Origin of the sequence: Paractinoplanes durhamensis (genome assembly GCF_016862175.1) — a bacterium.
Classification (GTDB): domain Bacteria; phylum Actinomycetota; class Actinomycetes; order Mycobacteriales; family Micromonosporaceae; genus Actinoplanes; species Actinoplanes durhamensis.
In genome coordinates this window covers 167868-225379 of the sequence record NZ_BOML01000013.1, presented here as the reverse complement: position 1 = coordinate 225379, position 57512 = coordinate 167868, and the positions used below count along the sequence as shown (strand labels likewise).

General features: G+C 69.9%; 47 protein-coding genes and 2 pseudogenes (2 of these 49 cut by a window edge). 27 read left to right on the top strand and 22 right to left on the bottom strand.

From position 1 onward, the window contains the following. The 4 genes from Adu01nite_RS07745 to Adu01nite_RS07730 all read right to left on the bottom strand — a co-directional run. Nucleotides 1-556, bottom strand: partial view of a long-chain-fatty-acid--CoA ligase gene (locus Adu01nite_RS07745; protein ID WP_203725834.1) — the beginning only. Its footprint begins 947 nt before the window's first position; 556 of the gene's 1503 nt are visible here — the first part of the coding sequence; its start codon is at nucleotides 554-556; the stop codon falls past the left edge of the window. Beyond that, the gene (locus Adu01nite_RS07740) at nucleotides 528-2027 is read right to left on the bottom strand and encodes a WS/DGAT/MGAT family O-acyltransferase (RefSeq protein ID WP_203725833.1); all 1500 of its coding nucleotides are present in this window, start codon (nucleotides 2025-2027) and stop codon (nucleotides 528-530) included. Before Adu01nite_RS07740 ends, Adu01nite_RS07745 begins: the two co-directional genes overlap by 29 nt. A 151-nt stretch (nucleotides 2028-2178) precedes the next feature. Next, on the bottom strand, nucleotides 2179-2460 hold the full coding sequence (locus tag Adu01nite_RS07735) for a hypothetical protein (protein ID WP_203725832.1): 282 nt from the start codon (nucleotides 2458-2460) through the stop codon (nucleotides 2179-2181). A gap of 113 nt (nucleotides 2461-2573) precedes the next feature. Beyond that, a complete protein-coding gene (locus Adu01nite_RS07730; protein ID WP_203725831.1) occupies nucleotides 2574-3368 on the bottom strand; it encodes a universal stress protein in 795 nt (264 codons plus the stop codon). A 172-nt stretch (nucleotides 3369-3540) separates the two neighbouring features. Between Adu01nite_RS07730 and Adu01nite_RS07725 the strand changes: the two genes are divergently transcribed. After that, nucleotides 3541-4440 (top strand): universal stress protein, encoded by a 900-nt coding sequence (locus tag Adu01nite_RS07725; RefSeq protein ID WP_203725830.1) that lies wholly within the window; start codon nucleotides 3541-3543, stop codon nucleotides 4438-4440. A gap of 18 nt (nucleotides 4441-4458) precedes the next feature. On the opposite strand, the gene Adu01nite_RS07720 is transcribed toward Adu01nite_RS07725, so the two are convergent. Continuing rightward, nucleotides 4459-5418 carry an Acg family FMN-binding oxidoreductase gene (locus Adu01nite_RS07720; RefSeq protein WP_203725829.1) on the bottom strand — a complete coding sequence of 320 codons (960 nt, stop codon included), beginning with the start codon at nucleotides 5416-5418 and terminating at the stop codon, nucleotides 4459-4461. Between the two features lie 147 nt (nucleotides 5419-5565). Here Adu01nite_RS07720 and Adu01nite_RS07715 point away from each other — a divergent pair, with 147 nt between their 5' ends. Then, on the top strand, nucleotides 5566-6210 hold the full coding sequence (locus Adu01nite_RS07715; protein ID WP_203725828.1) for a response regulator: 645 nt from the start codon (nucleotides 5566-5568) through the stop codon (nucleotides 6208-6210). Nucleotides 6211-6249: 39 nt separating this feature from the next. Here Adu01nite_RS07715 and Adu01nite_RS07710 read toward each other — a convergent pair whose 3' ends face one another. The 5 genes from Adu01nite_RS07710 to Adu01nite_RS07690 all read right to left on the bottom strand — a co-directional run bounded on the left by Adu01nite_RS07710 (nucleotide 6250) and on the right by Adu01nite_RS07690 (nucleotide 14496). After that, nucleotides 6250-7068, bottom strand: coding sequence for a slipin family protein (locus tag Adu01nite_RS07710; protein WP_203725827.1), 819 nt, complete (start codon nucleotides 7066-7068; stop codon nucleotides 6250-6252). Beyond that, nucleotides 7065-10685 (bottom strand): pyruvate:ferredoxin (flavodoxin) oxidoreductase, encoded by a 3621-nt coding sequence (nifJ, locus tag Adu01nite_RS07705; protein WP_203725826.1) that lies wholly within the window; start codon nucleotides 10683-10685, stop codon nucleotides 7065-7067. The genes Adu01nite_RS07710 and nifJ overlap by 4 nt, the downstream gene beginning before the upstream one ends. Then, nucleotides 10682-12319, bottom strand: a complete 1638-nt coding sequence (locus Adu01nite_RS07700; RefSeq protein ID WP_203725825.1) for an NAD(P)-binding protein — start codon at nucleotides 12317-12319, stop codon at nucleotides 10682-10684. The genes nifJ and Adu01nite_RS07700 overlap by 4 nt, the downstream gene beginning before the upstream one ends. 102 nt (nucleotides 12320-12421) lie before the next feature. After that, entirely contained in the window at nucleotides 12422-12787 is a 366-nt protein-coding gene (locus Adu01nite_RS07695; protein WP_203725824.1) for a hypothetical protein, read from the bottom strand. 182 nt (nucleotides 12788-12969) lie between these two features. Continuing rightward, entirely contained in the window at nucleotides 12970-14496 is a 1527-nt protein-coding gene (locus Adu01nite_RS07690; protein ID WP_203725823.1) for an FAD-dependent oxidoreductase, read from the bottom strand. 260 nt (nucleotides 14497-14756) lie between these two features. Between Adu01nite_RS07690 and Adu01nite_RS07685 the strand changes: the two genes are divergently transcribed. Continuing rightward, on the top strand, nucleotides 14757-15674 hold the full coding sequence (locus tag Adu01nite_RS07685) for a YobF C-terminal domain-containing protein (RefSeq protein WP_239132215.1): 918 nt from the start codon (nucleotides 14757-14759) through the stop codon (nucleotides 15672-15674). A 45-nt stretch (nucleotides 15675-15719) separates the two neighbouring features. Here Adu01nite_RS07685 and Adu01nite_RS07680 read toward each other — a convergent pair whose 3' ends face one another. After that, nucleotides 15720-17189, bottom strand: a complete 1470-nt coding sequence (locus Adu01nite_RS07680; RefSeq protein ID WP_203725822.1) for an FAD-dependent monooxygenase — start codon at nucleotides 17187-17189, stop codon at nucleotides 15720-15722. Between the two features lie 63 nt (nucleotides 17190-17252). Here Adu01nite_RS07680 and Adu01nite_RS07675 point away from each other — a divergent pair, with 63 nt between their 5' ends. Next, nucleotides 17253-17876, top strand: coding sequence for a TetR/AcrR family transcriptional regulator (locus Adu01nite_RS07675; protein WP_203725821.1), 624 nt, complete (start codon nucleotides 17253-17255; stop codon nucleotides 17874-17876). Between the two features lie 20 nt (nucleotides 17877-17896). Here Adu01nite_RS07675 and Adu01nite_RS07670 read toward each other — a convergent pair whose 3' ends face one another. Continuing rightward, nucleotides 17897-18574, bottom strand: coding sequence for a hypothetical protein (locus tag Adu01nite_RS07670; protein ID WP_203725820.1), 678 nt, complete (start codon nucleotides 18572-18574; stop codon nucleotides 17897-17899). 243 nt (nucleotides 18575-18817) lie between these two features. Here Adu01nite_RS07670 and Adu01nite_RS07665 point away from each other — a divergent pair, with 243 nt between their 5' ends. From Adu01nite_RS07665 to Adu01nite_RS07635, 7 genes are all read left to right on the top strand, one after another. Beyond that, entirely contained in the window at nucleotides 18818-19945 is a 1128-nt protein-coding gene (locus tag Adu01nite_RS07665; protein WP_203725819.1) for a DUF3500 domain-containing protein, read from the top strand. Beyond that, entirely contained in the window at nucleotides 19942-21228 is a 1287-nt protein-coding gene (locus tag Adu01nite_RS07660) for a HupE/UreJ family protein (protein WP_203725818.1), read from the top strand. The genes Adu01nite_RS07665 and Adu01nite_RS07660 overlap by 4 nt, the downstream gene beginning before the upstream one ends. 95 nt (nucleotides 21229-21323) lie before the next feature. Then, complete coding sequence (locus Adu01nite_RS07655) at nucleotides 21324-23489, top strand: MMPL family transporter (RefSeq protein WP_203725817.1); 2166 nt, start codon at nucleotides 21324-21326, stop codon at nucleotides 23487-23489. Nucleotides 23490-23510: 21 nt separating this feature from the next. Then, a complete protein-coding gene (locus Adu01nite_RS07650; RefSeq protein WP_203725816.1) occupies nucleotides 23511-24182 on the top strand; it encodes a response regulator in 672 nt (223 codons plus the stop codon). 1 nt (nucleotide 24183) lies between these two features. Beyond that, nucleotides 24184-25311: a sensor histidine kinase gene (locus Adu01nite_RS07645; RefSeq protein WP_203725815.1), complete on the top strand. Its 1128-nt coding sequence runs from the start codon at nucleotides 24184-24186 to the stop codon at nucleotides 25309-25311. A gap of 103 nt (nucleotides 25312-25414) precedes the next feature. After that, the gene (locus Adu01nite_RS07640) at nucleotides 25415-25918 is read left to right on the top strand and encodes a SigE family RNA polymerase sigma factor (protein ID WP_203725996.1); all 504 of its coding nucleotides are present in this window, start codon (nucleotides 25415-25417) and stop codon (nucleotides 25916-25918) included. Continuing rightward, entirely contained in the window at nucleotides 25915-26988 is a 1074-nt protein-coding gene (locus Adu01nite_RS07635; RefSeq protein ID WP_203725814.1) for a hypothetical protein, read from the top strand. Before Adu01nite_RS07640 ends, Adu01nite_RS07635 begins: the two co-directional genes overlap by 4 nt. 34 nt (nucleotides 26989-27022) lie before the next feature. On the opposite strand, the gene Adu01nite_RS07630 is transcribed toward Adu01nite_RS07635, so the two are convergent. After that, entirely contained in the window at nucleotides 27023-28261 is a 1239-nt protein-coding gene (locus Adu01nite_RS07630) for an outer membrane protein assembly factor BamB family protein (protein ID WP_203725813.1), read from the bottom strand. A 283-nt stretch (nucleotides 28262-28544) separates the two neighbouring features. On the opposite strand from Adu01nite_RS07630, the gene Adu01nite_RS07625 reads away from it, so the two are divergent. After that, a complete protein-coding gene (locus Adu01nite_RS07625; protein ID WP_203725812.1) occupies nucleotides 28545-29387 on the top strand; it encodes a sugar phosphate isomerase/epimerase family protein in 843 nt (280 codons plus the stop codon). Here the strand turns inward: Adu01nite_RS07625 and Adu01nite_RS07620 are convergent. After that, nucleotides 29371-29808 carry a MarR family winged helix-turn-helix transcriptional regulator gene (locus Adu01nite_RS07620; protein ID WP_203725811.1) on the bottom strand — a complete coding sequence of 146 codons (438 nt, stop codon included), beginning with the start codon at nucleotides 29806-29808 and terminating at the stop codon, nucleotides 29371-29373. The two genes, Adu01nite_RS07625 and Adu01nite_RS07620, sit on opposite strands and share 17 nt — an antisense overlap. Then, the gene (locus Adu01nite_RS07615; protein WP_203725810.1) at nucleotides 29801-31324 is read right to left on the bottom strand and encodes an MFS transporter; all 1524 of its coding nucleotides are present in this window, start codon (nucleotides 31322-31324) and stop codon (nucleotides 29801-29803) included. Before Adu01nite_RS07615 ends, Adu01nite_RS07620 begins: the two co-directional genes overlap by 8 nt. Before the next feature lie 207 nt (nucleotides 31325-31531). On the opposite strand from Adu01nite_RS07615, the gene Adu01nite_RS07610 reads away from it, so the two are divergent. Beyond that, complete coding sequence (locus Adu01nite_RS07610) at nucleotides 31532-32938, top strand: polysaccharide deacetylase family protein (protein ID WP_203725809.1); 1407 nt, start codon at nucleotides 31532-31534, stop codon at nucleotides 32936-32938. A 16-nt stretch (nucleotides 32939-32954) separates the two neighbouring features. Next, entirely contained in the window at nucleotides 32955-33122 is a 168-nt protein-coding gene (locus Adu01nite_RS07605; RefSeq protein WP_203725808.1) for a hypothetical protein, read from the top strand. Nucleotides 33123-33138: 16 nt separating this feature from the next. Here the strand turns inward: Adu01nite_RS07605 and Adu01nite_RS07600 are convergent, their stop codons facing one another. Further along, on the bottom strand, nucleotides 33139-33981 hold the full coding sequence (locus tag Adu01nite_RS07600; RefSeq protein ID WP_203725807.1) for a universal stress protein: 843 nt from the start codon (nucleotides 33979-33981) through the stop codon (nucleotides 33139-33141). A gap of 389 nt (nucleotides 33982-34370) precedes the next feature. Here Adu01nite_RS07600 and Adu01nite_RS07595 point away from each other — a divergent pair, with 389 nt between their 5' ends. From Adu01nite_RS07595 to Adu01nite_RS07585, 3 genes are all read left to right on the top strand, one after another. Beyond that, entirely contained in the window at nucleotides 34371-34910 is a 540-nt protein-coding gene (locus tag Adu01nite_RS07595; protein ID WP_203725806.1) for a hypothetical protein, read from the top strand. Nucleotides 34911-35179: 269 nt separating this feature from the next. Beyond that, the gene (locus Adu01nite_RS07590) at nucleotides 35180-35455 is read left to right on the top strand and encodes a DUF1876 domain-containing protein (protein WP_203725805.1); all 276 of its coding nucleotides are present in this window, start codon (nucleotides 35180-35182) and stop codon (nucleotides 35453-35455) included. A 643-nt stretch (nucleotides 35456-36098) separates the two neighbouring features. Further along, nucleotides 36099-38204, top strand: coding sequence for a M3 family metallopeptidase (locus Adu01nite_RS07585; RefSeq protein WP_203725804.1), 2106 nt, complete (start codon nucleotides 36099-36101; stop codon nucleotides 38202-38204). Between the two features lie 70 nt (nucleotides 38205-38274). Here the strand turns inward: Adu01nite_RS07585 and Adu01nite_RS07580 are convergent, their stop codons facing one another. Genes Adu01nite_RS07580 through Adu01nite_RS07570 form a run of 3 tightly spaced genes read right to left on the bottom strand, consistent with a single transcriptional unit; the run spans nucleotide 38275 to nucleotide 42875 of the window. Beyond that, complete coding sequence (locus Adu01nite_RS07580) at nucleotides 38275-39486, bottom strand: EAL domain-containing response regulator (RefSeq protein ID WP_203725803.1); 1212 nt, start codon at nucleotides 39484-39486, stop codon at nucleotides 38275-38277. Further along, nucleotides 39483-41693, bottom strand: a complete 2211-nt coding sequence (locus tag Adu01nite_RS07575; protein WP_203725802.1) for a PAS domain-containing sensor histidine kinase — start codon at nucleotides 41691-41693, stop codon at nucleotides 39483-39485. Before Adu01nite_RS07575 ends, Adu01nite_RS07580 begins: the two co-directional genes overlap by 4 nt. A 27-nt stretch (nucleotides 41694-41720) precedes the next feature. Then, nucleotides 41721-42875 (bottom strand): FIST N-terminal domain-containing protein, encoded by a 1155-nt coding sequence (locus tag Adu01nite_RS07570; protein ID WP_203725801.1) that lies wholly within the window; start codon nucleotides 42873-42875, stop codon nucleotides 41721-41723. Nucleotides 42876-43022: 147 nt separating this feature from the next. Between Adu01nite_RS07570 and Adu01nite_RS07565 the strand changes: the two genes are divergently transcribed. From Adu01nite_RS07565 to Adu01nite_RS07550, 4 genes are all read left to right on the top strand, one after another. Continuing rightward, the gene (locus tag Adu01nite_RS07565; RefSeq protein ID WP_203725800.1) at nucleotides 43023-44162 is read left to right on the top strand and encodes a response regulator; all 1140 of its coding nucleotides are present in this window, start codon (nucleotides 43023-43025) and stop codon (nucleotides 44160-44162) included. A gap of 216 nt (nucleotides 44163-44378) precedes the next feature. Beyond that, the gene (locus Adu01nite_RS07560) at nucleotides 44379-45827 is read left to right on the top strand and encodes a GGDEF domain-containing protein (RefSeq protein ID WP_239132214.1); all 1449 of its coding nucleotides are present in this window, start codon (nucleotides 44379-44381) and stop codon (nucleotides 45825-45827) included. A gap of 200 nt (nucleotides 45828-46027) precedes the next feature. Continuing rightward, entirely contained in the window at nucleotides 46028-46555 is a 528-nt protein-coding gene (locus tag Adu01nite_RS07555; protein WP_203725799.1) for a SigE family RNA polymerase sigma factor, read from the top strand. A gap of 10 nt (nucleotides 46556-46565) precedes the next feature. After that, a complete protein-coding gene (locus Adu01nite_RS07550) occupies nucleotides 46566-47660 on the top strand; it encodes a hypothetical protein (protein WP_203725798.1) in 1095 nt (364 codons plus the stop codon). A gap of 35 nt (nucleotides 47661-47695) precedes the next feature. Here the strand turns inward: Adu01nite_RS07550 and Adu01nite_RS07545 are convergent, their stop codons facing one another. After that, on the bottom strand, nucleotides 47696-47902 hold the full coding sequence (locus tag Adu01nite_RS07545; RefSeq protein ID WP_203725797.1) for a hypothetical protein: 207 nt from the start codon (nucleotides 47900-47902) through the stop codon (nucleotides 47696-47698). A gap of 287 nt (nucleotides 47903-48189) precedes the next feature. Between Adu01nite_RS07545 and Adu01nite_RS07540 the strand changes: the two genes are divergently transcribed. Genes Adu01nite_RS07540 through Adu01nite_RS07530 form a run of 3 tightly spaced genes read left to right on the top strand, consistent with a single transcriptional unit; the run spans nucleotide 48190 to nucleotide 49615 of the window. Beyond that, nucleotides 48190-48525, top strand: a complete 336-nt coding sequence (locus tag Adu01nite_RS07540; protein WP_203725796.1) for a hypothetical protein — start codon at nucleotides 48190-48192, stop codon at nucleotides 48523-48525. A gap of 12 nt (nucleotides 48526-48537) precedes the next feature. Beyond that, a complete protein-coding gene (locus Adu01nite_RS07535; protein ID WP_203725795.1) occupies nucleotides 48538-49080 on the top strand; it encodes a hypothetical protein in 543 nt (180 codons plus the stop codon). After that, a complete protein-coding gene (locus Adu01nite_RS07530) occupies nucleotides 49073-49615 on the top strand; it encodes a hypothetical protein (RefSeq protein ID WP_203725794.1) in 543 nt (180 codons plus the stop codon). The genes Adu01nite_RS07535 and Adu01nite_RS07530 overlap by 8 nt, the downstream gene beginning before the upstream one ends. Here the strand turns inward: Adu01nite_RS07530 and Adu01nite_RS07525 are convergent. Further along, nucleotides 49548-53096 carry a serine protease gene (locus Adu01nite_RS07525; protein WP_203725793.1) on the bottom strand — a complete coding sequence of 1183 codons (3549 nt, stop codon included), beginning with the start codon at nucleotides 53094-53096 and terminating at the stop codon, nucleotides 49548-49550. The two genes, Adu01nite_RS07530 and Adu01nite_RS07525, sit on opposite strands and share 68 nt — an antisense overlap. A 166-nt stretch (nucleotides 53097-53262) precedes the next feature. Next, entirely contained in the window at nucleotides 53263-54924 is a 1662-nt protein-coding gene (locus Adu01nite_RS07520; protein WP_203725792.1) for a hypothetical protein, read from the bottom strand. 208 nt (nucleotides 54925-55132) lie between these two features. Here Adu01nite_RS07520 and Adu01nite_RS48840 point away from each other — a divergent pair. The 3 genes and pseudogenes from Adu01nite_RS48840 to Adu01nite_RS07505 form a co-directional block, all read left to right on the top strand. Then, nucleotides 55133-55705 (top strand): annotated as a pseudogene (locus tag Adu01nite_RS48840) (sensor domain-containing protein); the annotation flags it as partial. A gap of 193 nt (nucleotides 55706-55898) precedes the next feature. After that, nucleotides 55899-56407, top strand: a pseudogene (locus Adu01nite_RS07510) (response regulator transcription factor). Nucleotides 56408-56537: 130 nt separating this feature from the next. Beyond that, nucleotides 56538-57512 carry the 5' portion of a M28 family peptidase gene (locus Adu01nite_RS07505; RefSeq protein ID WP_203725791.1) on the top strand. Its footprint extends 774 nt past the window's final position, so only the first 975 of its 1749 coding nucleotides appear in the window; its start codon is at nucleotides 56538-56540; its stop codon lies beyond the right edge, outside the window.

Here is a 57512-nt window from a genome sequence, read left to right as displayed (position 1 = left end):
CGTTCATGTAGAGCTGGAAGTGGGTCAGCTCGGCACCCTTCGGGACACCGGTCGTTCCGGAGGTGTAGACGATCGCCGCCGTGTCGCCCGGTTCACGGTCGCAGAGCGGGAACTGCCCGGTCACCGGCGTGGTGAGCTCGTCGAACGGACGCGCGGCGTGGTCGTCGGCGCCCACCAGGTAGAGATCGCCGAGGCCGGCTTCGGCGGCGCCCTTCGCCGCCTCGGCGACGGACCCGCTCCACGTGATCAGAGCGCGGGCGCCCGAATCCGCGAGCTGATAGGCCACCTCGGGGGCACGCAGCAGAACATTGAGCGGCACGACCGTCGCGCCGGTCTTCAGGATGCCGTAATAGGCGATCGGGAACTCCGGGATGTTGGGCAGTTGCAGGGCGATGGCGGTGCCCGGGCCGGCGCCGCGGCCGGCCAGCCCGGCCGCGACGGCGTCGGAGCGGGCGTCCAGCTCGGCGTAGGTGACGATGCCCCGGTCGGACATCAGGGCCGGCGCGTCCGGCCGGACGGTGGCGGATTCACGCAGGATCACGGCTAGATTCAGCATGTCGGCTCCCTTCCGAGCCGGAGCGGGCCCGGGCCCGTGGGCGCCGGGCGACGGCGGGCCGCGCCACGGGCTTCAACCTTGCGACCTCGTCGACCAGGGTGGTGGCGAAATCGTGGGCTTCCGGCACGGCGGAGAAGTCTGCGGTCACGCCGAACGCGGCCTGCCCGTCGTAGGTCATCACCGCGACACCGATCCGCATGCGTTCGGCGATCGGCACGTACGGCAGGATCTCCCGGATCGGACGGCCCAGGACGAACAGCGGGACCGGTGGACCGGGCACATTGGTGGTGACCGTGGCGAGCCCGCGATTCGGCAGGCTCAGGGCGGTGCGAATGACCAACGAGACCGCCGCGTACGGTTCTTGACCAGCCAGTTCGATCAACGCTATGCCGGCTTCCACCTCGTTGCGCTCGCGCAGTCCGGCGATCCGCTCGTGGACGGCACGGAGCCGTCCGGCCGGCTCGTCGATCTCCACCGGTAGGTCGAGGAGCAGTGAGGCCAGCCGGTTGTCGAGCACGTGCCGGGCATCCCGGTGACGGACGTTGACCGGCACCAGGGTGCGGATCGAGCCCGCCTCGGGCGCCTCGCCGCGGGCCAGCAGGATCTGGCGGAACGCGCCGGCCACGGCGGCGAGATAGACGTCGTTGACCGTGACCCGGTGTGCCTCGGCCACTGCCTTGATCTCGGCCAGGGGCGTGCGGGCGACGGCGTAGCGACGGGCCCGGCCCAGTGGCCCGGACAGCGACGTGGGCGGTGCGGGCAGGAATGCCTCGGCGAGAGCGACCGCCCCGCGGGCCAGCGCGCCGAGCCGGCCGACGGTTCGCGCCGGGTCCCCGGCCGCGTCCACCACCCGGCGGGCCTGCGCGAAGGGCATTCGGGCAAGGCGCCCGAGCGCGTCGAGCGTAAGATCGAGGCCGCCGGCGGCCGGCGTGGGCCGCCAGTCGTCCGGGTGCGGCCGGCCCGGGGTGGCGCCGGTGTCGCAGATCAGGCGGTACAGTTCGTTTCCGGTGACTCCGTCGATCATGCAGTGGTGCACCTTGGACAGCAGCGCCCAGCGACCGCCGTCCAGGCCTTCGATCAGCCAGTCCTCCCAGAGCGGGCGTTCGCGGTCCATCCGCTGGGACATCACCCGGCCGATGAGCGCCTCCAACGCGGCGTCGTCACCGGGCGCGGTGAGGGCGGTGCGGCGCAGGTGGAAGTCGAGGTCGAAGGACGGGTCGTCGACCCAGACCGGGCAGCCGAGATTGAACGGCACCCGGCGGACCTTCTGCCGGTAGCGGGGCACCAGCGCCAGGCGGCCACGAATCGCTTCCGCGAACTCGGCCTGGGTCGGTGCCGGGCCGTCCAGGACGGCGACCGAGGCGATCGCCAGCGAGGCGTGCGGATCGGCGTCCTCGGCGTCGAGGAACGACGCGTCCAACGGGCTCAGATACTCCATGATGCCCTCCTGGCGGTCATGCGTGACTGTCACATGCCGTCACCATCACTCGGCGTCAGTCCGCTCGCCAGGGTCGTCCGGCCCGTTCCATCGACGTCCGGCACCACCTACGTGCCGGGCCCACGTGGCGGGCCCGGACGGCGATCGGCCCGAGGGCTGAACCCCCGGGCCGATCGGCTTTGGATCAACGCAGCACCTGGCGTGCTGTTCGGACGTAGGCGGCGCCGACGTCCTCGATGAGCCCGGCGCTCACCGTGAGCGTCTGCCTCATCCAGGGATACGGCGCGACCTTCGCGACGTCCTTCTCGAACGCCACGACATCGGCGACGCCGCGTTCGTACACGTTGACCGCCAAGATGCCGACCTGGTGGCCGATGTGCCGGCCGTGTTCGCCGTCGGCCCCGTTTCGGGTTGCCGGCTTGGCCTGCTCGGTCTCGCGCGGAGGTTTGGTCCCGGTTGCTGTCATGATTCTCGCCTCCCTCTATTAGCAAGTTAGCTCCGTCCAGCTAACGCCGGCAGAGTCGCAAGTCGCCGATTTCGACGGGCATTCCGGCCCGCCCGCGGATGACGGCCGGTGCATCAGGCAGCAGTGCCCCGCACGATCAGGACTGGGCACTGAGCGTGATGGATCAGCTGGAGACCGACGGAGCCGAGCACCGTCTCGCCACTGTTCGCGCGCTCGCGCATGCCCACCACGACCAGTTGGTTGTCACGTGAGCCGCGGACGAGGGCCGAGGCGGCGCTGTCCTGCGTGAGAACCGTCTCGACGTTCACCGTCGGGTATTTGATGCGCCAGGACGTCAGCTTCAGCTCGATCCGGGCCAGTTCGGTCTGTTTGCCGGGCGCCGCCGGGGTGACCGAGTGCACCACGGTCAAGCCGTTCCGCCGGAGGGCGGCCGCGTCGAAGGCGGCGGCGAGGATCTGGTCGGCGATCGCGGTGTCATCGATGCCGGCGGCCACCGGGCCGTCCGGGCTCTCGCGGCCGCGCACCACGACGATCGGGCATCGGGTCATGGTGATCAACTGTCGGCCGGCGGGGCCGAGCACCAGGTCGCTGCGACCACGATCGCCCAGCACCAGCAACTCCGCACCGTCCACCCGCGGCCCGGTGTCGCCGATCAACGTCTCGGTCTCGATCTCCAGGCCTGGGTAGGGGTATCGGGCTCTCCGGTATGCCTCGGCGACGATGCCGCCGGCGATCTTTCGCGCCATCCCGACGTATTCCCTGTCGAGGTCCTGGCCGGACGTGTGCCAGTCCCAGTCGAAGGCGTACTCGATCCGCAGTGCGGCGCCGCGGCGGTGCGCCTCGGCGGCCGCCCACTCCTCGGCGGCGATGCCGCGCGCGGTGCCGTCGGTGCCGACGATGATCGTCATGGCCGGCTCCCCTCGATCACCTTCGATGCTAGGGAGGGGGATGGGGCGGCGGCAGGGTGGGAGGTCGAGACCAGGCGGGACGTAAGTCCCGCCGCTTGGTCACGGCCGCGGATGACATTGGTCCCTGTCGATCATACCGGCGACTGGCGAGCATGAGGGCAGGAGGTCGACCATGAGCAGCGACGCGGCAACAGGTTCGACCCGGCCGGTGGTGGTCGGTGTGGACGGATTGCGCCGCGTCGCCGGAACGATCGACCTGGCGGCGCTGGAAGCGGCGCGTCGCGGCACTCAATTGCTCATCGTGCACGTCTGGCCCGGCCGATATCGCGGGGCGGTCCGGGTCAGCGGAGCATCGTCGTCCCGGGACGACGGATGGCGTCTGCTGGAGGTCGCCGAACGGCGGGCGCATTTCGCGGTGCCGGATCTGCCGGTTCGTACCGAGTTGCGGGAGGGTGTTGCGGCGGCCGTGCTCGCTGATTGCTCGGCCGGGGCGAGGCTGCTCGTCACGGGAAATCGGGACCGCTTCCGCAAGGGCACGAGCTGGGGCTCGACGGCGGCCTACCTCGCGCGTCACAGTGTGTGCCCGCTGCTGGTGGATCGCGGCGCTGATCATGACGGGCCGGTGGTCGTGGCCTCGTCGGCCCGGCCCGGTGGCACGGCGGCGCTCGGCTACGCGTTCGCCGAGGCGTCCCTGGTGGGTTCTCGCCTGGTGGCCGTCCACATGTGGACTCGTCCGGCCGGCATCGACGGCTCGGCGCCGCTGATGACGCGGGGCGGCTGGGCAGTCGAGCGGCGGGCAGCCGCCGACCGGCTGGCGCGAGCGGTGGACACCTGGTCCGGCCGATTTCCGGAGGTGAACGTCGAACACCTGACGGTGTCCGACCTGGACATGGCCGGCACGATCGAGGCCGCTTCGCGGCGAGGTCGCCTCCTGGTCGGCGGGATCGGCCGGCTGGGTCTGTTCACCGAGTTGCTGTACGGGCCGTCCGGCCCGACCCTGTGCCCGGTATTGCTGGTGCCGAACGACTGGCCGGTGATGGACCGGCGATCACGGCCGGCGGTGACGTGCTGATCCGCGATGCGCGGACCGTCACTCGATGACGGTGATGACGTCGCGTGGGTCGCGTCGCGGCACCGGGGGTAGCGGCTGCCGGCTCTCGGTGTGGCCGAGCCGTACGGCCAGGTAGGGCTCGCCGATTCCGGAGAGCAGGCCGCGGAGCAGCTGATGGGGCCAGGTGACCTCGACGGCCTCACTCAACGGGGCCGTGGCGAGGCCGTCGGCGGTGGCGAGCAGCAGAAGCGCGGAGAGTGCCTCGCCGGCCCGGAGCAGGTCGACGGGCTGGACTCCCACCCCGAACACGATGACGTAGGCCGCGCCTCGATCGTGCTCCGGGCCGGCGTGCAACCCCGCCGTCGTCCCGGGGACGAAGTCACGGACCGGGACGCGGCGGAGCTCGGGTTGCACGGCGGTGGCGGGTGGCACGCCGTCGCCCAGGAAGCCCGGCCGGTTGGTCCATCGGTGCAGCTCGGTCCGGTAGGCCGGGTCGTCGAGCTCGGCTCCGGCGGCGAGTTCGGTCGAGACGGCAAGCAACGGGATCTGGTCGGGCCGGACAACGTGCAGGTAGGCGCCTTCGGCCTCGACGAAGCGGCGCAGTTTCGTCAGCTCGGGCTCGGTCACCGGCTCGTCGGTGAAGGCACGCCGGTCGGTGCGGCGCCGGTGGATCGCGGCCGCCATCCGCTGGTTCTCGGGGTCCGGCGTCGTCGTGCCGGTGCACCGGACCCGGGCCAGCAGGTCCGGCCGATCCGGATCGGGCAGCCGGTCGACCTCCGCGGACCACCCCGCGGCGTTCAGAGCGGTGCGGAGGTGATGGAGGGCGGCGCCGCAGCTGAGCAGCATCAGCCGGCCGTCCGGATCGATGCTCTCGAGGCGCCGGTCGCGGTCGGCGAACAGCTCCAGTGCGGAGCCGGTGATCCGCCACGCCCAGGGTTGGGTGTTGAGTGCCGACGGTGCATGCTGCGCCGTCCGGGCGGCCGATTCGAGTGGTGTCATGATGACCTCCTCGTGCAACGATGCCACGCAGGTCCCCGGTCAACCGGCGAGCGGCACCCGCCGTTTCACGGTCGTGCCGCGGCCGTCCGGTCCGATCGGGACTTTCGGCCCTTTGGACGTAGTCGCGACCGAGCGTATGCACAGAGAATGATTCGCGTCTATCTGCTCGACGATCACGAGCTGGTCCGGCGGGGCCTGGCCGATCTGCTCCACGCCGCCGGCGGCATCGAGGTGGTGGGGGAGTCGGCCTCGGCCCCGGAAGCCGCCCGCCGGATTCCGGCCTTCCGGCCGGACGTGATGATCCTGGATGCGCGGCTGCCCGATGGCAGCGGCATCGACGTGTGCCGGGACGTGCGAGCCATCGACCCGTCGATCAAAGGCCTTATTTTGACCTCGTACGAGGATGACCAGGCTCTTTTTGCCGCGATCATGGCCGGCGCGTCGGGTTATCTGCTGAAGCAGACCCGCGGCACCGGCCTGATCGACGCCGTCCGGCGGGTCGCCGAGGGCCAGTCCTTGCTGGACCCGGCGATCACGCAGCGGGTCCTCGAACGGATCCGCAACGGCGTGGAGCCGCCACCGGAGTTGGCCGGACTGACCGATCAGGAGCAGCGGATCCTCGCGCTCATCGCGGAAGGTCTGACCAACCGCGAAATTGCGGCACAGATGTTCCTCGCCGAGAAGACGGTGAAGAACTACGTCTCGCACCTGCTCGCCAAGCTCGGCTTGGAACGACGCACCCAGGCCGCGGTTCTCGCCACCCGGCTGATGAGCGAGCACCAGGACGGGTGATCCTCGCGACCTGGGCACCCGGCCGCGCCCTCGCCCCGATCAGCGCCCGTTGACGGTCGTCAGCGAAGCCGTCGCGGTCCGCGCGGCGGCCGCTGCCTCCTTTTCCAGGAAGCGGCTGAGTTCGCCGATGGTGCTCATCAACGGCGCCGGGAAGACGACGGTCGAGTTCTTGTCGACCGCGATCTCCACGAGGGACTGCAGGTTGCGCAGTTGCAGGGCCAGCGGGTGAGCCATCATCGTGTCGGAGGCCTCGCCCAGGGCCGCGGCCGCGAGGGACTCGCCCTCCGCGTTGATGATCTTCGCGCGCTTCTCCCTCTCCGCCTCGGCCTGGCGGGCCATCGCCCGCTTCATCGCATCGGGCAGCTGGATGTCCTTGAGCTCGACCAGAGTCACGTCGATTCCCCACGCGGTGGTGGTGTCGTCGAGGATCTGGCGGATGTCGGCGTTGATCTCGTCGGTCTCGGAGAGGGTCTCGTCCAGGCTGTGCTTGCCGACGACCTTGCGGAGCGTGGTCTGGGCTATCTGGTTGATCGCCGCCTGCACGTTCTCGATGGCGACCACCGACTTCACGGCGTCGACAACCCGGAAGTAGGCGACCGCGGACACGTCGACGCTGACGTTGTCGCGGGTGATGATGCCCTGGGACTGGATCGGCATGGTGACGATCCGCAGCGACACCTTGTGCATGACGTCGGCGATCGGGATCAGCAGCCGTAGCCCTGGTTCGCGGGCGCCGACGACGCGGCCGAGCCGCAGGACGACGCCGCGTTCGTACTGCTTGACGATGCGCAGCGAGAGCGCCAGTAGGGCGATCACCACCAGGCCGATGATGATCAGCACGGTGGTCGTGGTGTTCATGATCTGCTCCTTTCCGGGCGGGCGTCGGCCGGGAACCGGTCCGGGCCGCGGGTCGCCATTTCCTCGTATGTCTGCCAGCGTTGGTCGACGGCCTCCTGGGCGAGTGCCGCGAGGCGTACCGCCTCGGCCGGGTCGGTGTCGTGCAGCCGCCGGAACCGCAGCTCCCGGCCGGTGTAGTCGGACAGCGGGGTGCGCGGGCGTGGCGAGTCGAGCAGGAACGGGTTGCGGCCGGCGGCACGCAGCACCGGGTCGTACCGGATCAGCGGCCAGTAGCCGGATCGCACGGCGCGTTGCTGCTGGCCGAGGCCGTCGCGCATGTCGATACCGTGGGCGATGCAGTGCGAGTACGCGATGATCAGTGACGGGCCGTCGTAGGCTTCGGCCTCGCGCAGGGCCTGCAACGTCTGTTCGGGGTCGGCGCCCATCGCCACGCGGGCTACGTACACGCTGCCGTACGCGATGGCCTGCAGTGCCAGGTCTTTCTTCGGTGTTGTCTTGCCGGCTGCCGCGAACCGGGCGACGGCCGACAGCGGGGTGGCCTTGGACATCTGACCGCCGGTGTTCGAGTAGACCTCGGTGTCCAGCACCAGCACGTTGACGTCACGGCCGCCGGCCAGCACGTGGTCGAGCCCGGCCGAGCCGATGTCGTAGGCCCAGCCGTCGCCTCCGACGATCCAGATACTGCGCCGTACCAGGTGATCCAGGACGCTGCGCAGGTCCGCGACGTCCGGCTCGGCGGCGGGCAGGGCGTCCAGGCGGCGGCCGAGTTCGGCGAGCCGGTCCCGTTGGGCGGCGAACTCCGACTCGCGTCGCTGCGGCGCGCTCAGCACCGCGTCGACCAGGTCCGGCCCGAGCCGGTCGCGCAGCCGGCCGAGGCGGTCGGCGGCGAGCCGGGCGTGCAGGTCGACGGCGAGGCGGAAGCCCATCCCGAACTCGGCGTCGTCCTCGAACAGCGAGTTCGACCAGGCCGGCCCTCGGCCTTGCGCGTTGTGGGTCCATGGCGTCGTCGGCAGGTTTCCGCCGTAGATCGAGGAACACCCGGTGGCGTTCGCCACCATCAGGCGGTCACCGAAGAGCTGAGAGAGCAATTTGAGGTACGGCGTCTCGCCGCACCCGGCGCAGGCGAGGGAGAACTCGAACAGCGGCTGGAGGAACTGGGCGCCGCGGACCGTGCCGAAGTCGACCCGGGAGCGGTCGGCGTGCGGCAACGTCTCGAAGAAGGCGATGTCCGTGCGTCCGGCATCGAGCCGGGGCTCGCGAGGCTCCAGGTTGATCGCCCGTCGCTCCGGCGTGCCGACCGGGCAGGCCTCGACGCAGAGCGCGCAGCCGGTGCAATCCTCCAGGTAGACCTCGAGCGTGAACCGGGAGTCGGGCAGCCCGCGCGCGTTGAGCGGGGCGGACGGGAAGCCGTCCGGCGCTCCCGCGAGTTCCTTGAGGTCGTAGAACTTGGACCGGATCACGCTGTGCGGGCAGACGAACGCGCAGTTGCCGCACTGGATGCAGGTTTGCGGATCCCAGACGGCCACCAGGTCGGCGATGTTGCGTTTCTCGTAGGCCGTGGTGCCGCCCGGATAGGTGCCGTCCACCGGCAATGCGCTGACCGGCAACCGGTCGCCCCGGCCGGCCAGCATGGCACCGGTGACCTCGCGCACGAACGGCGGTGCCGCCACCGGCACCGGAGGCGGGCGGCGGCGACTCGCGGTGGGGTGCGCGGGAAGGTCGATCCGGTGCAGGGCGTCGAGGGCGGCGTCGACGGCCGCGTGGTTGCTCTTGACCACGGCGGCGCCGCGGCGTGCGTACGTCTTGGTGATCGTGTCCTTGATCTTCGTGATCGCCGCGTCGCGGGGGAGGACGCCGGAGATGGCGAAGAAGCAGGTCTGCAGGATGGTGTTGGTACGTCCCGGCAGGCCACACTCCGACGCGATGCGGCCGGCGTCGATGGCCCAGACGGACAACTCCCGGTCGAGGATCTGCTCCTGCACGTCGCGGGACAGATCGTCCCATACCCGTTCCGGTTGGGCGCTGTTGAGCAGGAGCGTGCCGTGCCGGGCGGCCGTCTCCAGCACGTCGACCCGGTCGAGCAGGGCGAGTTGGTGGCAGCCCACGAAGTCCGCCCGGGAGATCAGGTACGGCGCGCGGATCGGCCGGGGGCCGAAACGCAGGTGGGAGACGGTCATCGAGCCGGACTTCTTGGAGTCGTACACGAAGTAGCCCTGGGCGTGCAGCCGTGCGTCCGCACCGAGGATCTTGATGGTGTTCTTGTTCGCGCCGACGGTGCCGTCCGAGCCGAGGCCGAAGAACACCGCGCGGATCGTGCCGGGCGGTTCGATGTCGAGGTCCTCGTAGGGCAGGCTGGTGCCGGAGACATCGTCGTGGATGCCGATGGTGAAGCGCGGACGTGGATGCTCCCGGGCCAGTTCGTCGAGGACCGCCGCGACCATGCCCGGGGTGAATTCCTTGGAGCCCAGACCGTAGCGGCCGCCGATGACGGTCGGCATCGTGGCGCGGCGGCTCTCGGCCAGCGCCCCCAGCACGTCGAGGAACAGGGGCTCGCCGAGAGAGCCGGGTTCCTTGGTGCGGTCCAGGACCGCGATCCGGGAGGCCGTGGCCGGGATCGCGGCGATGACCGCCTCGGCCGGGAACGGCCGGTAAAGGCGGATCTGCAGGACACCGACGTGCGCGCCCGCGGCGTTCAGATGCGCGACGGTTTCCTGGGCGGTCTGCGCACCCGAACCCATCAGCACCAGGACACGGTCGGCGTCGGGCGCGCCGGAGTACTCGACGATGTCGTAGTGGCGTCCGGTGCGTTCCTCGAGGTCGGCCATGACGGCGCGGGTCGTGCCCGGGACCTCGGCATAGTAGGGGTTGACCGTTTCCCGGCCCTGGAAGTAGACGTCCGGGTTCTGCGCCGTCCCGCGGATCACCGGGTGCTCGGGGGAGAGGGAGCGGGCACGGTGATCGCGGACCAGCTCGGCCGGAACGAGCGCCCGCAGGTCGTCGTCGTCGAGCAGGCCGATCGTGTTGATCTCGTGTGACGTGCGGAATCCGTCGAAGAAGTGCACGAACGGCACCCGCGTGCGCAGGGAGACGGCCTGCGCCACCAGGGCGAGGTCGTGCGCCTCCTGCACCGAGGCCGAGGCGAGCATGGCGAAGCCGGTTGCCCGGGTGGCCATCACGTCGGAGTGGTCGCCGAAGATGGACAACCCCTGCGCGGCGAGCGAGCGGGCGGCGACGTGCATCACGGCCGGGGTCAGCTCCCCGGCGATCTTGTACATGTTCGGGATCATCAGCAGCAGGCCCTGCGAGGCGGTGAACGTCGTGCTGAGCGCGCCGCTCTGCAGGGCTCCGTGCAACGCGCCGGCGGCGCCCCCTTCGCTCTGCATCTCCACCACGGTGGGCACCGAGCCCCAGATGTTGCGCAGCCCGGCGGCGGACCACTCGTCGGCCAGTTCGGCCATCGGCGAGGACGGGGTGATCGGATAGATGCAGCACACCTCGTTGAGCCGGTACGCCACCCGGACGCAGGCCTCGTTGCCGTCGATCGTCGCGCGGTCGATCGGGCCACCCTTCGTTCGCGACTGCGGGGTTTGCCGAACCGGCGCACTGCCCGCGCTCATGGCGACACCTCCGGGATCATCGAGATCGCGTGCACCGGGCACTGGTCGAAGCAGGTACCGCAGCCGGTGCACCGGTCGTAGTCGATCCGGTAGCGGTTGCCGGGGCCCAGCTTGATCACCGCGTCTTCCGGGCAGGAGCCGAAGCAGCCGTCGCATTCGAAGCAGGTGCCGCACGACAGGCAGCGGCCCGCCTCGTAGGTTGCGGCGACGGTGTCCAGGCCGCCGACGACCTCGGTGAAGTCGGTGATCCGTTCGGCCGGGTCCCGCTCGGCCTGCGGCCGCCGGCCGCTGTCGCCGAAATACCAGGGGTGCAGATCGGCGAAGCCGGCTTGCGGCGGTGGCACCGTCTGCGGAACGACCACGCCGCGCAGGTACGCGTCGATGTGCCGCGATGCGGTGCGGCCGTGGCCGATGCCGACCGTCACGGTCCGTTCGGCCGGCACCATGTCACCGCCGGCGAACACGCCGGGGCAGCCGGTCATCAGTCCCGGCGACACCACGACCGTGCCGTCCGGGGTGAAGTCGATGCCCGGGACGGCACGCAGGAAAGCCGTGTCGGCGCGCTGGCCGAGGGCAAGCACGACCGTGTCGGCCGCGAGGGTCTCGGTGCGCCCGGTCGGGACCGGCCTGCCGGACGGGTCGAGCTCCATGATCTCCACGGTCAGCTCCGGTCCGTCGAACGCCTGGATCGTTCGCAGCCAGTTGATCTTGACGCCTTCCCGCTCGGCCTCCTCCGCCTCGTCGAGGTGCGCCGGCATCTGCTCGCGGGTGCGGCGGTAGACGATCAAGGCCTCCTCCGCACCGAGCCGCCGGGCCACACGGGCGGCGTCCATGGCGGTGTTGCCGCCGCCGTAGACGGCGACCCGGCGGCCGACGGCGGGCCGCTCGCCGGCGGCCACACTGCGGAGCAGGCCGACGGCGTCGACGATCCGTCCGGCCTCCCGTGCCGGGATGTCGACCCGCTTGGACAGATGGGCGCCGACAGCCACGAAGGTCGCGTCGAACCGGCCGGCGAGCCGCTCGGCGAGCAGGTCGTGCACCGGATGACCGCAGACGATCTCGACGCCGAGCCCGGCGATCCGGTCGATCTCCGCCGCCAGCACGTCACGGGGCATGCGATAGGCCGGAATGCCGTATCGCATCATGCCGCCGGGTTCCGCTTCGGCGTCCTGGACGACCACGTGGTGGCCGAGCCGCGCCAAATGATATGCCGCCGACAACCCGCTGGGGCCGGCGCCGACGATCAGTACCCGGCGGCCGGTCGGGGCGGGTGGTGGGTCGAAGCACCAGCCGCGTTCGATCGCGAGGTCGCCGAGGAAGCGTTCCACCGCGTGGATCGAGACCGGGCTGTCCAACTCGGCACGGTTGCAGGCTGTCTCGCACGGGTGGTAACAGACCCGGCCACAGACGGCGGGGAACGGGTTGGCCGCCACCAGCGCCCGCCACGCCCGCTCGTGCTCGCCGGCAACGGCCAGCGCGAGCCAGCCCTGGATGTTCTCGCCGGCCGGGCAACCCGCGTTGCAGGGCGGCGTCAGGTCGAGATAGACCGGACGGCGGGCCCGGGCCGGCCCGCCTCGCGCCGTGTCCAGGCGCAGGTCGGGCGGGTTCGTCAGATCGTTCGGCGGCCGGTTCATGGCTCCTCCCGCTGGCGGGTGTCGAATCCATGCAACGCCGGTCGGCGGCCGTCGCTCAGAGTCGAAAGGCCCTGTCCTGCGGAGGATGCCGCGCCCTAGGGCCTAACCGTTGATCAATGCAGAGACCCGCTGCCGGGTCACGCGGAACAGGGCCGCTATCCGGTTGATGCTGACGCCCTCGGCGTGCAGGGCGTGCGCCTGTGCACGCCGCCATCGGCTTCCGCTCCGGGAAAGGGCGTCCAGTGCGATGGTGATGCGCTCGACGATCAGCGGGGGTGCTTCGTCGGCCGCCATCGCCGTCCAGCTCTTCCCGTCGTCGTGCTGGGCGCTCAACTCCGTGGCGCGCCTTCGTGCATCGCTCAGTTCGCCCAGGCAGATGTCGAGGGCGTCCTTCAACTCGTCGAGAGCGGCGCGGGCCTCGCTGGAACGCGACTGCGCGAGGGTGACACCGGCCGGCCCATCGATCATGTCCGCACTCCCCAGCTTCTGCTCGTTGCCGTCGAATACCGCAATACCTATGGCATGAAACCCCTCTTGCTACAGGGTCTTGCGGCCCTTTGTGCGGAGTCGTACATCACCAGGTTGCCGGCCAACGCCGTTCCCGCGTCCAGCCGGCGAACGCCGCCCGCCGACGCTGACCGGCGCGCCGGTCAGTCTCGTGGGCGGCCGAACCACCGGCGTACGGATCGGTCGAACGCATCGTCGCCGCCCGCCCAGGCGACGATGCCGTCCGGGCGGACGAGGACGGCGTCGTAGCCGAGGTCGTCTCGGGCCGGCCCGGCCACATAGCGGATCCGGTCGCCCCAGGCCGTGACGGACTCCCGCAAGGGCCGGCCGGCGGCGAAGTCGAGCAGGACGCCGCGGCCGTCCTGCAGCAGGTCGCCGAGGCCGGTGCCGTCGGCCAGCCGGAAGTCCGGGGCGCTGCGGCCGGCCAGCGGCCGCTCGTCGCCCAGGTCGTAGCGGTTGGCCGTGCCCGAGGTCCGCTCCCACACGTAGGTGGTGGCGTCGCGGGTCGCGAGGAGGTCGCGCATCACCGATTGCAGTGCCGGGGCATACTCGCCCGGGCGCATGACCGCCACCTGGGCGCGCGACCAGTCCAGCACCCGGGCCCCGATCGGGTGACGCTCCGCGGTGTAGGTGTCGAGCAGGTCGTCCGGGGCCGACCCGCGCACGGTCGCGGCGAGCTTCCAGCCCAGGTTCAGGGCGTCGCCGATGCCGAGGTTCAGGCCCTGGCCGCCGAGTGGGGAGTGGATGTGGGCGGCGTCGCCGGCCAGCAGCACCCGGCCCTGCCGGTAGGTGGTGGTCTGCATCGCCCGGTCGGTGAAGCTCGAGGCGAGTTCGACCTCGTCCACCCGCACGTCCAGGCCGGACACCCGGCGCAGCACCGTCTGCAGGTGCTCGGGAGTCAGCGGCTGCGAACGGTCGAACGCGCCGCCGTCGAAATCCATCATGGCGATGTAGCCGCCGGTGGGCATACGCAGGTACATGCCGGTCCGGGTCACGGTGAAACCGGGCCGCAGCTCCGCCGGACCGGCGACGGCCCCGGTGAAGAGATAGCCGGTCAGCTGAGGTTCGGTTCCGGCAAAATCAAAACCGGCGAGCTTGCGTACGGCGCTCCGCCCGCCGTCACAGCCGACGACCCAGCGCCCGGCGTATTCGCGCTCGCCGGCCCGCACCACCACCCGGTCGTCGTGCTGGGTGAGGCCGGTGACCTCGACGCCGCGCCGGATGTCCGCGCCGAGCTTGACCGCCCGCTCGGCCAGCACCGTCTCCACCGCGTCCAGGTTGGTCAGCATGCCGTCCGCGGCCGGGCTGGGCAGTCGCGGCGGCAGGGCGGCGACCTCGACCTCGGCCGCGTCGAGCATGATGCCGGCGAAGTGGCTCACCGCCCGTGGCCCCGGCGCCCGATCCGCGTCGAGATCGGCGCTCGCCTCGTCGCCGCCCGACGCGGCCAGCAGCTGCGGCAGCATTCCCCGCCGGTAGAACGCCTCGACCGACCCGGCGTTCAGGCCGCGCATGCCGAGCGGAAACCGGCGCCACGGTGAGTGCGGCTCCGGCGCCCGCTCCAGCACCGCCACCGAACACCCGGCGAGCCCCAGCTCGCCGGCGAGGAACAGTCCGACCGGGCCGCCACCGACGATCACGACGTCGTACGTCCCCATGTTGATCTCAGTCACCGTGTGCCTCCGTTGTCCGGGCGAATCGCAACACGGCAAGGCTGGCTCAGGTCGCTGACAGGGCACATGCACGGAGCTGGCAGCCGGCTGTCACGGACCTGTTCGGACGGCCCGCTCGCTCCACTCGGCGAACAGCGCCCGCGCCCGCTCGGCCGGCGCCACCATGCGGCGCCGAATGGGCTTGACCTTGCCCCAAGGGCAAGGTCCAGGCTGGGCCGGTGAACGACGCGGACCTCTCGACCAGCGAAAGAAGCTGACGCATGCACCCCTACATCGGTTCCGGGCCCTATTGCTACGCCAACTCGCTGGCCATGGCCCTCGGTCCCACCGCACCCTCCCCGTCGACCATCGAAGTGCTGACCGGCTCGCCGTTCGGCATGCACCTGCTCGGCGGCCGGCTGCCGCTGTTCGACCCGTACGGCTGGGACGACCGCGGCATCGACGACGCCATCGCCCTGCTCGGCTGGACCTGCCGCCGACAAGGCGCCGACGACGGCGAGCAAGCCCTCGCGCTGCTCCACGAGGCGGTCAAGACCGGCCCTGTCCTGGCCGGACCGCTGGAAATGGGCCTGCTACGCCACGTGCCCGGAATGACCGGACCGATCGGGGCGGACCACTTCGTCACCGTCCTGGAGGCCGACGACACGCAGGTCCTGTTCCACGACCCCTACGGCTGCCCCTACGCGACCCTGCCCACCCAGGACTTCCTGGCCGCATGGCGCGCCGACACGATCACCTTCTACCACGCCGAGCCGTACACCATGCGTGGCAACTTCCGGCAGGCCCGGGCGGTCACCTCCGAGGCAGCGCTGCGTGCGGCCCTGCCCGGCGCGGTCGCCTGGCTGCGCGGGCGCGACGACCTCGCCGTGCCGCCCGGCACCATCGGCGGCGCCACCGCCGTGCACCACCTCGCCGACCTGGTCACCGACGGGCTTGACCCCGAGACACACGATCACCTGACGCAGTTCGCGATCCGGGTCGGTGCTCGACGGCTCGCCGACGCCGCCACCGCGCTCACCAGCATCGGCCGCGACGGAGCCGCCACCATCGCTACCCGGCAGGCCCGGCTGGTCGGCAGCCTCCAGCACGACCTCGTCAACGGACACACCGACTCCGCCACCCAGACGTTGCAGCAGCTCGCGCCCACCTACGATCAACTGGCCGCAGCACTCAGCTGACACCGCGCTCAGCTGACACCGCGACCCTCGTGGCTGCGGGCGCTGTCAGCGGCCGGTCACCTTGCCGAACCACCGGTGCAGCGCCTCGTCGAGCTCGCCGTCGCCCTCGACCCACGCGACGATGCCGTCCGGGCGGACGAGCATGCCGGGTGTGTCGGCGGTGACCACCCGGAGGCGATCGTCGGCCACCGGGAAGTCGCCGACGAGGACGGCCCGGCCGTCGTGCAGGGCGGCGGCGAGCCGGGTGCCGTCGGCGAGGACCAGCTCGGGGGCGCTGCGGCCGACCATCGGGTGGTCGCTGCCCAGGTCGTAGCGCTGGCGCAGCCCGGCGATGCTGGTGCCGAAGTACGTCGTGCCGTCGTGGGTGGCGGCCAGATCGGCGACCACCGCGCGGATCGCCCGGTTGTACGGGCTCGGCTGCATGATCTCGACCTGCGCGCGGTTCCAGTCGAGCACCCAGGCGCCGATCGGGTGCCGCTCGGCGGTGTAGGAGTCGAGGAGCCCGTCCGGCGCCCAGCCCTGGATCTCGGCGGCCAGCTTCCACCCGAGGTTCATCGCGTCGCCCATGCCGAGGTTGAGGCCCTGACCCCCGAACGGCGAGTGCACGTGTGCGGCGTCCCCCGCCAGCAGCACCCGGCCCCGCCGGTAGTCGGTGGCCTGCCGGGCGTTGTCGGTGAACCTGGTCGCGCTGATCACCTTGTCGATCGTCACCCGGACGCCGCTGACCGCGAGGATGCTCGCCGTAAGCTCGGCCGCGGTGATCGGGGTGTCGCGCTCGGCGGGCGGTCCGTCGAACTCGACGGTGAGCACCCGCCCGGGGATCGGCCCGCTCACGTAGACGCCGGTGTCGGTCACGTTCCAGCCCGGCTTGAGGTCGTCGTCACCGGTCATGGTGAGCAGCGCCTGATGCCCGGTGATCCGCGGATCGGTGCCGGGGAAGTCGAACCCGGCCAGCTTGCGGACGAGGCTGCGACCGCCGTCGGCGCCGACCAGCCAGGACGTCTCAACCTCAGAATCACCTAGCGTCACCCGTACGCCGTCAATGGCGGAAGTGAACCCGGTCAGCGCGACCCCGCGCCGTATTTCGACGCCCCACTCGACGGCGTGCGCGGCGAGCACCGCCTCCAGGTCGGCCTGGGAGAGCATCGCGATCTGACCGGCCGGGCCCAGCTCGGCCCACGGATCGTCGTCGCCGCGAAGGTTGCCGGCCTCCAGCCAGATGGCACCGAAATGGCCGAGGAACCGTGGCCGCGGCGGCATCGCACCGCCGCCGCGGGCTGCCATGAACTTCTTGATCTGCTCCATCTGCGCGGCCTGAGCAGCACGGATGCGGGGAACGAGGCCGCGGCGGTCGAGCGCCTCGGCGGTGGGCACGTTGATCGCGCCCGCCTTGATCGTCAGATCCGGCTCGGTGAGCCGCTCGGCCACCAGCACCCGGATGCCGCGGAGCGCGAGCTCGCTCGCGACCATCAAACCGACCGGCCCGGCGCCGGCCACCACCACGTCGTAGTCCATGGCGTCAGGATGGACCCGCAACTTATACCGGGTCAATGTTTTTATCGGGTATATGATTCGCCCATGGTGACGCCCGGCCTCCGCGAACAGAAGAAACAGCAGGTCCGCGACCAGATCTCGGACGCCGCGACGCAACTGTTCCTGGCCCGCGGGTTCGAGGCGGTGAGCGTCACCGAGATCGCCGAGGCCGCCGGGGTGTCCCGGATGACCGTCTTCAACTACTTCCCGCGCAAGGAGGAGATGTTCTTCGACCGCGGCCCCGAGGCGCAGCGCATCCTCACCGAGGCGATCCGCGGCCGCGCGCCCGGCCAGGACCCGGTGGCCGCCCTGCGGGACCGGTTCCTGGCCTTGCACGACGAGCGCCATCCGCTGGCCGGTTTCGCCGACCGGTTCACCGAGTTCTGGCAGGTGGTGGTGGATTCGCCGGCGCTGCGGGCGGCCCTGCGGGAGGCTCTCGAACGGCTCGAGGCGATGATCGCCGCCCTGCTCGCGGAGGCCGGCCACCCGCGCGCCGAGCTGACCGCGGCCCTGGTGCTGGCCGCCTACCGGGTCGGCTACGTCGAGGCGATCCGGCGCATCCGGGCCGGCGAGCCCGCCGAGTCGTTCTTCGCCGAGCAGCGCGCCCGCATCGCCCGCGCTTTCGACGCCGCCGCCGCGGCCGCCGCGACGATCGACCCGCCTTGGTAGGGGTCCTCGGAGCGTGACCGTCAGGCGAACTGGTCGGCCGGCCAGTCCGCTCCGGCCCTCAGCTTCGTGATCAGGTCGAGGACCGCCGCGGGCCCGCCGTTCGCGCCGGCCCAGCGGCTGACCACGCATCCGGCCTGCAGGTACGGCCGGTCCACGCCGTCGGCGGCGGCGGTCCACCAGTCGGCGTCGATGACCGGGCGGGCCTCGTCGTACGGCAGCTTGCATCGGTCGGACTGCGATGCCGGCCGCAGGTAGCGGGCGTCGTCGGAGACGAGCACGGCCAAGCCCTCGTCGAACCACTGCGGGACCTTGCCGCTCGCCGAACCGAGCCGCTCGTGGAACTCGACATGCGACAGTTCGTGGGTGGCGATGGTCGGATTGATCCCGGCCGGCGACAGCATCAGCGACCAGTTCCGCAGGGCGCGGCCTTTTTCGCCGCCGCCGCCGAGGCGGTCGTAACAGGATGCGGTGGAACAGATCAGGACGCGCGGCTCGCTGAGGCGAGCACCGTAGAAGGCGGCGATGCGCCGGTCGGCGTCGTCGATGAGCGTGCGGTAGGCGGGGTCGTCCCGGTCGGCGTACAGCCGGTTGCCCAGCGATGTCAGGTCGTAGCACCGGGGACACGCCGTCGCCCCCAGCCCGGGCACCGCCGCCACGGCGATCCCGCCGGCGCTGAGCACCACCGCGGCAATACCCATCGATATCCACCATCGCCGCCGCACGCCGCGATCTTACCCGGCCTCCTTCAGGTGCAATGTGGTCTTTCTGTGCTCCACCCATAAAGACGATATGTATTTACTGTCAATAGCATTTTGTAAGAAAGGGCTAAGAATTGCGGTCCGGCTATTCCGCGGAAGCGCGAATGGCAGGCATCCTTCGGCGGTCGGGTAGTCCGCCACGAGTGAGAGGTCGGCCGATTCATGCTGAGGAATTCGAGGGTGATGTCCGGTGTGGTCGTGGCGACCCTCCTGGCCACTGCGGGGTGCAGCGACTCCGGCAGCACCAGTACGGCGACACCCGGTTCGTCGTCGCAGGGTGGTGGCGGGCAGGGCGGGCCGGGCGGCGGGATGGGCAGCGTGCAGACGTTCACCGCGGTCGATCTGAACACCGGTGGGGACAGTCCGGGCGGGGCGAACACGGCCGCCGTGGTGACCGCCGCGCAGGCGTTCCTGGCCACTCTCGACGACACCCTCAAGGCGAAGATCAACCTGGCCTTCACCGACAACCAGTCCCGGCAGACCTGGTCGAATTTTCCGGCGAGCACGGTGGCCCGCAAGGGGGTCGCGCTCAAGGATCTCAGCGAGGCGCAGCGGGCCGCGGCGCTGGCGATGATGAAGGTCGCGCTCAGCCCCGAGGGATATCAGCAGGTGCTGAACATCCAGAAGGCCGACGACTATCTCAACAGCCTCGGCGGCGACGGCGCGGACGGCTTCGGCAACCTGGTCGACTACTACGTCGCGGTGTACGGCACGCCGTCGGCCACCGCGCCGTTCATGCTCCAGTTCGGCGGCCACCACCTGGCCCGCAACCTCACCTACAACGGCACCAAGGTCAGCGAGACACCGCAGTTCGTCGGCTCCGAGCCGACGTCCTTCACCAGCGGCGGCCAGACCGTCGCGCCGGTCAAGGACGAGTCGACCGCGCTGTTCGCGCTGTTCGCGTCGCTCAGCGCCGGTGACAAGGCGGCCGCGAAGTTGAGTTCCGGCACCTACGACGACCTGATGATGGGCCCGGCCCACGACGACGGGGTGTTCCCGGCGTCCGAAGGGCTGACCGTGACCGCCGCGCAGAAGACACTGGTGCTGGCCGCGATCAAGCCCTACGTCGACGATCTGGCCGACGACGCGGCGGCGAAGCTGCTCGCCAAATACGAGTCCGAACTCGGCTCGACCAAGATCGCCTGGGCCAACAACACCGGGCCCGAGGACGAGAGCAGTTACCTGCGGATCGACGGGCCGAGCGTGTGGATCGAATTCATCAACACCCGCAGCCGCAGCACCCCGAACATCCACTACCACTCGGTCTACCGGGACAAGACGAACGACTACGGCAGCACCAAGCCGTCGTGAGGATCGCCGGGCTCATCGCGTACGCCATCATCGCTTTTCTTGTTCTTCCGGCCTCGCCGGCCGCGGCGCACCCGATGAGCACCACCGCGATCCTGCTCGACACTGGCCCCGACCGGGTCACCGGCGTGGTCGAGCTGCCGATCGACCGGCTCGAGGTGGCCCTCGACGAGCCGCTGACCGCAACCACCGTGCTGCAGCCGGCCAAACTCGAGGACCTGCGCCGGTACGTTCTCGCCCACACCTCGGCCGGCAGCTGGGCGGTCGCGCTCACCGGCGGCCGGGTGCGGAAGGTCGACAGCGTCGATCACCTGGTCTTCGACCTGACCTTGACCCCGCCGAACGGAAGGACGAGCAACTTCCCGCTGACGTACGACGCGATCCTCCACACGATCGTGTCGCACCAGGTGTTCGTCGCCGCGCGTTCCGGGGGACAGGGCGACTACACCACCATCGGGATCCTCGACTGGCGCGAACACACCGTCGCGGTGCCGGTCGCCGCTGCCGCCGCGAGCACCGGTACCGGCTTCGTGGCCGCGCTGCGCCTGGGTGTCCGGCACATCTCGGAGGGCTCCGACCACCTGCTGTTCCTGATCATGCTGCTGCTCCCGGCTCCGCTGCTGGCCCGCCGCCGGCGCTGGGTGCCCGGCGGCGACCTGCGCCGGCAGTCGGTGCGCGTGCTGCACGTGGTGTCGGCGTTCGCGGTCGGCCACTCGATCACCCTGGCCCTGGCCGCGCTCGGCTACCTCGCGGTGCCGGCCCGCCCGGTCGAGGCGGCGATCGCCCTGTCCGTGCTGGTCTCGGCGGTCCACGCGATCCGGCCGCTGGTCCCCGGCGGCGAGGCCTGGATCGCCGCCGGCTTCGGGCTGATGCACGGCTTCGCCTTCGCCGCCCTGATCAGCGACCTGGGCCTGACCCACGGCTCGCTGGTCACCAACCTGCTCGGCTTCAACCTGGGGATCGAGCTGACCCAGCTGATCGTGGTCGCCCTGGTGATGCCGTCGCTGCTGATCCTGGCCCGGACCCGGGCCTACCCGTGGATCCGCCTCGGATCGGCCGGCACCGGGCTCGTGCTGGCCGCCGCCTGGTTCGCCGAACGCACCACGCTGATCAGCACCAACCCGCTCAACGGCGTGGCCGACCAACTGGTCGAGCACCCGTTCGTCCTCGCCGCGCTGCTGGCCGGCGCCGCCGGCACCGCATCGGCCGTGCCCCGCGTGCGAGCCGGACGTACCGCAGGTGCGGTAGGGCGGCTCGTTCTGCCGCGGTTGCGGCAGGGCCGATGACCGCGCTGAGCTGACGACCGGGACGGGGTCCGGCCGTGACCATGGAGTCGTTGTTCTTCCTGGTCACGAACGGTCACGACGAAGGAGCCTCGTTCATGTCAGCTCTGGCCCACTGGTGCGTCCGGCACCGCCGGATAGTCATCTCCAGCTGGTTCCTGGTCGCGGTGGGGCTGGTCGCCGCGGTCGTGCTGGGCGGGACGGCGTTCACGACGTCGTCCGACATGCCGGACAGCGAGTCGTCCAAGGCGTACGCGCTGCTGGCGCAGATGCCGAGCAGCGGCAGTTCCGGCAAGATCGGCAAGATCGTCTGGCACTCGACAGCCGGGCCGGTCACCTCGGCGGCGGTGAAGACCGAGGTCACCGCCGTGCTCGACGAGGTCGCCAAGCAGGCCGGCGTGGTGAAGGTGGTCAGCCCCTACACCGTCGCGGCGAGCGGCGATACCGCGTACGCCCAGGTGGTGGTGAGCAGCGACGCCGACGTCGCGCCGATCGAGAAGGTCGTCACCGGCGCCGAGGTCGACGGGGTCACCTTCACGTACGGCGGGGACGCCTTCCAGGAGCAGATCTCGTCCTCGAACGGGTCCTCGGAGATCCTCGGCCTGATCGCCGCCCTGGTGCTGCTGATGCTGATGTTCCGCGCGTGGCGCGCCGCGCTGCTGCCGCTGATCACCGGCGTGGTCGGGGTGCTGGTGTCGTTGTTGCTGGTCATGGTCGGGTCGCACGTGGTCACGCTGAGCTCGACGTCGATCACGATGGCCGCGATGATGGGCCTCGCGGTCGGTATCGACTACGCCCTGTTCGTCGTCAACCGCACCCGCAAGGGCCTGCTCGCCGGCAAGACCGTGCCCGATGCCATCGCCCGGGCGATCGACACCTCCGGCCGGGCGGTCATCTTCGCCGGCCTCACCGTCATCGTCGCGCTGATCGGGATCCGCGTGGTCGGCCTGGGCGTGCTCACCGGCATGGGCGAGGCCGCCGCCGTCACCGTCGCGGTCACCGTCGCCGCCGCCCTGACCCTGCTGCCGGCCCTGCTCGGCGCGTTCGGCCTCAAGGTCCTCTCGAAGAAGCAGCGCGCCCGGCTGGCCCAGGGGGTCGTCGAAGAACACGCCCCTCGGCTCGCCGGCAAATGGGCCGCGCTGGTGCAGCGGGTTCCGTGGCTGGTGGCGCCGCTCGCGCTGGCCGCGGTCGTCCTGCTGGCCATCCCGGTCCTGCAGATGCGGGTCGGGGACTCCGACGCCAGCAGCGACCCGGCGACCTCGGCGACGCACCGGTACTACGCGATGAGCTCGGCCGCGTTCGGCGACGGTTTCGACAACCCGCTGATGATCGCCGCGAGCACCCCCGACGCGCCGTCCCGGGCGGCGTTCACCGCGCTGGCCACCGAGCTGAAGTCGGTGACCGGCGTCGCCACGGTCACCCCGGTCGCGAAATCGGCCGACGGCACCGTCCAGTCGGTGACGATCATCCCGAAGAGCAGCGCCCAGGCCGAGGCCACCACCACCCTGATCGAAACCCTGCACGGCGACGTCATTCCCGCCGCCGAAGCCGGCACCACCATGAAGGCGTACGTCGGCGGGTCGGCGGCCACCACCCAGGACCTGTCCGACGCGCTGCTCGGCCGGCTCCCGCTCTACCTCGGCATCATCGCGGTGCTCGGCTTCCTGCTGCTGGCGATCGCGTTCCGCAGCCTGCTGGTGCCGCTGGTCGGCGCGCTCAGCAACATCACCAGCATCCTGGCCGGCCTCGGCGCCATCACCGCGGTGTTCCAGTTCGGCTGGGGGAGCGGGTTGCTCGGGGTCGGCAGCGGCGCTCCCATCACGTACATCGTCCCGGTCCTGATCGTCGGTATTGTTTTCGGTCTTTCGATGGATTACCAGGTCTTCCTGGTCAGCCGGATCCACGAGGAATGGACCCACGGCAGGGACAACAAGCGGGCCGTACGGGTCGGCGTGACCGAGACCGGCCGGGTCATCGCCACCGCTGCCCTGATCATGCTCGGGGTGTTCGCCTCGTTCGCGTTCGACGGGGAGCGGATCGTCGCGGCCATCGGCCTCGGCCTGGCCTCGGCGGTCTTCATCGACGCCTTCCTGGTCCGGCTGACCCTCATCCCGGCCCTGATGACCATGATCGGCAAAGCCAACTGGTACTACCCCTGCTGGGCCGAGAAGATCACCCCGCACCTGGCGGTCGAGGGAACGCCGGAGCCGGAGCCGGAGCCGCACGCCGCCCCTGCTGTGTCGGAGACAGTGCTGCAGGCCTGACGTATAGGGAAAGCTGAACTCGTGACCATTCGTGTCTTGCTCGCCGACGACCAGGCGCTGCTGCGGGCCACCTTCCGTCTCCTGCTCAGCGCCGAGCCGGACATCGACGTGGTGGCGGAGGCCTCGAACGGCGACGAGGCCGTCACCCGGGCGCTGCAGACCACCCCCGACGTGGTCGTGATGGACATCCGGATGCCCGGCAGCGACGGCATCGACGCCACCCGCCGGATCGCCGCGGCATCCGGCCTGAGCGGCACCCGGGTGCTGATCCTGACCACCTTCGAGACCGACGAGCACGTCCTGGCCGCCCTGCGCGCCGGGGCCAGCGGCTTCCTCGGCAAGGGCGTCGACCCGGCCGACCTGCTCGACGCGATCCGCACCGTCGCGGCCGGCGAATCGCTCCTGTCGCCGGCCGCGACCACGTCGGTCATCGAACGGTTCCTCCGGGTGCCCGAGCCGGTCTTCGCCACCGCCGACCCCCGGCTCGCCGAACTCACCCCGCGTGAGCAGGAGATCACCGCGCTCGCCGGCACGGGCTTGTCGAACGAGGAGATCGGCCGCCGGTTGACCATCAGCGCGGCCACCGCCAAGACCCACGTCAACCGGGCGATGATGAAGATCGGCGCCCGGGACCGCGCCCAGCTTGTCGTGTTCGCCTACGAGACCGGCCTCGTCACCCCCGGGCAGCGCTGACGTGCGCGCGCTGCGGGCCGCCGCGCTGCCGCTGCTCGTCATGCTGATCGGCATGGCCGAGGTCGCGTACACCGCGGCCCCCGATCCGCGGAAGCCCCCGATGGCGCAGGTCGGCCTGCTCGTGATCGGCTCGGGCGCGCTGCTGCTGCGCTACCGGTGGCCGCGGACCGTCGCCGTGGTGACCGCACTGTGCGGTGCCGTCCTGCCGTTCATCCCCCCGCACACGATCGTGCTCGACGCCGCCGCCGTCGTCGCGCTCTACACGGTGGCGGTGCAGACCGACCGCCGGACCGCCGCCACCCTGGGCGCGGTGGCCGCGGCGCTGCTCACCGCCAGCTCGATCATCTGGTTGCCCAACCACGTCTTCCACATCGGTGTCCTCCTGCCGATCAACTACGTCGCCGTCGCGGTCGCGGTCGGCGACGCGGTCCGCAACCAGCGCGCGTTGCTGCTTCAGGAACGCCGTCGCACCAGGGAGGCCGAGCTCAGCCGGGAGTCCGAGGCCCGCCGGCAGGTCCGCGAGGAACGCGTCCGGATCGCCCGCGAGCTGCACGACGTGGTCGCCCACCACATCACCCTGGTCAACGCCCAGTCCGGCGTGGCGCACCACCTGCTGCGCACCGATCCCGAGCGGGCCTACCAGGCGCTCGCCGGCATCAAGGAGACCAGCCGGGCCGCCCTCGACGAGCTGCGCGCCACCGTCGGGCTGCTGCGCGCCGACGACGAGCCGGAGAGCCTGCAGCCGGTACCGGCCTTCGCCGAGGTCGACGGCCTGCTCGAGTCGTTCCGCGCGGCCGGCCTCGACGTCCGGCTGACCCGCCGGGGCGTTGCCGGGCCGCTGACCGGGCCGGCCGACCTCGCCGCCTACCGCATCGTGCAGGAGGCGCTGACCAACGCCAGCAAGCACGGCACCGAACCGCGCGCCGAGGTGGAGCTGACGTACGACGACCGCACCCTCACCGTCACCGTCACCAACCCGGCCGCGTCCGGCCGCAGCGGCCCGGGCACCGGCCACGGCCTGATCGGCATGCGCGAACGGGCCGAGGCGGCCGGCGGCCACTTCGCCGCCACGCTCAAGGCGAGCGGATTCTTCGTCATCACGGCCGTCGTGCCGGTCGGCCCGAGCTGATCCGCCGGCACTTCCGGCCCGGTTTCGGGGAGCGTGCAACAGCCGGGGCCGATTGCCTCGTGGTTGCAGGGTGAGGATCGCCCACCAGATTGGATGACGAGTGATCACGTTTGACGACTACGTGCGGCTGCGGGGTGCGCGTCTCGTGCAGTTGGCACGGCTGCTGATCCGGGACCGGCACCTGGCCGAGGACCTCGTGCAAGAGGTGCTGAGCAAGGCGTTCGTGCGCTGGAAGAAGATCTCGGCCGCCGGCGACCCGGACATGTACGTCCGCCGGATGCTGATCAACAGCAACATCAGCTGGTGGCGACGGCGGTCCTCATCGGAGATCGTCACCGCCACGATCGGCGACCGGTCCGATGACGCCGACCTCGGCGACCGGACGGCCGGGCAGGACGCCGCCTGGCGCCTGATCGCCGAGCTGCCGCCGCGGCAGCGGGCCACCATCGTGCTCCGGTATTTCGAGGACCTCAGCGACGAGCGAATCGCCGAGATCCTCGAGATCTCCACCGTCACCGTGCGCTCCCAAGCGATGCGCGCGCTCGAGAAACTCCGCCGGCAACTGGAGCAGTCGCCGGCCTCCATCGAAGGGGGACATCGCCGATGAACCGCACCGACGAATCGATCATGGTGGCGCTGCAGGACCGCGCCGACGGCGGCGTGCACGTCGAGGATCTGCTGGCCGGCGCCCTGCAACGGGGGCAGCGGCGCCGGCTGGTCCGCCGCACGCTCGCCGGCTCCGCGGCCGGCGTCCTGGCGGTGGCGGTCATCGGCGCCGTCGCGGTGTTCCCGCGAGGTGGTCCGGCCGATGTCGCCCCGGCGGCCGACCCGCCGCCCGTGTCGCCCGCCGGACGCCCGCCGATCGCCGTCGGCGCGCCCGCCCTGGGCGAGGGCGGCACCGCCGGCCAGAACGGCCTGTTCCACCTCGATCACGAAGGCACGACCAACGCCACCTGGCGGTCGGGCGCCGGCTGGGAGCTCATGCAGACGAGCGGTTCAAGCGTCGTCCACACCGCGATCGGTGACTCCACCGCGAACCTGGACAAGGCTCTGGCCGCCACCGGCATGGAGCTGACCCCGAACCCGACGTCCACCCCGCTCATCGTCGACGGCAAGGCGGCCACGCTGGTCTGGAGCGGCATGAATCCGGCCGACGGCGCCCGCTGGGGTTACCTCCGCTGGCAGCCGGTCACCGGCACCTGGGCGCTGGTCTTCACGAGCTTCGCCGCCGACCCCGGCACCAACGCCGCCACCGACCGGGCCAAGCTGCTCGCCCTCACCGAGCAGGCCCGGTTCGACCAGGTCTACCGGTGCGCGGTGAACTTCCGCCTCACCTGGGTCCCGGCGGCCACCGCGATCACCTCGTGCGAGTTCGTGGGCGGCGCCCAGCCGTGGGCCCGGGTGCACCTGAGCACCGGCCGGGCAACGTACTCGGTCAACGTCACTGCCGCCGCGGCGACCGCGGCAAAACCGGTCAACCCCAACACCGACTACTCGGGTACGCCGTTGGAGTACACCGACGCGGGCCGGGTCCGCCGGGTCGCCGGCGCTCAGGTGGTGACGGTCGACCAGGGTGACGTGCTCCTCGCCAAGAACGACGCGCTCCACCTGGCCGCCGCCGTCCAGCCGGTCACCGCGACCGACCCGGCCGGCTGGCCCGCCGACCCGCTGCACTGAAAAGTCGCGCCGGGGCCGGAAGGCCCCGGCGCGATCATCCGACGGCGGTGACGGTCAGCGTGTCCCCGCGCGGGCACAGCAGATAGCCCGGTGTTCCCCGGCAGTCCTGTTCGGCGAGCCGTTCGGCGGTGCCGAGCACGGTCTGCCGCCCGGTCGCCAGGTCGAGGAGGTTCACCGCGGTCCGGTCCGGCCGGGTCCCGGTGTCCCGCAGCAGAAGCAGCGAGCCGGCCGCATCGGCGAAGAACGCCCGGCCCCCGCCGAACGGCTGCCCGATCGTCCGCCCGGTGGCGGTGGCGACCAGCACGGTCGTCGCCGAGGCGAGGTTGGCGGCGGCGGAGAGCAGCAGCCGCCCACCGCCGAGATCCCACACGAAGTTCATGTCGTCGCGCCGCCAGACCTCCCGCCCGGTGGCGGGTTCCCGGCCGGTCACGCCGCGCACGCCGGCCGTACAGATCAATTCGCCGCAGCGGGTGACATAGCCGATCAGCTCGTCGGACCGCCAGAGTGGCCGCAGGTCGCCGGGGCGATAGATGGTCGCGACGGTTTGCGCCGACGCCGTCCGCACCACGACGAGATAGGGCCCGGCCGGGAAGATCGTCGACACGTACACCCCGTTCCAGGCGATCCGGCCGCGCCCCAGCACCGCGCCGTCGCCGTACCGGTAGACGGTGGCATCGCCGGTCGGGGTCACCGTGACGATCGAGGCCGGCCGCCCGTCCTCGGTCAGCGTGGTCCACTGCTGAGCCGGCGCGATCGCGTGCTTCCAGACCTCGCGCCCGTCACGCAGCCCGACCAGCCGCAACTCGGTGGTAACGCCGACCTGGTCGGACCGGGCGAGCAGCACGTCGCCGAGCTCCACCGACGGCGAGGCGTCCCCGGCCGCCTGCCAGAGCTGCGCGCCGGTCGCCGCGTCGAACGCCACCGTGCCCCCATCGGCGGACACCAGCAGGACGTCACCGGCCGGGCGGACGCTCCGGCCGGCCACCTCGACCGACCAGCGGATCCGCCCGGTGGGCAGCTCATAGGCGGTCACCGAGCGAGCACCACGGTTGAGATAGGCGGTCCGGCCGTCCACCGCCACGGTGTCGCCGGACCCGAACGCGGCCGCCCAGAGCGGCCGCACCAGGGCCGGCGCCACCACCGCGGAACCGCCCAGCGCCGGTAGCCCGGCCGCGAGCAGCACGATCAGGACGAGGCGGAACAGCCGCGCCAGATCGAGCGGAGCGGCCTCCGCCTCGGCGGCCACCCCGGCCACATCGCCAAGGTCGATCACTTCGGATCCCTGCCGAAGGTCAGCGGCCGTGGGGGAGCGGCCGCCTGCTGACCGGCACCCTGTTCAGCGTCCTGGTGACCACCGTCGCGGCGCCCGCGCTCCCGCAGGTCGGCCGGCGACACCAAGAACTACACCCCGCTCCATCTGGTGGGCGGCGCACTCACGCCGGCCGGCGGCTTGTGCATCCAGCTCGGTGTACGGGCGGTGCGCCAACCGTCCGCTGCGGTCTTTTTGACGAGTTTCCCCTCGTCGGCCGGGTGTAGGTGATGCCTACGCTCGGCCGGTGCCCGACGACCGTCTCCTCGCGACCTGCTGGACCACCGCCGGTGCGGCGAGCCCGCTGCCCGGCGACCAGCGCAGCCCGATCCCGATCCGGGAGCGGGTCGAGGCCGCGGCGTCGGCCGGTTTCCGCGGCCTCGGCCTGCTGCACGCCGACCTGATGCCGGCCCTCGACGCCTACGGGGAAGGTGGCCTGCGGGCCCTGCTCGACGACCACGGGATCACCGACCTCGAGCTGGAGCTGATCACCGACTGGTGGATCGCCGGGCCCGACCCGGTCCGCCGCGATCTGCTCGCCGCGGCCGGGGCGCTCGGCGCCCGGCACATCAAGGTCGCCCCGGACGTCACCGACGGGCCGTGGGACCGCGACCGGTGGGTGACCGCGTTCGCCGAGCTGGCCGCCGAGGCCGCCGACGCCGGCACCCGGATCGGCCTGGAGTTCCTGCCCTGGTCCAACATCAAGACGGTCGGCGCCGGCCTCGATCTCGTGCGGGCGGCCGGGCATCCGAGCGGCGGTCTGGTCATCGACGTGTGGCACACCGAGCGGGCGCACACCCCACCCGCCGAGCTGGCCGCGGTGCCGATCCGGTACATCGTCGGCGTCGAGCTCGACGACGCCGACGCCGAACCGATCGGCACGCTCTTCGAGGACACCGTGCACCGGCGGCGGCTGTGCGGCGAGGGCGCCTTCGATCTCCCGGGAGTCATCACCGCCCTGCGGACGGCCGGTTGGCACGGTCCGTGGGGTGTCGAGATCCTCTCCCGCGAGCACCGCACGAAACCGGTCCGGCAGGCGGCGGCCGACGCGTTCCGCACGGCCCGCGGCGTACTCAAGGCTCGGTGTTGATGGTGTTGAACTTGCCCAGCAACCGGGCCAGGGTGCGGATGTCCTCGTCCGGCCACGAGTCGAGGTGGGCGCGCAACCGTTCGTGACGGGCCTCGCGGACCTGTTTCATCCGCTGCCGGCCGTCGTCGGTCAGCGCGACCAGATGCGCCCGGCCGTCACCCGGGTCCGGCAGGCGTTCGATGAGGCCGAGCGCCTCCAGGGGTTTGAGCTGCCGGGTGATGGTGGCCTTACCGACGCCGAGGTGCTCGGCCACGTCGCTGGGCCGGCGCGGCCCGTCATCGCGCAGATAGACGAGCAGCCCGTAGGCGCTGGCGTCGAGCCCCGGGTGCACGCCGCGGCTGAGTCGCTCGGAGGCGGCGCGGGCCCGCCGGACGAAGGTGGCGAACTCGCGTTCCAGCGCCGCGTGCGACGGCTCAGTCATCCCGGTCCGCCTCGAGGGCGCTGGTGGTGCGCAACGGAACCTCCCGGATGAACACGATGCAGAGCAGCGCCGCCAGGGCGAACGGGACGGTGTAGAGGAAAAGGTTACCGGTGGCGTGCCCGTACGCGTTCTCGACGGCGGCCCGGGCGGCCGGCGGCAGATCGGCGAGCCGGGGCACCGCGGAGGAGCCGTGCGCGGCGTGCAGGTAGTGGGTGACCTGGCCGGCCAGCACCGCGCCCAGGGCGGAGACGCCGATCGTGCCGCCGAGCGAGCGGAAGAACGACACCGAGGTGCTGGCCGCCCCGAGCTCCTGCAGCCGGACCTGGTTCTGCACGGCGAGCACCAGGTTCTGCAGGGTGGTGCCGAGCCCGATGCCGAGCAGTCCCATCCCGATCGCGAGCTGCCAGTACGGGGTGCCGGCCCGGGTCAGCCCGAGCAGCGCGAGTCCGGCCACGATGCTCACCGAGCCGCCGACCAGGAACGGTTTCCAGCGCCCGGTGGCGGTGATGATCCGGCCGACCACGGTGGAGGCGAGCGCGAGGCCGAGGATCTGCGGCAGGGCCAGGATGCCGGCGAGCGTCGGGCTCTTACCCCGGGACAGCTGGAAGTACTGGCTCAGGAAGGTGGTCCCGGCGTAGAGCGCGACCCCGATGACGAGGCTGGCCACGATGGCCAGCACCACGGTCCGGTTGCGGAACAGCCACAGCGGCAGGATCGGCTCCGCGGCCCGCCGCTCGATGAGCACCAGCGCCACGCTCAGCGCGATCGCCCCGCCGAGCATCACCGCGGTCGGCCACGAGCCCCAGGCGTACTTGTCGCCGGCGAAGGTCACCCAGACCAGCAGGAGTGAGGCCGCCGCGGTGATCAGCGTGGTGCCCGCCCAGTCGATCCGCACCGCGCGGCCACCGACCGGAAGATGCAGGGTCTTCTGCAGAAGAACCATGGCGAGAACGGCGAAGGGTACGCCCACGAAGAAGCACCACCGCCACCCGAGCCAGCTCGTGTCGACGATGACGCCGCCGATCAACGGCCCGGCCGAGGTGGCCACGGCCAGCACCGCACCGAGATACCCGGAGTACTTGCCACGCTGCCGAGGCGAGATGATCGTCGCCATCACGACCTGGGTGAGCGCGAGCATCCCGCCGGCGCCCACTCCTTGCAGGGCCCGGGCCGCGATGAGCAGCCCCGAGTCGGCGGCGAGCCCGGAGAGCACCGACCCGGCGGTGAACACGACAAGGCTGATCTGAATGAGCAGCTTCTTGCTGAGCAGATCGGCGAGCTTGCCCCAGACCGGACTGGTCACGGTGGTGGTCAGCAGCGTCGCGATGATCACCCAGGTGTAGACACTCTGCCCGGCGTGCAGATCGGCGACGATCGTCGGCAGCGCGTTGGTGACGACCGTCGACGACAGGATCGCCACGAACATGCCCATGTACAGCCCCGACATGGCCTGCAGGATCTGCGCATGCGACATCGGCTCCGTCTCGGCCCGCACCACGTCATCAGCCACTGTCATTCCGACCTCCATTGGTTGCCCGGGGCAACCATAGAAGGCCTAGTTGCCTGAGGCAACTTTCCCGGTCCGAGCTTGATGCCGTCCCACGCGCGCGGGGCGGCCGAACGGCGCGCATCGGTGACCTACGGCTCTGAGGTCGGGAGTGTCGGCCATGGACGGTGAATGGTGAGGCGTGGGTGACGACGCCCGCGCGTGGAGGTGAGTTCCATGAGAGGGCATCGGTTGCGGTTGCCGGCCATCCGGGCGGCCCGGCTGGTGGCAGCGGCAGTCGTGGCGATCGCCGTGACCGGGACGATGACGGCGGCGCCGGCACTCGCGTCGGACGCCGCGCCCTACCGGGCGCAGGTGTTCACGCGTGGCTACGACACCGCGAAGGTGGTGAGCCTGACGTTCGACCTGGACTGGCGGACGGGCACGCCGGCCGAGAACGCGATCAGCAAGGCCAACCTGGAGACGGTGCTGCGGGTGTTCGCCGCGAACGGCATCACCGGCGCTTTCGGCGTGACCGGGCGCTTCGCCGAGCAGAACCCCGCGGAGACGAAAGCGATCGCGGCGCTCGGCCACAAGATCATCAACCATAGCTACAGTCACCCGGATTTCATGACCCTCACCCAGGCGCAGCGGTGGTCGCAACTGGACCGGGCCGAGGCGGCGTTCCGGGCCGCCGGCGTCAGTTCCGCCGGCTGGTTCCGGTCGCCTTACCGTTCCGGCTACCTGAACGCGGGGCTCAACCGTGACCTGGCGCTGCGAGGCTTCTACGTCAACCTGGACTGGACGTTCGACACCACCGGCTATCAGGCGGCCGGCTGGCCGGTCGTGAGCAGCCGCATCGATCGGTACACCGTGCCCGGCGCGATCATCGTGATGCACGTGACGACCCCGTCCACCGACCCCGGCAATCTTCAGCTGATCATCGACAAGCTCAAGGGCATGGGGTACGGCTTCGTCAGCCCCTGGCAGGCGGTGACCCGTGGTCTGATCCGGGCCAAGTACCTGGCGGCCGGCGGTTCCGCCTCGGCGTTCGGCGCCGCGACCACGGCCGAGCTCGACGCCACTACGGCCGACACCGCGGTGCAGTGGTTCCAGCGCGGCCGGATCTACTACTCGCCGGCGAGCGGCACCCACTTCGTGTGGGGCGCGATCCTCGCGAAGTACCGGTCGATGGGCACCGTGACGTCGTTGTTGCGCTTCCCGGTCACCGACGAGACCGCCGGGGCCGCCGGTGGGTGGTACAACCACTTCCAGGGCGGGTCGATCTACTGCCTCGCCGCGACCGGGTCACACGAGGTGCACGGCGCGATCCGGGCGAAGTGGCTCGCGCTCGGCGCCGAGGCGGGATTCCTCGGCTACCCGCGCACCGACGAGACGAAGCTGACCGGCGGCCGCGGGTCGCAGTTCCAGCACGGCAACGTCTACTGGGCCAAGGGCGCGGGCGCGCACGAGGTGCACGGCACGATTCTGGCCAAGTACCTCTCGCTCGGCGGGATGAGCAGTCGGCTGGGCGCGCCCACGAGCGACGAGTTCTCGGTGACGGTCGGCCGGCGCAGCAACTTCGGGCACGGCGCGATCGTCTGGAACGCGACGGCCCGCACGATCTCAGTTATCTACTACTGACCGGCGGGAGACCGTGATGACCGTCATCTGGCTGATCGTCTGGCTCGTGCAGGGCACACCGGACGTGGCGTCGTGGGGTCCGTGGAACAACTGGGGCATCGCGCTGTTCGTCTGCCTGGGCGTCGATGTGATCGGCGCGCTCGGCCGGTCCGGCCGGCCGCGGCGTCCCCGCGGCGCTCAGTGACCGGAGCCAGGCGGCGCTAAGCGGCGCTCATGTTCTCGTGGACCACGGCGACGCTGCACACGGAGCTGCGCAAAAGATGCTGGCTCACCGACCCGAGCATCATGCCGAGAAGGGCGCCACGGCCGCGGGACCCGACCACCAGAAGTTGGGCCGTGGCGCTCGCCTTCGCGAGGGCGGCCGCCGGATGTTCATGGGGCGCCTCGGCGGAGACCGTCAGCCCGGGATGCTTCGCCCGCAGGCCGGCGACCCGGTCCTCGAACAGCCGGTGTTCTTTCTCGGCCGGTGCGGGACCACCGGGCTTCCATGCCTGGACCACCCGCAGGGCCACACCGCGGGCGGCGGCGCGGCCGACCGCGAAGGACAGCGCCGCCTCGGCCGCCCGGGAACTGTCGATGCCGACGACGATCGGCGCGTCGCGCGGCGGTTGCCCGCGGACGACGACGACCGGGCAGTGGGCGTGGGCGGTGACCGCGACCCCCACCGAGCCGACGAGGTTGACGACCGCGCTGTGCCCACGGCTGCCGAGCACGACCAGGCCGGCGGTGCTTGAGCGCTCGACGAGCGCGACCGCCGCGACCGCGTCGGCCGCGTGCGATGTGATCAACAGGGCCGGATGGTCCCGCCTGGCCCTGGCGACCGCGGCCTCCAAGGCACCCTCGACCTCCAGCTCGGTCTCACCGCCCGGCCAGGTCACGCCGCCCGGCACGTACCGGGCGGCGGGGGACCAGGTCGGCCACTCGTAGGCGTAGAAGAACTCGACGGGGGCGCCGGTGCGCTCCGCCTCGTCGAGAGCCCATTGCGCGGCGTCGGCGGCGCCGGTGGAGTGGTCGTACCCGATGACGATCTTCCGGGCATTCATGGTGACTCCTTCCGGGTCGGTTCCGCCGGGCTGGGTCGGCGAGGTGGTGCGTCCGGCTCCGGGCGCCGACGGCGGTCCTGGCGCGCTTACTTCGATCTCCGTCGATCATCCGCCGATCCGTCGCGGCGGGTGAGTGCGGCAGGTCACCGGTGCCCGGGCCGCAAGTCCCGCCGGGTGTCCCCGGGAGCTGAGGGCGACGCGGCGGTTCCCGGCGTATCCCAATGTCCCCGGCCGCGGACCCGGCGTGCAGCCGATGACTTTCGGCTCTGTCGATCGACCGGACGCGGGTTCGACCGTGGAATCACGGCCGGGTGGCCGTTTCCCGCCATGGCGGAGCCGGTCATATGCACACCGCTCCCGGCCGAGAACCTCGATTGAGGTGAGGCGTCATGTCTGTGCGCAATCGCATCCTGTCCCTGCTGGCGGTGGTCCTGCTGGGCGCCGGGGTCGTGGCCGGGACGAACGGACCGGCGGCCGCGGCGTCGCCGGCGTCCGATCACGTGATGACGGTCCTCGGCGCCGGACCGTTCCGGATGGGCATCAGCCTGGAGCGGCTCGCCGCGGCCGGCCTGATCAGCTGGTCCACCGACCCGGACGGCACGGGCGCCCAGCTTGCCGGGTCCGGGGGCACGTGGGGCGGCGAACTCGTTCTCACGTTCCACCACGGCGCCCTGATCGTGATCGAGACCGACACGGGGTCGGTGCGGACCGCGGCCGGAGCACGGGTCGGAATGTCCTTCGGCGACGTGGAAGCGATCTACCACGGCTACGGCGAGCTGATCACGAACGACCAGGGCCGGACCGCGTACGTGGTTCCGATCGGCCCGATGGTGATGCTCTTCGGCGACCACCCGATCCGGGCGGGCGTCGGATCCATTCAGGCCGGCCCGTCCCGCATCGTCCTGGACGCCTTCCTGAACGGTGCGTGATCGGAGTCGCGGTCCGGAGACTGCTTCCGGCACCGGGCCCAGCAGAAGGGAGAACGACCAGGCCGACACCCTGCCGTCGTCGGCCGGTGTGGTCGGCCCGGACACCTGGGGAAGGCTGAACCCCCGAAGCGTCGGTCTTTCCGTACCGTGCGCACGTAGCGGGCATGCCGGTCAGGGACGGCCGACCCGTGACTTGCGGCCGATGGGCACTGTCCGCCCCGCCGGTCGTGACCTGCCATGGAGGTGGACACGACAGGAGGAGGTGCGTGATGGCACACGTTCGGAATTGGACGGTCGAGGTGAACATCACCGAGAGCGAGCAGGACCGTCGCACCCATGCCACGGCGATCCTGCGCACGGACGCCCGTGTTCCGCTGCGCGGCGACGGCGAGGCGCACCGGAACCCGGTGGACGCGGAGGTGCCGGAGATCGGCGACGAGTTGGCTACCGCCCGCGCGCTGGCGGACCTGGCCTACAAGCTGCTCGACGTGACCGTCGGCGACATCGAGCAGTTCACCCGCCGGCCGGCACGGCTCGACGGCTGATGTCGAGGTGAGCGTCGCCGGGCTCGGCAAGCGGCTGCTGCACACCCTGTTCCGGCTCTCCGTGAAGAACGGCGAGGTCGTCCTGGTCCAGCACCAGTTCCTGCCCTGATCCGTACGGCGGTCACCGGTTCCGGATGCTCGGCCGGGCCCGCACGAAGGGTCGAAAGCCTCTGTTGCCGTACGCGCAGTGGGGTGACGGTGGAGTCATAACCCACCGGTACCGGAGTGAAAACCTCGGGTGGCGGATCCTCTGGGCAGCGCTGTCGTTCCGCGGTCCGATCCGCCACGGGTTGCCAGGAGCGCCCCGCCGGTGGGTCCGCCTGTCTGCCGTGGCGGCCGGGGGCGGTGGCCGGCCGTCGCGAGGGTGGCCCCGAGTCGGAGACCGGCAACGCGCCGGAGCGCCCCCGCGTGGCGTCCGCCACCAACGCCATCGCCTGGGCGAACTCGTCCGCGCGGACCGCCATGGCACGAGCATCGCCCATCAACACGGGCGACGGAACCAGACAATCGCGCCGAAAGGAGCAGCGATCATCCGAACGTGCGCGGTGGTGGCGTACGCGAAAAGCCTCTTAAAGTGTGGAAATATGACATAACGAACGTGGGCGGCATGCGGCCGTACCGAACCGATGCCGGAGGACCTTCCATGCAACGCCGCGTCTTTCTGCGGTCCGCCGCCGCCGTGGCCGTACTCGGCTCGCTCAGGTTTTCCGGCTTCGCCTTCGCGGCCGGGGGCGGGCCTGAGGATAAGCTGATCGAGGTGTGGACTGGAGAGCATGGCGGTTACCCGGCCTTCGACCTGGTGAACCCGACGTCGATCAAGGCAGCGCTCGAGAAGGGTATGGAGCTCAGCAGGGCCGAGATCGCCGAGATCGCCGGCACCTACGGAGCACCGACCTTTGCCAACACCATCGCCGCGCTGGAAGACAGCGGGCGTGCTCTCGATCGCGCTCAACGTTTCTTCGGCACTTTCACCTCGGCGATGAACGACCAGGCGATGCAGGATCTGCAGACCGAGATGTCGCCCGTTCTCTCGGCCTTCGGCGACGACATCATTCAGAATGCCCGGCTCTTCGCCCGGATCAAGGCGGTCTATGACGGCCGGGCCACCGCCGGCCTGTCGCCGGAGCAGAATCGCCTCGTCGAGTACTACTACCAGAACTTCACCCGGCAAGGCGCGGCGCTCAACGACGCCGACCAGGCCATGCTGAAGGAGCTCAATCAGAAGCTGGCCTCGCTCTACACCAAGTTCGGCCAGAACGAGCTTGCCGACGAGGAGAACTACCGGCTCACCATCGAGACCGAGGCAGATCTCGAGGGCCTTCCCGAATCGGTGCGCGCGGCGGCCGCCGATAAGGGAAAGTGGGTCTTCACCAACACGCGTTCCTCGATGGAGCCGTTCCTGACCTATTCCGCGAAGCGTGACCTGCGGGAAAAGGGCTGGCGCATGTGGATCATGCGCGGTGACAACGGTACGGCCACCGACAACAAGGCCGTGATCAGCGAGATCCTCCAGCTCCGTACCCAGCGGTCCCGGCTGCTCGGTTTCCCGACACACGCCCACTGGGCCGTCGCGAACAACATGGCGAAGACGCCGCAGGCCGCCATGGACCTGCTGATGAAGCTCTGGGGGCCGGCCGCCCGGCGCGCCCAGGAGGAGATCGCCGACATGCAGGCGATCGCCGACAAAGAAGGCGCCGGCATCACGATCGAGGCCTGGGACCACCGGTTCTATTCGGAGAAGGTGCGCAAGGCGACGTACGACCTCGACCAGAACGAGGTCAAGCAATACCTCCAGCTCGACAAGGTCCGCGACGGCATGTTCTGGGCCGCCGAAAGGCTTTACGGCCTGCAATTCGCCAAACTCGACGGTCTGCCCGTCTACCACGGGGACATGTCGGTCTACGAGGTGACGCGCGACGGCAAACGCGTGGGCCTCTGGTATTTCGACCCCTACGCCCGCGCCGGCAAGAGCTCCGGTGCGTGGATGAACGAGTACCGCACCCAGGAGCGCTTCAAGGACGACGTCACCCCGATCGTCTCCAACAACGCGAACTTCGTGAAGTCCGGCTCCGGCCCCGTCCTCGTTTCCTGGGACGACGCCGTGACGATGTTCCACGAATTCGGCCACGCCCTGCACGGCCTGAACTCGAACGTCACCTATCCCGGCGTGGCCGGCACGTCGGTCAAGCGAGACTTCGTGGAGTTCCCGAGCCAGATCAACGAGCACTGGTTCCCGACCCCGGAGCTGCTGAACCGCTTCGCCCTGCACGTCGACACCGGCAAGCCGATCCCCGCCGAGCTGCTCGCCAAGATCCAAAAGTCACTGAAGTTCAACCAGGGCTTCAGTACGGTCGAATTCCTGGCCTCGGCGATCTACGACATGAAAATCCACTTGGCCGCAACGCCGGACGCGCCGATCGATCCCGACGCTTTCGAGAAGACCAGCATGGCCGAGATCGGCCTGCCGAGAGAAATCGTCATGCGCCACCGCCCGACCCAGTTCGGCCACATCTTCTCGGGCGACGGATATTCGGCTGGCTACTACGTCTATCTCTGGGCCGATGCGCTGACCGCCGACGCGTGGGAGCTGTTCGAAGAGAAGGGCGTCTGGGACCCGTCCACCGCCAAGGCATTCCTCGACGACATCCTTTCCGTCGGCAATGCCGTCGCGCCGGACGAGGCCTTCCGCAACTTCCGCGGCCGCGACGTCGACACCGAGGCCCTGATGCGCCTGCGCGGATTCGCCTGACGTTCTCGGGTTCGGCCCGGTCGGCCGGATGCCACAACTGATTCACCGAGCAGACGAGGGTGGGGTCGGCTCAGCGGCGACCCGTCACGAGGCCGGGCAGCAGGTCACCGGGATCCGCCGGTGATCCGTAGTAGGAGCCTTGAGCGAACCGGCAAGCGGCCGTCCGAGCCGTTACCTGGCACTTGGCGCATTCGACACCGTCGGCAATGATCGACGCTCCAAGCTGGCGTGCCAACTCGGTCCCGGCTCCGAATGTGCGGTGAGCCTCGGTGTTGTCGGGTTCGTGCGCGGCTTGTCGTACGCCCATCTTGACGGCGCTGAAGGGGAGTCGCTGCACAGTGCTGGACGGCATCGGTGGGCATTCGTCGATGCCGAGGGCCAGCTGCACGCCCCACCTGGAGATCGTGTCGAGCGGGGCGAACGGGAGGGACGCGCCGAGGGCGAGCGTCTGCGGCACCTCGAGGGTCACCCGGTGCGGCTCCAGCCCGCTCAAGATCAGGGTTTGGGCGAGGTCGTCGATGAGATCAGGGTCGCCCAGATGCCCGGGGAACAGCTTGATGTGCACGCCCAGTGGATCGGATCCGGTAGCCGGCCAGGACGCGACCTCTTGACAGGCAGCGGCCGTCATCCATCGACCTAGGGGCATGTGCAGGCCGCGGGCTCCGCCTGCGGCCATTGATGTCGACCGGCCGGGTTGGGGATCGATCCAACGGAGTATGGCCTCGACGCCGACCGCTCCGTTGTCGTCGAGCGACACGATCGGCTGGTACTGAAGACGAAACTGGCGATTCCCCTTGTCAGTTTGATGCGCAACGACCACCTCGCCCCGGTCGTTGAGCTCCATCAGCCGCCGATCGCCGACCGAGCCTGGTGACAGGCGTGGTTCGTCGAGCGTGACCCGGTGGCGGGCGACGGCCTCCTGAAGGCACTTTTCCAGAACCTCGGGCGGGCACGGTTTGCTCAGGAAACGGAAGACCTGACCATCGTTGATGGCGCGGACGGCGGCGCTGAGCTCGGTCTGGCCGGTAAGCAGGACCCGGGTGCTTCGTGGCGACTCGACCCGGACGCGGGCGAGAAACGCTGCTCCGTCCATGCCGGGCATGCGCATGTCGCTCACCACGACGGCGAAGTCATCCTCGGCGGCGACCAACGTGAGCGCCTCCACGCCGCTGCCGGCGGTCGCGACAAGGAACCGTTGGTGCAGTTGCCGGCGCAGACCGGCGAGGATGCGGGGGTCGTCGTCGACCAGTAGCACCTTCGGTTTGGGAAGGAGATCGGTCATGGGATCACCGGCTCGGCGGCTGTCGTGGTCGGCAGCACGACGGTGAATGTGGTGCCGGCCCCGAGTGTGGACTCCACTCGCAGGGCGCCGCTGTGCTTCTGCACGATGCTCGCGTACGCCATGCTCAGACCCTGGCCGGTGCCCTTGCCGACCTCCTTGGTGGTGAAGAACGGATCGAAGATCCGCTGTTGGGTTGCCGGATCCATGCCGGTGCCGTCGTCCTCCACCGACATCTCGACCCGGTCGGCGAAGCGAGTCGTGGTGATCCGGATCAGACCGAGACCACCGCCGTCGCGCGGGCGGGCCTCGATAGCGTGCGCGGCGTTCACGATGAGGTTGAGGACGACCTGCTTGAACTCGCCTTCGTAACAGGGCACGAGCGCGACGTCGGGGCCGAGGTGCAGATCAAGTTCGGCGCAGTACTTCCACTCGTTGCGGGCAACCTGGACGGTGCTTTCGATCGCACGGTTGAGGTCGATCGCGCTTCGCCCCTGGCCCGGGTGGGAGAAGTCCTTCATGGCCCGGACGATCTGTGCCACGCGCTCGAGTCCTTCCAGCGACTCGCTGAGCGCCGCGGGGATCTCCGCTACCAGGAAGTCCACGTCGACCTCGGCCAAGGCTCGGGTCAGCTCCGCCGCCGCTGGACCGCCGGCCGGATCGGCACGGGACCGGTTGGCAAGCGCGGCCAAGTTGAGCAACTGGGTCAGGGATTGCTCGACGAAGCGGGTGTTGTCGGAGACGAACTGGATAGGTGTGTTGATCTCGTGGGCGATTCCGGCCGCCAGCTGCCCGATGGCTTCGAGACGGTTGGCCTGGTTCAGCTGCCGCTCGAGCTCGCTGACCCGGGTGACGTCGGCACCCACCCCGATCAGGCCACCGACCTGACCGGTCGCATCCGGCTGGGGAAGCACGCTCATGAGCACGGTCCGAGTGGCCCCGTCCGGCCGGGCGACGGTGATCTGCCGGTCCACCACCGCCTGACCGCTCCGCAGGACCTGCTCCTCGACATCGAGCAGGATGGCCGACAATTCGTCGGTGAATCCGAGCTCCAGCTCGGTACGTCCCAGCAGGGTCGTGTCCGACGGGACGGCTCGCATCGCGAGGAACGCCTCGTTGTGCCCGTGATAGCGGCCGGCGGAGTCCTTCCAATAGGTCAGGTGCGGGATGGAGGAGATCACACCGGTCAGCACGGCCTTCTCGGTCGACAGCTCCTGGGCCAGAGCCTCCGAGTGCCTCATCGCCTCGAGCAGGGTCTCCGCGGCCTCGCGGGTGGCCGTGACATCGCGTTCGACGCCGACGAGCCGAACGACGCCGTCCTCGTCAACCACCCGGAAGAGTTCGACCTTGAGCCAGTAGGGCCGGCCGTCCTTTGTCCGGGCGAGCATCTCGGGGAGCACGAACTCGCCGTTCGGCGCCGTGATCTCGTCCAGGGTGGGGAACGACTGCATCGTCGCCAGGCCGGTCCGGGGGCGGCCCAGCACATCCGCCGCGGTGTACCCGGTCATCGCGGTGAAGGCGTCGTTGACCCATTCGATGACGCCGTGCTCGTCGGCGATGACAACGGCGTCGTCCATGTGCCGCGCCACGAGCGCCAAACGCCTCGCCTCCTTGGTCGCCTGGCGCAGTTCCTCCGCGGTGCGGACCTGTCCGGTGACGTCGGTGACCGTCACCACGGCCTGGGCGGCATCGTGCCCACGGACCGGATCGACTCGGGCCTTCCACCAGCGCTGCTCGGTACCGACCAGCACAGCACGCTCGGTGCCGGCCTGTGGAGTGCCACCGGCGAGCACCTCGGTGACCGCGGCAGCGGCGTCTCTCAACAGTTCGCCCAGGCCACCCGGGCGTGTCTGCCCCAGGGTGAGGAAGTCGTCATTGCCGTGCGAGCTGACCATCTGGTCCCAGACGCGGTTGGTGTCGATGATGGCGCCATCCGCCGCCAGGATGCAGAGGGCCGCGTCCAACGAGTCGATGACGCTCCGCAGGAGCCGTTCGGCCACCCGCACCCGATTGGTGCGTTCGGCCACTCGACGCTGCAGGGTCAGGTTGCGCTGCCAGGTGGCGATGGCCGCGCTGTCCGGTTCGCTGGCGGTGCGCCGCTCGGCCGCCCCGATCAGCGCCTCGATCGTGACGCGTTGCTCGGCAACCGTCCGGGAAAGGCCGGCGATCATCTGCTCGGCCGAGGCCGTCACGTCGGTGACCTCGTTCACCCGCTCCGCCCCTCCCGGTCCGGGGGATCAGTTGGCATGCGGCGAGCCACCGAAGGCGACCGCGACCAGGGTCTGGTTCATGTGCATGCCGTTGAACTGCTCCCCGTAGGTGCTGAAGCCGCAGGCTCCGTTGCGGGCCAGGATCTGGCCCATCTCGTCGTTGAGGCCGTGCTCCTCGAACTCGAGGCGTCGCAGTACGCAGTCGAAGGTCAGGACGCCGTTGATGCCGCCGAGGGACTCGGCCAGTATCGCGAACCGTTCTTCGAGCTTTTCGACGATTCCGGCCGATCGGCCCAGCCGGAGGACCTCGCCGACGTCCACTGCGGCGAGAAGGCTGAGACTTCCGTCGTCCTCGTTCGCCGCGATGCTGCGAATCCAGCTTCCGCCCGCCGCCTGCAGCACCAGGGGGTGTGCGGAGAAGACCGCGGGTCCGAGTTGCCCGACATCGACCCCTGCCGCTTGGGCGTAGACCTCGGCGGCCGGCCTGCCGTTGAACGCCTGGACCAAACGCCGATCGGGCGAAGCCGCGGTGGCCACCAGCACCTGATCCGTCGGCTCGTGGTGCTGTAGCCGGAACAGCTCGAATGGACCGTCGAGCGTCACCATGGTGAAGGTGGCGGTGTCAGCCTCGAACCGGCCTTCGCTGTACACGGCAGTATGCGAGAAGGTCAGCGCGTCACCAGCCGATCCACCGATGATCGGCACGTCGCCCAGCGTCGCCATCAACCCAGCGGCCAGCCGGTCCTCGCGCATGCTCAGGCCGTCGACCAGCAGGATCGCGAAGCCGTCGGCGCTCTCCCACATGGCGTGCAGTTCGGCGAGCTGAGGTCCGGCCTGCTCCAGGGTGCCCTGCACATCGGTCAGCGGACTCAGGGAGATCGTGCGTGCGTGCACTCCGCCACCGGAGAGCGCGATCGCCGAGATGCCGGCGGCGTCATAGCCGCCGGGGCCGATGTTGCCGGAGCTGGTGCACCCGATCACCCGGTCGCCGCACCACGCGCTGATCGCGGTGGCAGTTTCGTCCAGGTCGTAACTGGTGCTGACGAAGATCGCATACAGATCCGCTGTGTCACCCAGTTGATCGCGTAGTTCAGCGATGGCTCCGGCCGCATCAGCCCGGTGCGTGACCGCCGACCGGGTGATCACCACACCGTTCGCCGTGGGACTTACCTGAATTGACACCGGGCCTCCCCGCCGGCTCCGCCTTGCCTGAAATGAGAAGCGTACGCGTATAGCCGGATATAGTGGGTAATTCGGTTATCTTCGTCAGCTCGCCACCCTCGACCGCAGACGATCTGATGTCCGACGTCGCCAGAGTTTGGAGGACCGGTGGCCGATCGCGTCTTGATCGTCGACGACGAGGTGCGGATCCTGGACGGTCTCCGCCGTACCCTGCACGGGCTTTACGAGGTCGACACCGCAGCCTCCGGAGCCGAGGGCCTGGCGTTGATCGACAAGGCCGACTCCGCGTACGCGGTGGTGGTCTCGGACATGATGATGCCCGGTATGAGCGGCGCCGAGTTCCTCGGCCACGCGCACGACGCGTCGCCCGACTCGGTGCAGATGGTCCTCAGCGGGCAGGCCGAGCTCAGCGCGACGATCGCCGCGGTGAACGACGGCAACCTCTTCCGGTTCCTGACCAAGCCCTGCGAGAGCGCGGAGATGATTCGTGCCCTGGACGCGGCACTCGCGCAGTACCGGCTGGTACAGAGTGAACGGGAACTGCTGGACCACACGCTCAACGGCGCCGTCGGAGTGCTCACGGAGCTGATGTCCGTCTCCAATCCCACGGAGTTCGCCCGCACCGAACGAGTCAAGGCGATCGTCGCCGCGATGCTGCAACGGGTAGTGGTCCCCGATCCCTGGGAGCTGCGCATCGCTGCGATGCTGGGACAGGTGGGGATGATGGCGGTTCCGTCCGAGGTCCTCACGGAGGTCCGGGCCGGTGGCCAGATCAGCCGGGAGGCCGAGGCCATCTATCACTCGCACCCGGCTCTGGGGGCGGATCTGATCCGCCGGATCCCCCGCCTCCACGACATCGCCGAATGGGTCGCGGCGCAGCCGGTGACCCTGGCGGAGGCGATCATGCCGATGTCCGCCAGGGCCGATCCTCCCGAGGCCGGAACTACCGGCCGTGATGTCTACGCCACGGTGATGGCCTTCATCGCCGGAGTCGACGCGGGTCTCCAGCCGCGGCGAGTGCACAACGACCTGGCCGGATGCGGGAACTATCGCGCCGACCTGTTGGACCACGTACTCGCCGCACATGAGAAGTCGATCGTGCGGCGCCCACGGCGGGTCAAGGGCGCCGAGCTGACCGTCGGCATGAAGGTGGAGCAGGACGTGGTCACGACGACCGGATTGATCCTCATCCGCGGGGGAGAGGTCCTCACCGAATCGATGGCGATCCGGTTGCGTCACTTCGCTTCGGGAGTGGGCGTGACCGAGCCGATCGATGTCCTGGTCTGAACGAAGCTTCGGCCCGGACCCTCCTGCCTCGGAACACCGCGGGGCCTGACCGCGTCGATCTGCCATGGAACGGCTGGGCGCGGTGCGGCCGGCGGACCCTCTTGCCGGTTATCGACGCGCGTATCAGGTAGCCGTAAATACGCTGACAAGACCGGGGTGAAAGGGGGAATCATGCGGATACGGCCAGCTCGCCTGTCGCCGCGGGCGATGCTGGGCATGCTCTATGCCGCCATCGTCGGACTGTCGATGGCGGCTCTGAGCAATGGCGTCGGGTCGTATTCGTTGATCACCGAGGCGGGCCGGATCACGCTGGGTGTCGTGGGCCTTGTCGCCTCGATCCGCGCCGCGCGGACCCCGGGGCTGTCCCGCCGGAGTCATGCTGCCTGGCGCGCTGTCGCGGTCAGCTTCGCGGTGCTGACCGGCACCCCGATCGCTCTCCTGCTGTTCGATCATCAGCGGTTCACCACGGCCGACGACGTGACCCACGTTGTTTTCGTACTGACATTGCTGGTGGCGGTGCAGCTGTTCCCGTTGGCACCACAGGATCGGCGCGGCCGGCTCAAGGCTGGGCTGGACGCCGGGATCGTGCTGGTCAGCGGCGCGATGTTGCTGTGGCAGACCGCGATCGGTCCCGAGGTCAGCCGCCATGAACTGTCGCCTTCCGTGATCTTGGAAGTCGCCGTCTATCCGCTGGCCGATCTCGCCCTGCTCTACAGCGTCGCCCGGGCGTTGATGCGCGGCGCCCACACCTCCGAACCCCAGCCGTTGCGCCTGCTCGCCGCGGGTGCGTTGGTCCTGTTCGTGGGCGACGCGTTCCATAGCTACCTGCACCACAGCGGTCAGGCCGCAGCGCATTCGTACTGGCAGTTCCTGTTCTGGATCACCGCGGACGCAGTGCTGGCCTCCGCCGCCTTGCAGCAATGCGCCGCTCCGACCCGCCAGGCCGTCCGAAGCCTCAGCTTCTCTGCCGCGCCGATGCTTCCCTTCGCGGCGGTGGCGATCGCCAACGTGCTTCTGCTCGCGACCGCCGCGCACGACGGGTCCCTGTTCCCATGGGGAGGTGTCAGCCTCGGTGTTGCCGCCATCAGCGCTCTGGTGCTCAGCCGTCAGGCGATCGTGCAGCGGGAGAGCGACGAGCGGGCGCTGACCGACGCGCTGACCGGGCTGGCCAACCGCGCTCGCTTCCGGGTGACCTCGACACGCGCACTCGAACGCGCTGCTCGCACCGGCCGGAGCTGCGGCGTGCTCGTCGCCGATCTGAACGGCTTCAAGGAGGTGAACGACACCCTGGGCCACTTTGCCGGTGACCAGGTCCTGCAGGCCTTCGCCGAGGTGCTGCGCAGCCATGTGAAGATGCCCGGACTACCTTGTCGTCTGGGCGGCGACGAGTTCGCCGTGGTCCTGCCCGACCTCGACGGCCCGCGGCAGGCTCACCAGGTTGCCGAGACGATCACGTCGGCGCTGGGGCCGGTTGCTGTCGGCGCCGCCGTCGTAGACCTGGCCGCGAGCATCGGCGTCGCCGTCAGCGCGCCGGGCGAACTCACTCATGATCAGCTTGTGCATCGGGCCGACGTAGCCATGTACCAGTCCAAAAGTCATCGTCCGCAGACAACCTGGACGAGCTGGCAGGAGAGCTACGACAACGACTCGCAGGCGGCCGCATGAGAGCGTGCGCGGCCCACGGACGTTGTTCCAGCTCGTAAAGTGGCCGGCGGCAGTGCCGAAGCGCGACGGCACGCCACTACCCCCTGACCGGGCTCACGACCAGCGACGGTGGGGAGGGGATCAGGGCCGCCGGCTCGGGGTTCCGCGGTGAATTCGATGACCGGTGCAACGTTGCGACCGGAATGGCTCGTCTTAACGCCGTGAGAGCCGACGAGGAAGAAGCCTTCCGGGACTTCGTCGCCGCGCAGCTGCTTCCGCTGCGGAATCTGGCGTACGTCACCTGCGGGGACTGGCATCTGGCCGAGGACGCGGTCGCGACCGCCCTCGCCAAGCTGTACCCGCGATGGCCCCGGTTGGACCGGCCCGATCTGTACGCGAAGACGATGGTGTACCGAGCGGCGATCGACGAGCGGCGGCGACCGTGGCGGCGGGAACGGTCGGCGAGCGACGCCATGCCGGACGTGATGCTGCGCGACCCCGCGACGCTCAGCGACGAGCGCCTGCGCGTGCGGGCGGCGTTGCTGCTGGTGCCGCCGCGGCAACGGGCGGCCCTGGTGCTGCGGTACTACCTCGGTCTGTCACAGGAGGAGACGGCGACGGTCCTGGGCTGCAGCACCGGCACGGCCAAGAGCCAGGTGTCGCGCGGGCTGGGCAAGCTGCGCGACCTGCTGACCGCCGAACATATCGAGCTGAGCGATTTGGAGGTGTGGAGCAGTGCGCGTGGATGAGGTGGTGAACATGGCGACCGACGATGGGCCGCCCCTGCGGGTGAGCATCGACGACATCGTCGCCTCCGGGCGGCGGGTGCAGCGGCGCCGCCGGACAATACTCGCGGGCGGCCTGGCGATGGCGGCCGTAGCCGCGGTGGCGGTGACGACCGCCGCCCTGGTGCCGATGGGGCCCCGTACCGATAAACAGCCGGCGACGGTGGCCGCATCGAGTAGCCCCTCTGTCCCCACGGCGGCGGCCGCCCCGCTGCTGGCGGACCCGCTCGAGTTCACCTTTTCCGGGTACTCGGTGGGACCGGTGCACGTGCAGAACCCGATCGTGGCGGGCAACGCCTACCAGATCGCCGCGGTGACGGTCGACGGGACGACCGACAGCCGCCACCGGGGGAAGGTGTCCGACCGGCGCGACATGACGCCGAGGCTGGACGCGTCGCTCACGCTCTACCGGCCGGGCGCCTACGCCGTGCAGCGGCTGGCGGGCACCACCTCAACCACCGTGGCGGGGCACCGAGCGCTGAAGGCGGAGCATCACCAGGGCTTCGGCCCCTGGCTCAGGACGCTGGCCTGGGAGTACGCGCCGAACGCCTGGGCGGTGCTGGACAGCAGCGCGGACCGGGCCGACCTGCCGACGATGGGGCAGCTGGAGGCGACGGCCGCCGCGCTCACCGGGGCCGCCGCTCGGCCGGCCACCGTGCCTTTCCGGTTGAGCTACGTCCCGGCGGGATACGACGTCTTCGCCGTCGGCGACCACATGACCGGCAGCCTCGATGCCGTCGGCGGCCCGAGCGCCACTGAATACAGCGGTCTCATCTTCGCCAGGAGCGGGCTTCCCCAGACGGGGCTCCTGGGACCGTACGACAACATGATGTGGGGCGCGTTCCAGATCATGATCTCGGCCAACACCGCCGACTCGCCCGGCACACCCGGCTGCGATTCGGGGCTCTGCACCCGGCTCGCCGAGGGCGGCAAGGTGACCGTCGAGGTGGCGAGCGACGCCGGCAGCCTGTCAAAGGCCGAGACGATGAAGGTCCTCAACGGGATCAGCCTGACCGACGTAAATGACACCAAAACCTGGGTGGACGTCCGCACCGCACTGACCCGATAACCCGCGAGCCGACACAACCCGCGCCGTGCGGCTAACTACCCCCTGGCCGGGCAGACGACCAGTGATGGTGGGGAGGGGATCAGGGCCGCTGGGGAGCAGTCGAAGCGGTCGTTGATCAGGGCCTGCACCTCGGGGGTCGACTTCGGGATGCTGAACCATGTGGGCTGGACGATCAGGTATTTGACGTCCTGGTCCTCGGTCAGGCAGCGGAGGTTGTCGGCGTAGCTCGGGCGGGTGCGCATGCGGGGGAGGAGGGCGCCTCGCTGCAACCACAGCGGTGACGGGTAGCGGCACGACGTCGGGTTGCCGATGGCGTGGTTCAAGGGGCCGTATGTCAGGTCCGGAAGAAGGTGCCGCTGAGTACATTGCCCATACCTCGGGCCGTAGCTGGCACGTGTACCACCATCGGAACATTCCGCCCCGGACATCGATCCGGTTTGGACACCCGGCCGTCGCCGTTTCACCGATTCTCTGCGGTCTGCTCAGGTCGTATGCTGCTGGCTCTCGGAGCGGGGAGACTGGAGGCAGGATGATCGAGGGATTTGTTCCCACGCTGCTGGTCGGCATTGTCGGAGCGTTCCTGGCGGAGGTGATTCGGGTGCTTCCGGCGGTCCGCAAGGGAAAGCCGCCGCGTGGCTGGGATCTGGTCGCGTCGCTGCTACAGGTCGTCCTGGGCGGTGGCGCAGTCCTTTTCGGATGGGATCAGGAACAGTCGGCTCTGAAGGTGGCGGTGATGGGGGCCGCATTCCCGTTGCTCTTCTCCGCCGCGGTGGATGGCGCCAAGCCGCCGTCCGGAGGCCATTCCGGGCGAGATGTCGCCCACGGAGAGCGTTCCGTCGCAGATTATTTCGCGGGACGGTTCTGATCGGGGCTGGCCGTGCTGCTCCCGAGAGACGAGAACAATCCGATCCTGTACATCGAGGAGCTACCGCGCTTCTCCTGGCGCCGGCCGCTGCATGTGCCGGGTGCGGTTCACGTCTACCTGAGCCGAGGGGACCGGCTCTTCTGGCCGGAAGGCGGGTTCACGCTCGGCGAGCTGTGGCTGGTCCGGCCGAGCCGGTTGTACGTCGTGGATGTGTCCACCTATGACGGGCAGATGTCGCACGACGTGACCGGCGCATCCGGGACGGTCACCGTCAGCCTGGTCGTCACGTTCTCCTGGCAGGTCATCGATCCCCGGTTCGTAGTCAAGTCGCACCTGGTCGACGTCATGGCCATCCTCCCGCACCACGTTGGCGCCGCCATCGACGCCGTGGTGGAGGCATTGTCCTGGTCAGATGCGACGGAGTTGAATCTGGCGCTGAAGTCCGGCGGCATGCCGGAGCGGGTGCGCGCCGAGGGTATCGAGATCTCCACGATCCGGGCGGCGGTCGTGTCACTCGGCGATGACGCGTCGGCGATTGCGGGCGGCGATGGTTGAGGATGCGGCCACTTGGATCATCGACTGGGTATCCAGTCGCACCGCCGATGACTGGCGCCGCTATGTATGGTTCGCGACGGTGGTGCTGATCGCCTACCGCGCGCTTCGGTGGGTCGTACGCCGTTTCCTGCCGTGGGTGATCGGCCGGGTCTTCATCCCCATCGCCGCCGGGCTGGTGGTTGCTGTGTGCTTGGTCCTCATCCTCGTACAGGGAATTCTGGCGTTGTCGTTCCGACCGATGGGCGTGTGGCCGCCGAGCCTCGTCCATGGTCTGGGTGATGCGGTCGCCTCTGTCGGGCGCGGGACAATGCGGGCAGTCCCTCGGCTGGCCGGCGGGCCCTCATTGCTGCGACACACACATCGACTGGCGATTTGGGCGCTGCTCGCCGGGATCGCCTGGTCGGCGCACGAGGTCTCCTGTGAGCATGATCCCGCATCGCTGTGGTGCACCCGCCCGTTGAGCGCGGTCACGACGGTCGGCGCCGACCTCTGGGAAGCCGGAACGGATGTGGTCCTCGGCCGATCTTCGACATGAGTCTGCTTCGCAGTTCGTATAGCGGGCCCCAGACGAGCTCCTCGATCGTCCGGGTCAGCCGTCCTCCGTGGGTGAGGTGCTCCGTGACCGGCCCCAGGATCAGGCCCACTCGTGCCACCTTGGCCGCCAGCCGCTCGCGACCGCCGATGCCGTCGTCCTCGGCGAACCTCCTGAGGATCCCTAGTGCCAGCTCAAGCTGATTGCTCTGCCGGCCCAGAGCCGTGGCTGCTTCGATCCGGAATCTCGGCTCCACCGACGGGTCCCTTGCAACGGTGACCAGGAAATCACAGCCCGAGGCGCCCCTGGTCGCCAGAGTGCCCAGAGCGCAGGATCGAGCGGCTGGATCGGCCCGGTGATTGCGCACGACGGACCGCAGCAGGGCGTCTGCTCTCGTCGGATCGTGAACCCGCCGCTTTACGTACCACGCCATCAGACGCACGATGGCGGGTCGCTCGGCATCGTCCAACAACTGGTCGGATCCGACATGACTTAGTCCGGCCTTGTCCAAGGAACGGGCGGCGAACTGCCGCACGTCCCAGCCGATCGACCGGTCGTGCATGACGGCGGACATCGAGGCCTCGACCCGGCCGGGTGGTACCCGGCCGGTCAGCCGGGCCGCGATATCGGCGAGGGCGAACGTCGCCACCCGCTTCTCCCGTCGTTCCTCCGTCGTGAGTGTCCGCGGCGCGGACCAGACCTGGGCGACCGCCGGCTGCGGGCTGCGGACTGATTCGGAGTTCGGCTGTCCCGCCTTCGTGTTCAGCCACTTGTCGGTGAGGTCCTGGAGAGCCTGGACCTCGCTGCTCATCGTCAGGAGCCGGTTGCCCTCCAGGCCCGGATCGACCAGCCGGCCAGCCACGGCTGCCAGTGCATCCGCCGGCTCCCTGAGGTCTATGAGGGTGGCCATCGTGGTGACCCGGACGTGTGGCGCCGACCCGCTGCGCGCGATGGCGGAGATGTGCTGCAAGGCGCTGCGCCGCTCGTGATCGTCGCCGGCGTCGGCCAGTACGCGCAGCGCGGGCAACCGCATCTCCGCGGAGCGCCGCCCGCCGTACGCGAGCTGGGAAAGTACCCGCTGCCCATGTTGGCGGATATCCGCGTCTCCGTCAGCGAACAGTACTGTGGCAATCTCGATGCGCTTCGGTTCCGGGGTGTCTGGGCTATTGATCAACTCGACGAGCCGTGTCGCGTCGGGCGACCGGTGCAGCACTGCTCGGGCCGCCTGACCGACCGCGCGCAGCGTTCGCTGTGGCGCCACCGCTGCCTTCTCCACCGCCTCCATGGTGAGGTCGGCAAGCATCCGACCGCCCGATGGCTCCGCGGACCCGTCCGCAAGCACGGCAGCGAGTTCCGCCAGCTGGGGGTACTGGCGGCCAGGCCCCGGCTGCGCCAGACCCCGGAACATCGGCGCCGGGTCGTGCCCGGCGTCGGCGTAGGCACCCAGCGCGAACAATGCGGTGCTCGACGCACCGTGGGCCTCGACCTGGGCGAGCCACCACGCCCCGTCAAGGTCCCTTGCCTGTTCGAGGCCGAAGAGGTACTCGGCGATGCTCTGATGCGTGAACTCCAGTCCGTCGGCGCGGTTCACGATCAGGCCCGTGCTGAGGATCGAGTCGGTGATGTGCTGGTCGGTGACGTCCTCGGGGACCGGCACGTTCCGAGCTGCGAGCCACGACCGCACCACGGGGATGCTGGGATGCCGGTGGTGCTCGAGCCATTCGACGGCGAGGTGAGTGACGCACTGCCGTCTGAGCGAAAACAAGGTCTCGCCGAAGGCCTCCGCCTCGGCACCGAGATCGCGTAGCTGCTGGACTACCTTGGCCCGTACATCCGGGAAGGTCTGCCGGCCCTTGAGGAGGGTGTCGACGAAACGCCGGTAGAGACCAGTACGCCCCTTTGGCAGTTCCTCGTCGGGGTAGTGCTGATGCACGTCCGCCGCGATCGTGCAAAGCAGCGGGATCCGCACGATGGGCATCATGCGGTGGGAGTCCACCTGCCGCAGAAAGCTGTCCCGGCGTTGTTCTGCGGCGGCTGGATCGCGTAGCTGATACCAGCGGTGCGCGAACTCCTCAACCGCCGTGCGATCGAACGGTCTGAGGTTGTACTCGCCGAGCCGGTGGTCCTGATCTATACCGGCCGCCAGCGACCGCAGGTTGTGGAACTCCTTCGCACTCAGCATCCGGCTGGACACCACGAACCGGGCCTGTTTGCCGTAGGTGGCGATGTGCTCGGCGAGTATTTTGATCAGAACGGCCCGCTGCCGCGGGTTGAAGACCTCGTCGAGACCGTCTATCAAGACAAGCCAGTCGACTCCGGGAGCGGGAGGCTTTTCGAACAGCGACGCCGTGACCGACGAAGCTAGGAAGCCGTGCAGGTCCGCGTTGACCGCCTGGGCCACCGAGTCGAACCAGCTCGCGCTGGTGAGCAGACGTGTGGCCGCGCAGCGGATCGCCACCACGGGACCGATCGGCGGCTCCTCGCCCTCGCCCGGCTGTTCCGGCTGTGACCACCAGGCCGCAGACACTGACACTATGTGTTGGAGCAGTGTCGACTTCCCGCCGCCCGGGTCGCTGATCACGAGCGCGTTGCGATGCCGCTTGAGCATTTCCGTGGCCGGAATGGCAGACGGTTCTAGCGGCGCCAGGGCATCCTGGACAACGGCACGGTTACGCTTCGCGCGCCACGATTCGGCTCGCTGCTCGACATACACGGTGGAGAGCGGCACCTCGCCCTCGACGATCTGGTACGGCAGTTCCTCGGCCACCCGGCGCTGAGCGACCAGCATCCGATGCAGAGGGTTGCCCGGTTCAGGAAGATAGAGCATCGGTCTGCGCGGGGTGAACTGCCCGATGACGCCGCGGATGCGATCCAAGCGGTTCTTGAAGTCGACCGCGTCGATGAGCCAGGCAGCCCTCTGTTCGAAGTCGTAGTACTTGAGCATCGCGCAGACTTGGCCGGTGGATCTGTCTATGACCGGCGCCCCGCTCATGCCGGGAACGACACCCGTCTCGACACTCACTTTGACGAATGGCCCGCTCGGCCCCTCGACCGCCATCCGGACGACGTCGACGGCGGCGTTGCCTAGAGGCCCGCTGTGGTTGAAGCCATACGCGATGAGCTCGGCGTCCTGGTTCTGCTTGAACTTGAGTAGCAGTGATGCTGTCTCGGCGATCGGGTGGTCGATGTTGGCGTCCAAGCCGATGAACGCCAGGTCGGGGAACGGGTGGGCACCGCCGGTGGAGTTACCCGACGGATAGCGGTTCAGGACCACCCCGGAGACGTCCTGCTCCCCGACCCGGATGCCGACCTCGAGCCGGTTCGCGGCGTCATGCCTGCGCCGTTTCGCGTGGGCGACCACGTGCGCGCATGTCAGGATGATGTTCCGGTCGATGAAGAAGCCGGTTCCGGTGTGTCGGCCCGCGGTGATGTATACGGTGGCTTGACTCACTCGGTCGAGGGCCGTGGTCGCCGGATAGGACATGAGCCTCCTCGTGACACCGCCAGGGCTGACCGTCCGGTGTCATCGTATCGACGAAATACCGTGTCGACCGGGGTGCTGCGGCGATAGCCCCAAATGTGGACAGGCGACTCAGTCCTTCTGAAAGAAGGGCTGGCAGCAGTGGTGAAGCGCGACGGCACTCGCCCAGCTACCCCCTGGCCGGGCAGACGACCAGTGACGGTGGGGAGGGGATCAGGGCTGCTGGGGAGCAGTCGAAGCGGTCGTTGATCAAGGCCTGCACCTCGGGGGTCGACTTCGGGATGCTGAACCATGTGGGCTGGACGATCAGGTATTTGACGTCCTGGTCCTCGGTCAGGCAGCGGAGGTTGTCGGCGTAGCTCGGGCGGGTGCGCATGCGGGGGAGGAGGGCGCCTCGCTGCAACCACAGCGGTGACGGGTAGCGGCACGACGTCGGGTTGCCGATGGCGTGGTTCAAGGGGCCGTATGTCAGGTAGAGCACCGGGGTGTCCGGGCCCAGCCGCTTGCCGAGGTCGACCAGGGCCGCGTCCGCCGACCGCGCGACCGGGATGGTGTAGTCGTAGGTGCTGAACGCGTATGGGAAACCGGGCAGCACCGGTGGCAGCAGCGCGAAGGAGATCGCCACCACGCCGGCGGGCCACGGCACGGAGAGCGGCAGCCGGCCCGCCAGGAACCAAGCGGCGACGGCGAAGAGGGCCGCGGCGAGTTCGTACGCCCAGACCACCGGCCCGGAGTGCGACAGCCGCCAGTGGGCGGGCTGGTGCAGCAGCACGATGCTGAGGCCGGTCACCAGCACGGCGGCGGCGACGAGAGGCAGCCGGAAGCCGGGGCAGAGGGCGAAAGCAGCGCCGCACACCCCGGCGGAGAGCACCACGGTCGACGCGAAGTGGTAGTTGAAGAACTCGCCCTGGCCGTATGCGGGGGCCAGCGACAACCCGCCCGCGACAACCGCGACCACCACGCCGATCCAGCGCCGGTGGCCGGACGAGCGGGTGATCAGCGCGGCCGCCGCGGCCGGGGCCAGCACCAGGACCGGGCTCAGCACCGCCGCGTCGCCGATCGAGAAGCGCAGCTTTCGCAGGTCGTCCAGGTGGATGCCCTGCGGTTTGGCGTGCACCAGGTTGGCCAGGTCGCTCAGCCAGGTCCACTCCCAGGGCTGGAAGTGCTTGGTCAGGACATACCAGACGGCTACCCAGGCCACCGTGGACAGCGTGGCCCCTATGGCGCGGCGCCGGTCGAGCACGGCGATGACGATCAGGGCGATCAGGGCGATCGGGAAGGTGGAGGCCTTCACCGCTACCACCAGCATCGCGGCGGGGCCGGCCAGCAGGGCGCCCAGCCACCACTGCCGGGGCGCGCATGCGGCGCCGATGGTCAGCACGGCGATGAGCGCGGCGACCCAGTCGGGCTCCAGGAAGTGCCAGGGCGGGGCGACGATCAGCGACAGGCCGCTGGCGGCGGCCAGCCCGGCCGCCGCCGGCTGTCCGGCGTAGCGCCGGACACCCACGAACAGAAGAGCGATGACGGCCACCACCAGGACGTACGTCTCGAGGCGCAGCACCAGGTTCGTGGTGTTGCCGGAGCCGTCGCCGACCAGCAGGATGCGGACCTCGTCGAGGCCGGCCATCAGCAGTTTGTAGGCCAGTGGGCGGGAGACGAAGATGTCCCAGACGCTGACGCCGCCGCGCCCGGACACCTCGAGGCCGCCCAAGGCGTACCGTACGTCGCCGTTGAGGTCCGGCAGCGCGGCCACCACACTCGCGGCCAAGGCCGCACCCGCGGCCGTCGCCACGCCGACCGTCTGCGCTGTTCTGCCATGGAAAGTGTTCATCGCACTCTTCCGGTAGCCCTGCGTCGCCAGCGGCCCATGCTATTTGACGTTGGCGACGAGCGTGGCCCCGTCGGCGGCGAGGACACTCGCGCCGGTGAACATCGTCCGGAACAGCAGCGGTAGCGAAGCGCAGTGGGGCTAGGTCTACCTCGAAGAGTACAGCTGGAGCCATGGCCCGGCCCGAGCCGCACTGACTAGCGTTTCGGCCATGACGACTGACACCCTCCCGGTAGCGATCCGCCGGCGCCGCTTCCTCGGCACCGCTTGGCCATGGCGCGCGCTGGCCTACCTGGCGACCACGGTTCCCGTGTCAGCCGTACTGTCCATCGGCCTTTTTCTTCTTGTCTCTCCGCTTCTCAAGGTGATCAGCGATGTCAGCAACAAGCGCCCGGTCGAGCTGCCGATCGTGGTGTTTCTGACCTTTGTGGCGCTGATGGTGCTCGCGATCGCGCCGATCGCCGTCGTGCCGGTCACCGTGATCGAGCGCTTTCGGCTCGGCCTGATCGACCGTCGACCGCTGCCACCGAGGCGGTGGCCCGGGCTTGTCGCCCGATACCGAACACCGGCAACCTGGATGGAAGTCGGTCACGCTCTGTGGGTGGCCGGTCTGGTTCCCATTCTGTACGGGATCTGGGGCGTCCTCGCCATCGTCGCATCGAGCCTGGTCGCCGGGCCCTTCCTGGTCGGTGACAGCGAGCAGATATCGGTGCTGGGGGCCACCGTCGACAACGTCGGGCAGGCCATCCCCCTCGCAGTGCTGGGCGTGCTGCTGATCCCGGTGCTGATCTACCTGGCCGCGCTGATCGCCGCGATCCAGGGCGCGGTCGCCCGGCGGCTGCTCGGCGGACCGCCCGAGACGGCCGAGCTGCGCGAGGTCACCCGCTCCCGGGCCCGGCTGGTCGACGCGTACGAGACCGAGCGCTCCTGCTGGCCAGCCCGGCCGGCGGCCCCACCCTGCTGCGCGTGGAGATGCCATGCCCGTGACCGTCGTGCTGGCCGAGGACGAGGTGCTCCTGCGGGAAGGGCTGGTCGGGCTGCTTTCCCGGTTCGACTTCACGGTGCTGGCCGCGGTGGTGCTGCTCAGCCAGTTCGTCCAGGCGGAGTACGCGGCGGCGCTGCTGGAGAGCGGCGACGACCGGCGGGTCGGCTACCTGCTGAAGGACCGGGTGGCGGACGTGGCCGAGTTCGCCGGGACGCTGCGGACCGTGGTGGGCGGCGGCACCGCGATCGACCCGAGGTGATCAAGCACCTGCTGCACGGTCCGCGCGACCCCCTCGCGGTGCTGACGCCGCGCGAGCGGGAGGTGCTGACGTTGCTGGCCGAGGGTCACTCCAACGCCGCGATCGGCGGCCGCCTGCACGTCACCGACGCCGCCGTGGTCAAGCACGTCAGCAGCATCCTGACCAAGTTCGACATCCCGCTCAGCGCCGCGACGAACCGCCGCGTCCTGGCGACCCTGACCTACCTGCGCGCCAGTGCCTGACGGTCAGGGTCGTCGGGTGACGACGGAGCCGGCGAGCTGATCAATATAGATGTTTCGATATCTTGTGCCGGGTGTCATCTTCCTGTTCTCCTACGGCCAGCCGTGAATCGGCCTCGACCTAGGAGCCCCCATGAGATTCAGAACGGTGACGGCAGGACCTGCCCTAGCTGTTTTCGTCGCGGCGGCGGTGGCGTTCAGCGCCCTGCCGGCGGCGGCCTCGACCGGCACACCCGTGTCGGCGGCAGCGCCCACCCTGCTGGCCGCGCCCACCGTCAGTGTCGCCAACGTCCAGGCCCACCTGCAGCAGCTGCAGACCATCGCCACCAGCAACGGTGGTAACCGGGCCACCGGCACGGCGGGGCACACCGCGACGACGACATACCTGCAGCAGAAGCTGACCGCGGCCGGTTACACCGTCACCGTGCAGACCTGCACCACGTGCACCGGGGGCTCCGCGAAGAACATCATCGCCGACTGGCCGGGCGGCGACACCAGCAACACCTACATGTTCGGTGCCCACTCCGACAGCGTGTCGGCCGGGCCGGGCATCAACGACGACGGTTCCGGTACGGCGTCGCTGCTCGAGGCCGCGCTGCAGTTCGCGGCGAGCAACCCGACCATGACCAACCACCTGCGGCTCGGCTGGTGGGCCGGCGAGGAGCAGGGGCTGATCGGCTCCAAGTTCTACGTCAACTCGCTCACCACGGCGCAGAAGACCGCGATCAAGGCGTACGGCACGTTCGACATGATCGCCTCCACCAACGGCGGCTACTTCGTGACCGGCACCGACGCCGTCGCGGTGAAGCTGCGGGAGTACTTCACGTCGATCAGCGTCGCCACCGAGACGTCGACCGAGTGCTGCAGCGACGACGGTTCGTTCCGCAACGCCGGCATCCCGTCGTCGATCAACTCGACCGGCGCCAGCTACACCAAGACCAGCGCCCAGGTGGCCAAGTGGGGCGGCACCGCCGGCGCGGCCTACGACCCGTGCTACCACAAGGCCTGCGACTCGTACCCGTCGAACATCAACGTCACCTCGCTGGGCCGCTGGGCCAACGCCGAGGAGTACGCCCTCTGGACGCTCACCACCAGCGGCACCAGCACA

Excerpts from the sequence above, each read along its gene's own strand:
- Adu01nite_RS07520 (WP_203725792.1), bottom strand. The coding sequence starts at position 54,924 with ATGAACACTTTCCATGGCAGAACAGCGCAGACGGTCGGCGTGGCGACG.
- Adu01nite_RS07700 (WP_203725825.1), bottom strand. The coding sequence starts at position 12,319 with ATGAACCGGCCGCCGAACGATCTGACGAACCCGCCCGACCTGCGCCTG.
- Adu01nite_RS07560 (WP_239132214.1), top strand. The coding sequence starts at position 44,379 with ATGCTCTATGCCGCCATCGTCGGACTGTCGATGGCGGCTCTGAGCAAT.
- Adu01nite_RS07605 (WP_203725808.1), top strand. The coding sequence starts at position 32,955 with ATGACCGTCATCTGGCTGATCGTCTGGCTCGTGCAGGGCACACCGGAC.
- Adu01nite_RS07675 (WP_203725821.1), top strand. The coding sequence starts at position 17,253 with ATGGTGACGCCCGGCCTCCGCGAACAGAAGAAACAGCAGGTCCGCGAC.
- Adu01nite_RS07595 (WP_203725806.1), top strand. The coding sequence starts at position 34,371 with ATGTCTGTGCGCAATCGCATCCTGTCCCTGCTGGCGGTGGTCCTGCTG.
- Adu01nite_RS07580 (WP_203725803.1), bottom strand. The coding sequence starts at position 39,486 with ATGACCGATCTCCTTCCCAAACCGAAGGTGCTACTGGTCGACGACGAC.
- Adu01nite_RS07550 (WP_203725798.1), top strand. The coding sequence starts at position 46,566 with ATGGCGACCGACGATGGGCCGCCCCTGCGGGTGAGCATCGACGACATC.
- Adu01nite_RS07715 (WP_203725828.1), top strand. The coding sequence starts at position 5,566 with ATGATTCGCGTCTATCTGCTCGACGATCACGAGCTGGTCCGGCGGGGC.
- Adu01nite_RS07665 (WP_203725819.1), top strand. The coding sequence starts at position 18,818 with ATGTCCGGTGTGGTCGTGGCGACCCTCCTGGCCACTGCGGGGTGCAGC.
- Adu01nite_RS07695 (WP_203725824.1), bottom strand. The coding sequence starts at position 12,787 with ATGATCGATGGGCCGGCCGGTGTCACCCTCGCGCAGTCGCGTTCCAGC.
- Adu01nite_RS07530 (WP_203725794.1), top strand. The coding sequence starts at position 49,073 with ATGGTTGAGGATGCGGCCACTTGGATCATCGACTGGGTATCCAGTCGC.
- Adu01nite_RS07720 (WP_203725829.1), bottom strand. The coding sequence starts at position 5,418 with ATGACACCACTCGAATCGGCCGCCCGGACGGCGCAGCATGCACCGTCG.
- Adu01nite_RS07735 (WP_203725832.1), bottom strand. The coding sequence starts at position 2,460 with ATGACAGCAACCGGGACCAAACCTCCGCGCGAGACCGAGCAGGCCAAG.
- Adu01nite_RS07590 (WP_203725805.1), top strand. The coding sequence starts at position 35,180 with ATGGCACACGTTCGGAATTGGACGGTCGAGGTGAACATCACCGAGAGC.
- Adu01nite_RS07585 (WP_203725804.1), top strand. The coding sequence starts at position 36,099 with ATGCAACGCCGCGTCTTTCTGCGGTCCGCCGCCGCCGTGGCCGTACTC.
- Adu01nite_RS07610 (WP_203725809.1), top strand. The coding sequence starts at position 31,532 with ATGAGAGGGCATCGGTTGCGGTTGCCGGCCATCCGGGCGGCCCGGCTG.
- nifJ (WP_203725826.1), bottom strand. The coding sequence starts at position 10,685 with ATGAGCGCGGGCAGTGCGCCGGTTCGGCAAACCCCGCAGTCGCGAACG.
- Adu01nite_RS07620 (WP_203725811.1), bottom strand. The coding sequence starts at position 29,808 with ATGACTGAGCCGTCGCACGCGGCGCTGGAACGCGAGTTCGCCACCTTC.
- Adu01nite_RS07540 (WP_203725796.1), top strand. The coding sequence starts at position 48,190 with ATGATCGAGGGATTTGTTCCCACGCTGCTGGTCGGCATTGTCGGAGCG.
- Adu01nite_RS07600 (WP_203725807.1), bottom strand. The coding sequence starts at position 33,981 with ATGAATGCCCGGAAGATCGTCATCGGGTACGACCACTCCACCGGCGCC.
- Adu01nite_RS07635 (WP_203725814.1), top strand. The coding sequence starts at position 25,915 with ATGAACCGCACCGACGAATCGATCATGGTGGCGCTGCAGGACCGCGCC.
- Adu01nite_RS07525 (WP_203725793.1), bottom strand. The coding sequence starts at position 53,096 with ATGTCCTATCCGGCGACCACGGCCCTCGACCGAGTGAGTCAAGCCACC.
- Adu01nite_RS07710 (WP_203725827.1), bottom strand. The coding sequence starts at position 7,068 with ATGAACACCACGACCACCGTGCTGATCATCATCGGCCTGGTGGTGATC.
- Adu01nite_RS07680 (WP_203725822.1), bottom strand. The coding sequence starts at position 17,189 with ATGGACTACGACGTGGTGGTGGCCGGCGCCGGGCCGGTCGGTTTGATG.
- Adu01nite_RS07670 (WP_203725820.1), bottom strand. The coding sequence starts at position 18,574 with ATGGGTATTGCCGCGGTGGTGCTCAGCGCCGGCGGGATCGCCGTGGCG.
- Adu01nite_RS07655 (WP_203725817.1), top strand. The coding sequence starts at position 21,324 with ATGTCAGCTCTGGCCCACTGGTGCGTCCGGCACCGCCGGATAGTCATC.
- Adu01nite_RS07725 (WP_203725830.1), top strand. The coding sequence starts at position 3,541 with ATGAGCAGCGACGCGGCAACAGGTTCGACCCGGCCGGTGGTGGTCGGT.
- Adu01nite_RS07685 (WP_239132215.1), top strand. The coding sequence starts at position 14,757 with ATGCACCCCTACATCGGTTCCGGGCCCTATTGCTACGCCAACTCGCTG.
- Adu01nite_RS07545 (WP_203725797.1), bottom strand. The coding sequence starts at position 47,902 with ATGCGCACCCGCCCGAGCTACGCCGACAACCTCCGCTGCCTGACCGAG.
- Adu01nite_RS07615 (WP_203725810.1), bottom strand. The coding sequence starts at position 31,324 with ATGACAGTGGCTGATGACGTGGTGCGGGCCGAGACGGAGCCGATGTCG.
- Adu01nite_RS07730 (WP_203725831.1), bottom strand. The coding sequence starts at position 3,368 with ATGACGATCATCGTCGGCACCGACGGCACCGCGCGCGGCATCGCCGCC.